Annotated in this window: 51 protein-coding genes, 1 tRNA gene and 1 pseudogene (2 of these 53 only partly in view); 24 read left to right on the top strand and 29 right to left on the bottom strand. The window is 67.5% G+C overall.

Translation table 11 applies throughout. The annotated features are described in order from the left end of the window. The 3 genes in view from CDN99_RS28400 to CDN99_RS22010 are tightly spaced (at most 6 nt apart) and all read left to right on the top strand, a layout consistent with a single transcriptional unit that may run on beyond the window. A protein-coding gene (locus CDN99_RS28400; protein WP_141100919.1) for a hypothetical protein crosses the window boundary here: on the top strand, window positions 1-44 show its end. Its footprint begins 703 nt before the window's first position; only the last 44 of its 747 coding nucleotides appear in the window; its start codon lies off the left edge, out of view; its stop codon occupies window positions 42-44. Window positions 45-50: 6 nt separating this feature from the next. Continuing rightward, entirely contained in the window at window positions 51-323 is a 273-nt protein-coding gene (locus tag CDN99_RS28395) for a ubiquitin family protein (RefSeq protein ID WP_141100918.1), read from the top strand. A gap of 2 nt (window positions 324-325) precedes the next feature. Next, window positions 326-1,495 (top strand): HesA/MoeB/ThiF family protein, encoded by a 1,170-nt coding sequence (locus tag CDN99_RS22010; protein ID WP_088387049.1) that lies wholly within the window; start codon window positions 326-328, stop codon window positions 1,493-1,495. Between the two features lie 111 nt (window positions 1,496-1,606). Here CDN99_RS22010 and CDN99_RS22005 read toward each other — a convergent pair. From CDN99_RS22005 to CDN99_RS29670, 3 genes are all read right to left on the bottom strand, one after another. After that, window positions 1,607-1,682: transfer RNA gene (locus tag CDN99_RS22005), tRNA-Ala, on the bottom strand. Window positions 1,683-1,773: 91 nt separating this feature from the next. Further along, complete coding sequence (locus tag CDN99_RS28745; protein ID WP_158218923.1) at window positions 1,774-3,144, bottom strand: hypothetical protein; 1,371 nt, start codon at window positions 3,142-3,144, stop codon at window positions 1,774-1,776. Between the two features lie 155 nt (window positions 3,145-3,299). Beyond that, window positions 3,300-4,382 (bottom strand): C40 family peptidase, encoded by a 1,083-nt coding sequence (locus tag CDN99_RS29670; protein WP_310732491.1) that lies wholly within the window; start codon window positions 4,380-4,382, stop codon window positions 3,300-3,302. Window positions 4,383-4,784: 402 nt separating this feature from the next. Here CDN99_RS29670 and CDN99_RS21990 point away from each other — a divergent pair, with 402 nt between their 5' ends. Together CDN99_RS21990 and CDN99_RS21985 are read left to right on the top strand one after the other, a co-directional pair. After that, window positions 4,785-6,692, top strand: a complete 1,908-nt coding sequence (locus CDN99_RS21990; protein ID WP_088387047.1) for a propionate--CoA ligase — start codon at window positions 4,785-4,787, stop codon at window positions 6,690-6,692. 215 nt (window positions 6,693-6,907) lie between these two features. Beyond that, window positions 6,908-8,896 carry a M3 family metallopeptidase gene (locus CDN99_RS21985; protein WP_088387046.1) on the top strand — a complete coding sequence of 663 codons (1,989 nt, stop codon included), beginning with the start codon at window positions 6,908-6,910 and terminating at the stop codon, window positions 8,894-8,896. A gap of 122 nt (window positions 8,897-9,018) precedes the next feature. On the opposite strand, the gene CDN99_RS21980 is transcribed toward CDN99_RS21985, so the two are convergent. Then, on the bottom strand, window positions 9,019-9,867 hold the full coding sequence (locus CDN99_RS21980; RefSeq protein WP_088387045.1) for an HAD family hydrolase: 849 nt from the start codon (window positions 9,865-9,867) through the stop codon (window positions 9,019-9,021). Between the two features lie 195 nt (window positions 9,868-10,062). On the opposite strand from CDN99_RS21980, the gene mdtD reads away from it, so the two are divergent. Further along, window positions 10,063-11,700 (top strand): multidrug transporter subunit MdtD, encoded by a 1,638-nt coding sequence (gene mdtD / locus CDN99_RS21975; RefSeq protein ID WP_238139651.1) that lies wholly within the window; start codon window positions 10,063-10,065, stop codon window positions 11,698-11,700. A gap of 242 nt (window positions 11,701-11,942) precedes the next feature. On the opposite strand, the gene CDN99_RS21970 is transcribed toward mdtD, so the two are convergent. From CDN99_RS21970 to CDN99_RS21960, 3 genes are all read right to left on the bottom strand, one after another. After that, complete coding sequence (locus tag CDN99_RS21970; RefSeq protein ID WP_088387044.1) at window positions 11,943-13,691, bottom strand: PhoH family protein; 1,749 nt, start codon at window positions 13,689-13,691, stop codon at window positions 11,943-11,945. A 434-nt stretch (window positions 13,692-14,125) separates the two neighbouring features. Continuing rightward, window positions 14,126-14,605, bottom strand: coding sequence for a peroxiredoxin (locus CDN99_RS21965; RefSeq protein ID WP_088387043.1), 480 nt, complete (start codon window positions 14,603-14,605; stop codon window positions 14,126-14,128). A gap of 126 nt (window positions 14,606-14,731) precedes the next feature. Further along, the gene (locus tag CDN99_RS21960) at window positions 14,732-15,106 is read right to left on the bottom strand and encodes an Mth938-like domain-containing protein (protein WP_088387042.1); all 375 of its coding nucleotides are present in this window, start codon (window positions 15,104-15,106) and stop codon (window positions 14,732-14,734) included. A gap of 145 nt (window positions 15,107-15,251) precedes the next feature. On the opposite strand from CDN99_RS21960, the gene CDN99_RS21955 reads away from it, so the two are divergent. The 5 genes from CDN99_RS21955 to CDN99_RS21935 all read left to right on the top strand — a co-directional run bounded on the left by CDN99_RS21955 (window position 15,252) and on the right by CDN99_RS21935 (window position 20,766). Beyond that, window positions 15,252-16,478, top strand: coding sequence for a pyridoxal phosphate-dependent aminotransferase (locus CDN99_RS21955; protein WP_088387041.1), 1,227 nt, complete (start codon window positions 15,252-15,254; stop codon window positions 16,476-16,478). Window positions 16,479-16,507: 29 nt separating this feature from the next. Next, window positions 16,508-17,818, top strand: a complete 1,311-nt coding sequence (locus CDN99_RS21950; RefSeq protein WP_088387040.1) for a homoserine dehydrogenase — start codon at window positions 16,508-16,510, stop codon at window positions 17,816-17,818. After that, a complete protein-coding gene (gene thrC, locus CDN99_RS21945) occupies window positions 17,815-19,224 on the top strand; it encodes a threonine synthase (protein WP_088387039.1) in 1,410 nt (469 codons plus the stop codon). The genes CDN99_RS21950 and thrC overlap by 4 nt, the downstream gene beginning before the upstream one ends. Window positions 19,225-19,291: 67 nt before the next feature. Continuing rightward, a complete protein-coding gene (locus CDN99_RS21940; protein ID WP_238139656.1) occupies window positions 19,292-20,512 on the top strand; it encodes a molybdopterin molybdotransferase MoeA in 1,221 nt (406 codons plus the stop codon). A gap of 2 nt (window positions 20,513-20,514) precedes the next feature. Beyond that, window positions 20,515-20,766, top strand: coding sequence for a MoaD/ThiS family protein (locus CDN99_RS21935; RefSeq protein ID WP_088387037.1), 252 nt, complete (start codon window positions 20,515-20,517; stop codon window positions 20,764-20,766). A 36-nt stretch (window positions 20,767-20,802) separates the two neighbouring features. Here the strand turns inward: CDN99_RS21935 and CDN99_RS21930 are convergent, their stop codons facing one another. From CDN99_RS21930 to tnpC, 3 genes and pseudogenes are all read right to left on the bottom strand, one after another. Next, the gene (locus CDN99_RS21930) at window positions 20,803-21,078 is read right to left on the bottom strand and encodes a hypothetical protein (protein WP_088387036.1); all 276 of its coding nucleotides are present in this window, start codon (window positions 21,076-21,078) and stop codon (window positions 20,803-20,805) included. A gap of 76 nt (window positions 21,079-21,154) precedes the next feature. Beyond that, window positions 21,155-21,673 (bottom strand): hypothetical protein, encoded by a 519-nt coding sequence (locus CDN99_RS21925; protein WP_088387035.1) that lies wholly within the window; start codon window positions 21,671-21,673, stop codon window positions 21,155-21,157. Window positions 21,674-21,776: 103 nt separating this feature from the next. Continuing rightward, window positions 21,777-22,397, bottom strand: a pseudogene (gene tnpC, locus CDN99_RS21920) (IS66 family transposase); the annotation flags it as partial. Between the two features lie 369 nt (window positions 22,398-22,766). Here tnpC and CDN99_RS21915 point away from each other — a divergent pair. Next, a complete protein-coding gene (locus tag CDN99_RS21915) occupies window positions 22,767-23,045 on the top strand; it encodes a type II toxin-antitoxin system RelE/ParE family toxin (RefSeq protein ID WP_088387034.1) in 279 nt (92 codons plus the stop codon). An 8-nt stretch (window positions 23,046-23,053) separates the two neighbouring features. After that, a complete protein-coding gene (locus CDN99_RS21910; RefSeq protein ID WP_088387033.1) occupies window positions 23,054-23,365 on the top strand; it encodes a HigA family addiction module antitoxin in 312 nt (103 codons plus the stop codon). On the opposite strand, the gene CDN99_RS21905 is transcribed toward CDN99_RS21910, so the two are convergent. The 12 genes from CDN99_RS21905 to CDN99_RS21850 form a co-directional block, all read right to left on the bottom strand. Then, entirely contained in the window at window positions 23,355-24,164 is an 810-nt protein-coding gene (locus CDN99_RS21905) for an acyl-CoA thioesterase (protein WP_088387032.1), read from the bottom strand. The two genes, CDN99_RS21910 and CDN99_RS21905, sit on opposite strands and share 11 nt — an antisense overlap. Window positions 24,165-24,336: 172 nt before the next feature. Next, a complete protein-coding gene (locus tag CDN99_RS21900) occupies window positions 24,337-25,995 on the bottom strand; it encodes a flavin monoamine oxidase family protein (protein WP_088387031.1) in 1,659 nt (552 codons plus the stop codon). Beyond that, window positions 25,977-27,590 carry a polyamine aminopropyltransferase gene (locus CDN99_RS21895; protein ID WP_088387030.1) on the bottom strand — a complete coding sequence of 538 codons (1,614 nt, stop codon included), beginning with the start codon at window positions 27,588-27,590 and terminating at the stop codon, window positions 25,977-25,979. The genes CDN99_RS21900 and CDN99_RS21895 overlap by 19 nt, the downstream gene beginning before the upstream one ends. Window positions 27,591-27,735: 145 nt before the next feature. Then, entirely contained in the window at window positions 27,736-28,740 is a 1,005-nt protein-coding gene (locus CDN99_RS21890) for a PA2778 family cysteine peptidase (protein ID WP_088387029.1), read from the bottom strand. Between the two features lie 7 nt (window positions 28,741-28,747). After that, entirely contained in the window at window positions 28,748-29,227 is a 480-nt protein-coding gene (locus CDN99_RS28740) for a PA2779 family protein (RefSeq protein ID WP_158218922.1), read from the bottom strand. 186 nt (window positions 29,228-29,413) lie between these two features. Next, entirely contained in the window at window positions 29,414-30,259 is an 846-nt protein-coding gene (locus tag CDN99_RS21880; protein ID WP_141100917.1) for a hypothetical protein, read from the bottom strand. 10 nt (window positions 30,260-30,269) lie between these two features. Beyond that, the gene (locus CDN99_RS21875; RefSeq protein WP_088387027.1) at window positions 30,270-30,494 is read right to left on the bottom strand and encodes a DUF350 domain-containing protein; all 225 of its coding nucleotides are present in this window, start codon (window positions 30,492-30,494) and stop codon (window positions 30,270-30,272) included. Window positions 30,495-30,511: 17 nt separating this feature from the next. Next, complete coding sequence (locus tag CDN99_RS21870; RefSeq protein WP_088387026.1) at window positions 30,512-32,113, bottom strand: DUF4178 domain-containing protein; 1,602 nt, start codon at window positions 32,111-32,113, stop codon at window positions 30,512-30,514. A 43-nt stretch (window positions 32,114-32,156) separates the two neighbouring features. Further along, window positions 32,157-33,236, bottom strand: coding sequence for an SPFH domain-containing protein (locus tag CDN99_RS21865; RefSeq protein WP_088387025.1), 1,080 nt, complete (start codon window positions 33,234-33,236; stop codon window positions 32,157-32,159). A gap of 140 nt (window positions 33,237-33,376) precedes the next feature. Then, window positions 33,377-33,808, bottom strand: coding sequence for a hypothetical protein (locus CDN99_RS21860; protein WP_088387024.1), 432 nt, complete (start codon window positions 33,806-33,808; stop codon window positions 33,377-33,379). Between the two features lie 58 nt (window positions 33,809-33,866). Continuing rightward, a complete protein-coding gene (locus tag CDN99_RS21855) occupies window positions 33,867-34,592 on the bottom strand; it encodes a hypothetical protein (protein WP_238139650.1) in 726 nt (241 codons plus the stop codon). A gap of 111 nt (window positions 34,593-34,703) precedes the next feature. Beyond that, window positions 34,704-35,612, bottom strand: coding sequence for a LysR family transcriptional regulator (locus CDN99_RS21850; protein ID WP_088387023.1), 909 nt, complete (start codon window positions 35,610-35,612; stop codon window positions 34,704-34,706). Window positions 35,613-35,801: 189 nt separating this feature from the next. On the opposite strand from CDN99_RS21850, the gene CDN99_RS21845 reads away from it, so the two are divergent. Continuing rightward, window positions 35,802-37,292 carry an MFS transporter gene (locus tag CDN99_RS21845; RefSeq protein WP_088387022.1) on the top strand — a complete coding sequence of 497 codons (1,491 nt, stop codon included), beginning with the start codon at window positions 35,802-35,804 and terminating at the stop codon, window positions 37,290-37,292. A gap of 129 nt (window positions 37,293-37,421) precedes the next feature. Here the strand turns inward: CDN99_RS21845 and mauJ are convergent, their stop codons facing one another. The 4 genes from mauJ to CDN99_RS28365 all read right to left on the bottom strand — a co-directional run bounded on the left by mauJ (window position 37,422) and on the right by CDN99_RS28365 (window position 41,909). Next, window positions 37,422-38,675, bottom strand: coding sequence for a methylamine utilization protein MauJ (gene mauJ / locus CDN99_RS28380; RefSeq protein WP_141100916.1), 1,254 nt, complete (start codon window positions 38,673-38,675; stop codon window positions 37,422-37,424). Window positions 38,676-39,179: 504 nt separating this feature from the next. Next, window positions 39,180-39,935 carry a DUF2971 domain-containing protein gene (locus tag CDN99_RS28375; RefSeq protein ID WP_141100915.1) on the bottom strand — a complete coding sequence of 252 codons (756 nt, stop codon included), beginning with the start codon at window positions 39,933-39,935 and terminating at the stop codon, window positions 39,180-39,182. Between the two features lie 434 nt (window positions 39,936-40,369). Continuing rightward, window positions 40,370-41,059, bottom strand: a complete 690-nt coding sequence (locus CDN99_RS28370; RefSeq protein WP_141100914.1) for a hypothetical protein — start codon at window positions 41,057-41,059, stop codon at window positions 40,370-40,372. Between the two features lie 250 nt (window positions 41,060-41,309). Next, on the bottom strand, window positions 41,310-41,909 hold the full coding sequence (locus CDN99_RS28365) for a hypothetical protein (RefSeq protein ID WP_141100913.1): 600 nt from the start codon (window positions 41,907-41,909) through the stop codon (window positions 41,310-41,312). A gap of 410 nt (window positions 41,910-42,319) precedes the next feature. Between CDN99_RS28365 and CDN99_RS21840 the strand changes: the two genes are divergently transcribed. From CDN99_RS21840 to CDN99_RS21800, 10 genes are all read left to right on the top strand, one after another. Beyond that, window positions 42,320-42,409 (top strand): potassium-transporting ATPase subunit F, encoded by a 90-nt coding sequence (locus CDN99_RS21840; protein ID WP_088387021.1) that lies wholly within the window; start codon window positions 42,320-42,322, stop codon window positions 42,407-42,409. A 1-nt stretch (window position 42,410) separates the two neighbouring features. Beyond that, complete coding sequence (gene kdpA, locus CDN99_RS21835) at window positions 42,411-44,204, top strand: potassium-transporting ATPase subunit KdpA (RefSeq protein ID WP_088387020.1); 1,794 nt, start codon at window positions 42,411-42,413, stop codon at window positions 44,202-44,204. A gap of 16 nt (window positions 44,205-44,220) precedes the next feature. Next, window positions 44,221-46,458, top strand: coding sequence for a potassium-transporting ATPase subunit KdpB (gene kdpB, locus CDN99_RS21830; RefSeq protein WP_088387019.1), 2,238 nt, complete (start codon window positions 44,221-44,223; stop codon window positions 46,456-46,458). A 26-nt stretch (window positions 46,459-46,484) separates the two neighbouring features. Next, entirely contained in the window at window positions 46,485-47,096 is a 612-nt protein-coding gene (gene kdpC / locus CDN99_RS21825) for a potassium-transporting ATPase subunit KdpC (RefSeq protein ID WP_088387018.1), read from the top strand. 314 nt (window positions 47,097-47,410) lie between these two features. Beyond that, window positions 47,411-48,259, top strand: coding sequence for a TorF family putative porin (locus CDN99_RS21820; protein ID WP_158218921.1), 849 nt, complete (start codon window positions 47,411-47,413; stop codon window positions 48,257-48,259). A 24-nt stretch (window positions 48,260-48,283) separates the two neighbouring features. Continuing rightward, a complete protein-coding gene (locus CDN99_RS21815; protein ID WP_088387016.1) occupies window positions 48,284-51,067 on the top strand; it encodes a DUF4118 domain-containing protein in 2,784 nt (927 codons plus the stop codon). 67 nt (window positions 51,068-51,134) lie between these two features. Further along, window positions 51,135-51,830: a two-component system response regulator KdpE gene (kdpE, locus tag CDN99_RS21810; protein ID WP_088387015.1), complete on the top strand. Its 696-nt coding sequence runs from the start codon at window positions 51,135-51,137 to the stop codon at window positions 51,828-51,830. Window positions 51,831-51,917: 87 nt separating this feature from the next. After that, window positions 51,918-52,190, top strand: coding sequence for a hypothetical protein (locus CDN99_RS21805; protein ID WP_088387014.1), 273 nt, complete (start codon window positions 51,918-51,920; stop codon window positions 52,188-52,190). A 12-nt stretch (window positions 52,191-52,202) separates the two neighbouring features. Further along, complete coding sequence (locus CDN99_RS28735) at window positions 52,203-52,358, top strand: hypothetical protein (protein WP_158218920.1); 156 nt, start codon at window positions 52,203-52,205, stop codon at window positions 52,356-52,358. 315 nt (window positions 52,359-52,673) lie between these two features. After that, window positions 52,674-53,630: an RNA ligase family protein gene (locus tag CDN99_RS21800; protein ID WP_088387013.1), complete on the top strand. Its 957-nt coding sequence runs from the start codon at window positions 52,674-52,676 to the stop codon at window positions 53,628-53,630. 68 nt (window positions 53,631-53,698) lie between these two features. Here the strand turns inward: CDN99_RS21800 and CDN99_RS21795 are convergent, their stop codons facing one another. The 3 genes from CDN99_RS21795 to CDN99_RS21785 all read right to left on the bottom strand — a co-directional run. Then, window positions 53,699-54,424, bottom strand: coding sequence for a glutamine amidotransferase (locus CDN99_RS21795; protein ID WP_088387012.1), 726 nt, complete (start codon window positions 54,422-54,424; stop codon window positions 53,699-53,701). 161 nt (window positions 54,425-54,585) lie between these two features. Next, a complete protein-coding gene (locus tag CDN99_RS21790; protein ID WP_375134458.1) occupies window positions 54,586-55,305 on the bottom strand; it encodes a type 1 glutamine amidotransferase in 720 nt (239 codons plus the stop codon). A gap of 223 nt (window positions 55,306-55,528) precedes the next feature. After that, a protein-coding gene (locus CDN99_RS21785) for a S41 family peptidase (protein WP_088387010.1) crosses the window boundary here: on the bottom strand, window positions 55,529-56,621 show its final stretch. The gene runs 2,255 nt beyond the window's last position; the window shows 1,093 of its 3,348 coding nt (coding positions 2,256-3,348); its start codon lies beyond the right edge, outside the window — the gene reads right to left on this strand; it ends in the stop codon at window positions 55,529-55,531.

Genomic DNA, 56,621 nt, shown 5'->3' with positions numbered 1-56,621 from the left:
GACGTTTTCTTGCCGCATCTTGCAAACGCATTCTGGAGAGTTGAAGAACCATGGTCGTCGTGACGTTACCTTCGCAGCTCGCCGGATTGGCGGGCGGTCGACGAAATTTCGAGCTGCAAGCTCATACACTCTCCGAGGTGTTCGAGCGACTCCATGAACAGGTTCCCATGATCAGATCGCAGATTTTCGATTCTTCCGGGGCTCTCCGACAGTTTGTCGCTGTATTTGTCGACGGCAAACAGGCTTATCTCCAGGGTGCTGGCAATGGTTCATTGCATGCAGAGAGTCAGGTCTTGATTGTTCTATCAGTTGCCGGAGGTTGAGGATGTTGAATGGTCCTACCGAGGCTGCCTACTATGCCCGTCACTTCCGATTGCCTGGCTTCAACCAGGAAACGCAAAGAAAACTCCAGCAAGCGCGTGTGTTGATCATTGGAATGGGTGGTCTGGGATGCCCCGCAGCGACTTATCTTGTGGGAGCCGGGGTGGGTACCCTTGGCCTCTGCGATGCAGATGAAGTGTCGTTGTCCAACCTGCATCGGCAGGCACTGTTCGACATGCACTGCATCGGAGAAAAGAAGATCAAGGCAGCCAGTCGACGTCTCCGGACGATGAATCCGTTCATCTCTGTTGTGGAACTTGATCAGTTTGTGGGCCGAGCTGGATTGCAGGATCTGATCCGCGACTACCACGTTGTCATCGATTGCACGGATAACTTCGCCTCGAAGTACGACATCAATGATGCCTGCGAATCGGCAGAAATACCGTTGGTGTATGGATCAATTTTCCAATTCGAGGGCCAGGTGTCCGTCTTCCATCTTCCGGGGATAGGAGGGGATCGAGGATATTCCTATCGGGATATCTATCCCTCCGCGCCGCCCAGCGGATTGGCGCAGAACTGTGGCGATGCAGGTGTGCTCGGAGTATTGCCGGGCATGATCGGCGCACTTCAAGCCAACGAAGCTATCAAAGTGATAGCGGGAATCGGCGAGCCGCTGGCGGGGACTCTTCTCGTGTTCGATGCGCTCGGGGCGGTCAGCCAACGACTTGAGCTGAAGCGGCGAGACGAGTCGATTCAATCCGGCGAATCACTTGAATACGCGACTGTGAATGAACTGTCTGTCTTGGAACTTTGCGAGAGACTGCAAGGAGAGGCTGCGCCAGTCTTGCTCGACGTGCGTGAAGTCGCTGAACGCGAAGCACTGTCTCTTGGCGGCATACACATTCCGCTTGGAGCTCTCGCATCGCGTTTGGGGGAGATCCCGATGGATCGTGACCTCGTGATTTACTGTCAATCGGGGTTGCGCGCTTATAAGGCGGCGCTTTATTTGACTAGCGAACGAAGCGGGCAGCAGGTATTCAGCCTGCAGGGCGGAGCCAGCGAGAGCGCTCGAGTGCTCTTGGAGAGATTGAAGGAGAGCCCGCGAGGGAAGGATGATCGACGGCTGAGCCAGAGCTCCGGCGGTCTGTCCGGCAGGCCCGGCGCGGATGTCTAGCTGCCTCCCGGCAATCCATACCCTGACCACGACCCCAGAAAAACATAAAGCTGCCAGTGGCAGCTTTATGAGGCGAGGCCCGAGAGATTGCCCTCTGAGGCCTGAATCTGTTGGTGGAGAGGAGGAGGATCGAACTCCCGACCTTCGCATTGCGAACGCGACGCTCTCCCAGCTGAGCTACCCCCCCAACGAAGCTTGCGACTATAGCAGCGGATTTCTGGATCGCCAACGGACGAGCAGGGCGGTGCTCGCGATTCGCACGAAATGCGACGGCGGGATCACCAGCGGCAGCCGCGATCCCGCGCCGCATCGCGCACCAGCGGGACGACCGCGAGCAGCCCCTTGTCCGCATACGCCTTGCGGCAGTCCTGCTGGCCCGCCTTCTTCATTTCCTCGGCGAGCGCGTCCTTGTCCACCGGTGGCTTGGGGATCGCCTGGATGACGCCGTAGGCGTTGCCGCGCGGCAGCGTCGGACCCCGCGATTGACGCGGGTCGAGGTTGAGCTTGGGCGCGTTCGGCGGCGTCGAGGCGGGCGTGGCGACGTCGTGACCGACGCGGGATCCGGCGTCCGGCGCGCCGACGCTGGGTTGCGTCGTCGTTGGTGTCGTCGAGCCGTCGAGCGACACGCGGTTCGCGGGAGCCTGCGTCGGGGAGGGTGTCGGAGCGACGCGGGATTGGGGCGTGCTCGATGGCGTCGTCGTGGGCGAGGCGGTCACGGCGGCGGGTGGTGCCTGCGTTGGCGTCGGCGTCGGCGTCGGCGTCGGCGCGGCCGTGGGCGCCGGGGGCGCGGTCGGCGCGGGCGCCGGCGTTGGCGCGGCCGTCAGCGGAGGGAGCTCGGTCGGCGCCTTCAGCTCGGAGGGGACCGGCGGCAAGGTCTGGGTCCGATCGACCGGCGCGCGATCGATGCGGCGCACCGTGGTCTGTGTCTCGCTGAGCATCGGCGCCGGACGCTCGGGCAACTGCAGTGCGGAGGAGGGCGCCTGCAGCGCGTCGGCGGGCACGGTGGAGCGAGCCGGCGCGGTGTCTCGCGCGGGCGCGATGCGGCTCGGCGCGACCGTGGCCGAGTCGCTGGGCATCGTCAGCGGGGCGGGGGTGGGCGCGGGGACTTCCGCGGGAGGCGCGGGCGTCGGCGCGGGTATCTGCGCGGGTGTGGGCGCGGGCGTTGGCGAAGGCGTCGGGGAGGATAGGACGGGCGGTTCCGGCGGTGCCGGCGTGGGCGACGGGATCGGTGCGGGCGAGGTCGCGGCGGGTGGGGCCTGGCGCTCGGCGGGGGCGTCGCCGGTCAGCTCGTCGCCCGGCTGTTTCTGCCACTGGCCCTGGCGCGCGGCGCCGGGTGTCTTGCGCGCTTCCGGCGTCGGCGGATGGTCCCGCACCGTGCCGCCGAAGCGCTGCTGCTTCGCCTCGCCGATCGGGCCGCGCTCGGGCAGCACCACGGCGGGCTCGCCGGAGCCGGGCTCGTCGCGGTCGCCCTGGAGCCGGATGTTGAGCGGTCCCCACAAGCCCTCGCCGGGCTTGGCGCTGCCGCCCGGCGCGTTGCCGATCACCAGCACCAGCAGCACATGCAGCAGCACCGCCAGCAACAGGGCCTGGCCCATCTGGTCGGGGGCGCGGAGCGCGGGAGCCTGAGCGGGATCGAGGACAGCGGACAAGGTGGATCGCGGCGGACGGACGCTGGCGCGCAGCATAGCCGGGATCGTCGGGCGTCGTGTCAGGACTTGTCTCTGTCGGGAGGTGCCGCGCGAGCCGCGTGGGCCGGCTGCGCGCTTGCGCGATGCGCGGGCGGAGCGCCCGCGGCGAGGACCGCTCAGGTCCCCGGGTTGGCCTGCGTCAGATCGGCGCGGCGGGCGCCGGTGAAGCGCTTGGCCCAGTAGGCCTCGCGCATGTCCTCGACGCGGACGGCACCGCCGACACGCGGCGAGTGGATGAACTTGCCTTCGCCGACATAGATGCCGACATGCGAGAAGGTCTGGCGCATGGTGTTGAAGAACACCAGGTCGCCGGGCTTCAGGTCTTCCTTCTTGATCGGGACCAGGCTGGACAGCTTGGCCTGCTCGTCCGCGCGGCGCGGCAGCACCAGGCCGACGCTCATCTCGAAGATGTGGCGCGTGAAGCCGCTGCAGTCGAAGCCGTTGGACACCGAGTTGCCGCCGCGCTTGTAGGGCACGCCCAGGAAGTTCATCGCCGACAGGACCAGGTCGGAGGCCTTGTCGCGGACCTGGTTCAGCAGGCCGTGGTTGACCGGCGCGGCCGTATCGGCCGATGGTGCCGACGTGGTCGATTGCGCTTGCGCGACGATGCCGCGCTGCTGCAGGAATCGCGCGACCGAGTCGCCGGCGTTGCCGCCCGCCGCGCCCATCATCGCCGTGGGCGGCAAGGAAGCGTTGGCGGTCGACGGCGACGGGGGCTGGGCGGGCGTCGCGGCGGCCAGCGTCGCAGCGGTGCCGGCGGCGGCCACGGTCGCGGCCGTCGCGGCGGCCGGCGAGCGCATCAGGCTCTGGCCATAGGCGCCCATCATCGTGCCGGCGGGCGGGGCCGCGTCGGCGCGGAGGTCGCCGCGGGGTTCAGATCGGGTCTCGGTCCGGCCGTCGGCCTTGGCGTCGGCGACCTTCACGTCCGGCTTCGCGGCCTGCGCCTGATCGTTGCCCGAGGTCCTGTCGGCGGTGGCGCCCCTGGCGCTGTCCTTGGTCGCGACCTGACCCTGACGGGCCTGCTTGGCGGACTTCGCGACCGGCTTGTCGGCCTGCTTCCTGGCGGCCGGTTTCGCGCCGGGCTTGCTCGCCTTGGTCGACTTGGCGTCGGCCGTCGCGGTGGATTTGGTGGACGACGTCGACTGTTGCGCCCAGCAACTTCCGCTCGCCAGGACGCAAATCAGCCCCAGTGCGGCCATGGCGCGCTGGAGCGGTTGACGTCGGGAGGCGGGGGGGAAGGAAGGAGCAGTTCTCATCGTCGTTGGGCGCGGAGATTAAAAACCATCTCGACGCCGGTCAAGCGCGAATGCCCGCAAGAGCGCGCCTGGCTAGGGAAAGTCCGGGCGTGGCCACGTGACCGTCCCCAGGAAAACCCGGATTGGACCATAGCCTCGTGACGAAACGGTGTGAGCGTTCGTGTCCGAAGCTTTCAATCGTTCTGCAATCCGTGCGTAATCCGCGCAAGCGGAGGTCGGGCGCGGTCAGGGTGACGTCAGACCCCGTGCATGAAATCGACGCGAACCGTCGGAGGCCGAGCGAAGAGGGTCTCGCCCGGATCGCCCGCACGACACGAAAAACAGCGAAGACAGCGGAGACATCGCATGAACAGCCCCATCGACGCGACCTGGCGCGCCTTTCATCAGCGCTCGCTCGACGACCCGGACGGGTTCTGGGCCGAGCAGGCCCGGCTCGTCGACTGGGAGCGCGACTTCGACCAGATCTGCGACGCGAGCCGTCCGCCATTCGCCCGCTGGTTCGTCGGCGGGCGGATCAACCTGTGCCACAACGCCGTCGATCGGCATGCGGCCCGGCGACCGGACGACGCGGCGTTGATCTGGGTGTCCACCGAGGTCGGCCAGGAGCGCGTCTACAGCTTCGCGGCGCTGAAGGACGAAGTCGAGGCGATGGCCGCGATGCTGCGCGAGGGCGGCGTGGGCGTCGGCGACCGCGTGCTGATCTACATGCCGATGATTCCCGAGGCCGCCTTCGCGATGCTGGCCTGTGCGCGGATCGGGGCGGTGCACTCTGTGGTCTTCGGCGGCTTCGCGAGCCAGGCGCTGGCCGACCGCATCGACGATGCCGAGCCGGTGATGATCGTCAGCGCCGACGCGGGCAGCCGCGGCGGCAAGGTCGTGCCCTACAAGCCGTTGCTGGACGAGGCGATCCGGATCGCGTCCCACCAGCCGTCGCGCGTGCTGATGGTCGATCGCGGGCTGAGCGCGTTCCAGCCGGTCCAGGGCCGCGACCTCGACTACGCGGCGCTGCGCGCCCGGCTGCTCGGCACGCGCGTGGACTGCGAGTGGCTGCCCTCGGACGCCATCAGCTACACGCTCTACACCAGCGGCACCACCGGCAAGCCCAAGGGCGTGCAGCGGGACGTCGGCGGCTACGCGGTCGCGCTGGCGGCGAGCATGAAGCACATCTACGAGGGCCGCGCGGGCGAGACCTTCTTCTCGACCAGCGACATCGGCTGGGTGGTCGGCCACAGCTACATCGTCTACGGCCCGCTCATCGCCGGCATGGCCACGTTGATGCACGAGGGCACGCCGGTGCTGCCCGACGCGGGCATCTGGTGGCGGCTGGTCGAGCGTTTCAAGGTCACGGTGATGTTCAGCGCGCCGACCGCGGCGCGGGTGCTGAAGAAGCACGACATCGAGCATCTGAAGCGGCACGACCTGTCGTCGCTGCGGACGCTGTTCCTCGCCGGCGAGCCGCTCGACGAGCCGACCGCGCGCTGGATCGCCGATGCGCTCGGCAAGCCGATCATCGACAACTACTGGCAGACGGAGACCGGCTGGCCCATCCTGACGCTGGCGCGCGGCGTGGCGCCGGCCGAGGCGAAGTTCGGCTCCCCCGGCGTGCCGATGTATGGCTATCGCATCGAGCTGCTGGACGAGCGGACCGGCGAGGTGCTGACCGAGCCGAACCAGAAAGGCCTGCTGACCATCGCCGGGCCGCTGCCGCCGGGCTGCATGCAGACGGTGTGGCGCGACGACGAGCGCTTCGTGCGCACCTACTGGTCGGGCGTGCCGGGCCGGCAGGTGTATTCGACCTTCGACTGGGCCCTGCGCGACGAGGACGGGTATTACTTCATCCTCGGCCGCAGCGACGACGTCATCAATGTCGCCGGCCATCGGCTGGGCTCGCGCGAGATCGAGGAGTGCATCGCCGGCCATCCGGCGGTGGCCGAGGTCGCGGTGGTGGGGGTGGCGGATGCGCTGAAGGGTCAGGTCGCGACGGCCTTCGCGGTGCTGAAGGATCCGGCCGGCGCGGCCACGCCCGAGGCGGCCCTGCGGCTGGAGGGCGAGATCCTGCGCCGCGTCGATCAACTGCTGGGCGCGGTGGCGCGGCCGTCGCGGGTGCGCTTCGTCACGCTGCTGCCCAAGACCCGCTCGGGCAAGCTGCTGCGGCGCGCGATCCAGGCGGTCTGCGAGCATCGCGACCCCGGCGATCTCATCACACTGGACGATCCGTCGGCGCTGCAGCAGATCCGCGACCTGGTCGGCTGACGACGGCACGGCCGCGTCGCGAGGCCGCGAGCCTCGGCGGCGGGGGCGGTCGCGCAGGCGCCGGGAGGGCCGCCGGCGGTGTCGCGCCGGACCCGTGGCGCGGCTCCCACGTCGAGGGGCCAGGACTTTCGGGACGGGGCATGGGCGGGCGGAGAATGCGCGCGCCGTCGCGGTCGACCCCGTGGTCGCGCCGCACCTTCCGACCAGGAGATCCCATGTCCAAGAAGAACGCCCTGATCCTGAGCGCCTGCGCGTTGATCGCGACGCCGCTGTGGGCGCAGTCCGCCGCGCCGGCGCTGCCCACGCCCGCCTTCCCGGCCTTCGCCGACGCCGCCGCGGTGGGCAAGGCCTGCGACGCCGGCCTGCGGTCGGCCCGCGCCGACCTGAGCCGCCTGGAGCGCCGCAAGGTCGACGCCGGCTGGATCGGGGCCTACGACGAGACGATGGCGCGCCAGGAGGATGCCCGCGGCCCGGTCGACTTCGTGCTCAACGTCCATCCGGACAAGGCGGTGCGGGACGCGGCGCAGGCCTGCTCGCTGCGCTGGGCCGACTTCGCCAGCGCCTTCGGCCAGAACGAGACGATCTACCGCGCGCTCAAGGGCGCGCCCGCCGCCGACGCGATCGACCGCGAACTGGTGCGGGTCTCTCTGGGCACCTTCGAGGACGGCGGCGTCTCGCTGCCCAAGGCCAAGCGCCAGCGCGCCAAGCGGATCCTGGATCGGCTCAATGAGCTGGACCAGCAGTTCAACAAGGCGATCCGCGACGCCGACGTCAAGGTGACCTTCACCGAGGCGGAGCTCAAGGGCGTGCCCGAGAGCGTCTGGAAGGACAAGCCGCGCGACGCGCAGGGCCGCGTCGTGCTGGGCGTCGACTATCCGAGCTTCGTGCCGGTGATGCAGAACGGCGAGGACGCCGGCGCGCGTGAACGCATGTTCCGCGCGAAGTACACCGAAGGCGGCGACGCCAACCTGAAGCGCCTGGGCGAGATCGCCAGGCTGCGCAAGGAATACGCCGGGCTCTTCGGTTACGCGGACTTCGTGGACTTCAACCTGCGCCGGCAGATGGCGAAGGACTCGGCCACGGCCTGGCGTTTCCTGGACGAGGTGAAGGGCGTCGTCACCGATGGCGAGCGCGCCGACCTCGTCGAGCTGCGCCGCGCCAAGGCCGAGCATCTGGGCACGCCGTTCGAGACCACCGTCGTGCAGCGCTGGGACAGCGGCTTCTACACCGAGCGCATCCGCCGCGCGCGGTTCTCGGTCGACCAGGAGGCCTTCCGGCAGTACTTCCCGCCGGCCGAGAGCCTGGCCTTCGCGCAGCATGTCATCGATCGGATGATGGGCGTGAAGCACACCGAGGTGCCCAACCGCGATGTCTGGCATCCGGAGGTCAAGACCTTCGTCGTCAGCGACGCCGCGAGCGGCCAGGCGATCGCCACGCTCTACGTCGACCTGTACCCGCGCGAGGGCAAGTACAACCACGCGGCCGTCTGGCCGATGCGGTCCAGCAGCACCCGGCTGGATCGGCACCCGTCGTCGGCGCTGGTGGTCAACTTCGACCGCAAGGGGCTGACGCTGGACGAGCTCGAGACGCTGCTGCACGAGCTCGGCCACGCGGTGCACAACAACCTGTCGAGCACGCGCTACGCGGTGCAGGGCGGCACCGCGGTGATGCACGACTTTGTCGAGGCGCCGTCGCAGATGCTGGAGGACTGGGTCTACGACAAACGCGTGCTCAAGCTCATGGCCGACGTGTGCCCGACCTGCAAGCCGGTGCCCGACGCGCTGATCGCGCAGGCGCGCGCGGCCAAGGACTATGCCAAGGGCTCGCAGTTCGGGCGGCAGCATCTGTACGCGAGTTACGACCTGGCGCTGCACGGCAAGGACGTGCCGGACCCGATGGCGCTATGGGCGCGCATGGAGGGCGCCACGCCGCTGGGCTACGTGCCCGGCACCATGTTCCCGGCGGGCTTCGCGCACATCGCCGGCAGCTACGGAGCCGGTTACTACGGCTACCTGTGGAGCCTGGTCGTCGCGATGGATCTGCGCACCGCGTTCGAGGCCGACAAGCTCAGCCCCGAGGTCGGCAGGCGCTATCGCGACACCATCCTGTCGCGCGGCGGCGAGCGGCCGGCGACGGAGCTGGTGCACGACTTCCTCGGGCGCGACTCCAACGCGAAGGCGTTCTTCGACTATCTGAAGCAGTGAGGCGCGGTCCCGGCGCGTGGCGAGGGCGAGCCCGGGAGGCCGTGGCGCGCCTGCCGCCCGAGCGCCCGCGCTGAGCGGCCCTTCCGGCGCGGCAGGCGCGAGAGGCCTGCGCGCCCGGGTCGTCAACCCGGCAAGGTGCCCCGCCAGTCCGATCGGATGAACTGGATTACCGCGTCCTCGTGATGCGGTCCGATGATGCGGTGGGCCGCCTGCTTGACGTCGTCGCTGGCGTTGGAGACGGCGACCGCATGGTGGGCGGCCTTCAGCATCGTCAGGTCGTTGACCTGGTCGCCGAAGACCACCAGCTCGCGCTCGTGCAACGCGTAGCGCTGCGCCAGCGTGGCGATCGCCTGGTCCTTGCTGGCCCGTCGGTCGTGCACGTTGAGCCACGGCCAGCCCGGCATGTAGAGGTCCTCGGCCAGGTGCGTCGTGACCAGGTCGCCGCACAGCGCCTGGATCTCCGCCTGCAGTGCCGCCAAAGGCTCGGCGCGCGCGACGACCAGCAGTGTCACCAGCGGATCGACGAGCTCGTCCTGCAGCCGCTCGGCATGGCGCAGCCGCGGGTCGGCGTTGCGCTGGCGCTCGGTGACGAAGCGCTGTTGCCCTTCGTTCTGGACTTCCTGCCAGAAGAGCTGGTCGCCCTTGGGGCCGTGGGTCGCGACGAACGGCATCAGGCCGTGGCGCCGCACCAGCGCGAAGATCGCCTGGCCCAGCGCCGGCTCCATCGCGTTGACCAGCTCGTGCCGGCCGGTGCGCAGGTCGCTGATGTAGGCGCCGTTGGAGGACACCACCGGCAGCGCGATCGGCAGCCCGTCCAGGATGCGGGCGATCGACACCACGTGGCGCGCGCTGGCGACGGTGAAGGCCAGGCCTTCGGACAGCAGCTCGATCAGGCCGGCGCGGGTGGCGGCGGAGAGCCTGGCCTGCGGGTCGAGCAGGGTGCCGTCCAGGTCGGAAACATAGAAGCGCATGGGGCGATGGTGAGAGCGATGGCGTGAGCGGTGCGAGGGCCCCTCGAAAGGCCCTTTGGGAGACGGGTCGAAGGCGATGGCGCGAGCGGCGTCCACGCGACGGGAGGGCCGTGCCGGCGCCGCGGATGAGCGACATTCGAACGTCGCCGCGAGGTCGGCATCCTACGCCGGACGCGGCCCGCCGATACTCGCTCCATGGCCTCAGACGCTCCGCCCCCGCCGTCCACCGCCCCCGAGGCACCGGTCCCCGCGCCCACCGACGGGCTGGCGCCGCCCGGGATCGTCGCGCAGGCGCTCGCCGCGACGCCCATGTCGCCCGCCACCACCTCGCCCCCCGCCACGACGTCAACCGCGACGTCCGCCGAGACCTCCTCCGGCGGCGCGGCGCCGCCGAACGCACTGGGCGGCCGGCCGCTGCTGGACGACGCGACCAAGCGCTGGTTGCCGTGGGTCGTGGCGCTGGCGTTCTTCATGCAGACGCTGGACACGACCATCCTCAACACCGCGCTGCCGGGCATGGCGCGCGACCTCGGGGAGGATCCGCTGAAGATGCAGTCGGCGGTCGTGGCCTACCTGCTGACTGTCGCCTTGCTGATTCCCGCCTCCGGGTGGTTGGCGGACCGTTTTGGCACGCGGACCGTGTTCCTGTGGGCGATCGGGCTGTTCAGCCTCGGGTCGCTGGGCTGCGCGGTGTCCCCCAGCCTGCATGCGCTGGTGGTCGCGCGGATCGTGCAGGGGGTCGGCGGGGCGCTGCTGGTGCCGGTCGGACGGCTGGTGGTGCTGCGGGCGTTTCCGAAGGCGGAGTTCCTGGCGGTCATGACCTTCATCAGCCTGCCCGGGCTGGTCGGGCCGCTGCTGGGGCCGACACTGGGCGGCGTGCTGACGCAGTACGCGAGCTGGCACTGGATCTTCCTGATCAACCTGCCGGTCGGCCTGGCCGGCGCGGTCGCCTGTCGGCGCTACATGCCGCAGATCCTCGGGCCCGTCGGGCGGCGCTTCGACTGGGGCGGCTATGCGCTGTTCAGCGTCGGGCTGATGCTGCTGTCGCTCGCGCTGCAAGGCTTCGGCGAACACGTCGTCAGCATGGCGATCTGCCTGGTGATGGGCGTGGCCGGGGTGGCCTGCATGATGGCCTACTGGCTGCACGCGACGCGCACCGAGGAGCCGCTGTTTTCGCCGGCGCTGTTCGCCGTGCCGACCTTCCGGATCGGGCTGCTGGGCAATGTGTTCGCGCGGCTGGGCAGTGGCGCGACGCCGTTCCTGACGCCGCTGTTCCTGCAGTTGGGCCTGGGCTTCACGCCCAGCGAGGCCGGGCTGTCGATGATCCCGTCGGTGCTCGGGGCGATGTTCACCAAGACGCTGGCGATCCGGCTGATCCGCCGCGCCGGCTATCGCCAGGTGCTGATCGTCAACACGCTGCTGCTGGGGGTGTTGATCGCGAGCTTCGCGCTGATTCCCCACGATGTGGGGCATGTCTGGCTGGCCATCCATCTGGGCTTGTTCGGCATGGTCAACAGCATGCAGTTCACGGCGATGAACACGCTCACGCTGGGAGACCTCGACGAGCGCAACGCCAGTGGCGGCAACAGCCTGCTGGCGGTGGTGATGCAGCTGTCGATGAGCCTCGGGGTGGCGACGTCGAGCGCCTTCCTGCTGCTGTTCTCCCATGGGTTGCCGCGCACCGAGGGGCCGGCGATCGTGCCGGCGTTCCACATGACCTACCTCGCGCTGGGGGCCATGGCGGCGATGGCCGCATTCATCTTCTATCAGCTGCGGATCAATGAAGGCGCGGCCGAGGAGTCCGCGGAGTCGAAGCTGACGCCGGAGGACTGACTCGTCAGGCTCTTCTATCGTTGGAACGAAAAAGCCACCCGTTGCGGGGTGGCTTCGTTGGTGCGTTTGTCTTGCGCTGCTCTCGCGCCTGGGACCGAGCAAGGCCGGCGAAAGCCGGGGGGGCTCCTCCTCATACGTCCCCAAATCGTCGGAGTCCCCCCGGCTTCCGCCGACCTCGAAACGCTCGTTTCCTTCGTGCGTTCGGAGGGGAGTGGGCTTGGGCGGGGGGGCACTCCTTCGAGTTAAAGGACTTCGGAGGCGAAGTCCGCGAGGCGAGAGCGCTCGCCGCGGGCCAGCGTCACGTGACCGCTGTGGGCCCAGCCCTTGAACTTGTCGACGGCGAAGGTCAGGCCGGAACTGCCCTCGGTCAGATACGGCGTGTCGATCTGCGCGAGGTTGCCCAGGCAGACGATCTTCGTGCCCGGACCCGCGCGGGTGATCAAGGTCTTCATCTGCTTGGGCGTCAGGTTCTGCGCCTCGTCGATGATCACGTACTTGTTCAGGAAGGTCCGGCCGCGCATGAAGTTCAAGCTCTTGATCTTGATCTTGCTGCGCACCAGGTCGTTCGTCGCCGCCCGACCCCATTCGCCCGCCGTGCTGTCGCCACGCGCCAGCACTTCCAGGTTGTCGTCCAGGGCGCCCATCCACGGCCCCATCTTTTCCTCTTCGGTGCCGGGCAGGAAGCCGATGTCCTCGCCCACCGGGACGGTCACGCGGGTGACGATGATCTCGCTGTAGCGACGCTCGTCCAGCACCTGCGACAGGCCGGCCGCCAGCGTCATCAGCGTCTTGCCGGTGCCGGCCGAGCCGGTCAGCGTGACGAAGTCGCAGTCCGGGTCCATCAGCAGGTTGAGCGCGAAGTTCTGCTCGCGGTTGCGTGCGGTGACGCCCCAGACCGAGTGTTTCTGGTGGCCGTAATCCTTCAAGGTGCGCAGCACCGCGGTCTTGCCGGTGATCTCCTGGACCTTGGCGTACAGCGGCGCGGCGCCGGGGGCCTCCAGGTAGATCAGTTGGTTGACGAGCAGCGTCGGCACCAGCGGGCCGCTGATGCGGTAGAAGGTGAAGCCGCCTTGCTGCCAGCTCTCCATCGTCTTGCCGTGGCGCTCCCAGAAGTCCGCCGGCAGTGCCTGCACGCCGGTGTACAGCAGGTCGGAGTCCTCCAGCGTCTTGTCGTTGCGGTAGTCCTCCGCCGGCAGGCCCAGCGCGCGGGCCTTGATGCGCATGTTGATGTCCTTGGACACCAGCACGACCTCGCGGCTCGGCTGCTGCTGCTTCAGCGCCTGGACCACGCCCAGGATCTGGTTGTCGGCCTTGCCTTGCGGCAGGCCCTGCGGCAACGGGGTGTCGAAGAGCGTGGTCTGGAAGAACAGCTTGCCGCCGGCCTCGCGATGGCCGGTCTCGGCCAGGGACAGGCCCTTGGACATCTCCTCGATGGAGCTCGACTTGAGGCTGGCGGCCAGCGCGTCCAGGTCGCGGCTGACCTGGCGCACGTTGCGGGCAACCTCGGTCATGCCCTTCTTGTGGCCGTCGAGTTCCTCCAGCGTGATCATCGGCAGGTAGATGTCGTGCTCCTCGAAGCGGAACAGCGACATCGGGTCGTGCATCAGCACGTTGGTGTCGAGCACGAACAGCTTCGGATCGCCCGCCGGCCGACGCGCCTTGGCCCGACCGCCGGCGGTTTTCTTCGCGGGCGGTTTGTCGGCGGCCGGGGCCACCAGGGCGAGGGCGGGGGAGCCGCCGCCGCGGGCCTCGATCGGCTCGTTGCGGGGGCGGGGCGTGCCCGAGGCGAAGGATTTCGGGGCCACGGGCGGCACCGACGGCAACGCCAGGCGCGGCGCGACGACCGGCTGTTCGGCCTGGACGACGTTGGCGGCGGCGGTGACGGGCGAGGCCTCGAGCGCGGGAGGGCGTTTGCTGGGCGACAGATCGGTCGCGAAGGCTTGGGAGTCTAGGCGGCTGGCGCGCTTGGTCGGAGGCTTGGGCAGTGGCATGTGCGGGGGTGCGGGGCTTGCGTGATGAGCCTGGGTCCACGCGGACCAGGGGTCATGCCCGAGGCCTGACGGGCGTTGACGATGCCGGAGGTGTCGGCGGCATCGACGGCCTCGGCGTCGTCAGCGGTCCCAAGAAGACAAAAAGCCGCACCGGGGGCGGTGCGGCTCGTCCGTCGAGATTCGTTCGCTGCGATCAGGCACAGGGGCATCAGCCGATTATGCACAACTCACGGCCACCGCCGATGACGCGAATTTCAAGGGCGGCACATGGCCCCAGGACGAGGCTGCCGCGCGACATATCGCTGCGGGCACGCGAAAAACAAAGCCGGCCGCGGCGTGCGCCGGGCCGGCTGGGCGGATACTCGTCGGCCCGCCCCGATCACCGCTGGCGGACCGCGGTCGGAGCAGGGCGCCCGGAAGCCGGGATCAGCCGATCAGGCCGTTTCCTTCTTCAGCGCCTTGACGGCCTTCAGGACTTCCTCGACGTGGCCGGCAACCTTGATGCCGCGCCATTCTTCGCGCAGGACACCTTGGGCGTCGATCAGGAAGGTCGAGCGTTCAATGCCCTTGACCTTCTTGCCGTACATGATCTTGTTCTTCACCACGCCGAACATGTGGCAGAGTTTCTCTTCGGTGTCGGCGATCAGGTCGAACGGGAGTTCCAGGTTCTGTTTGAACTTGTCGTGCGAGATCATGTTGTCGCGCGAAACACCCAGCACGACGGCGCCGGCCTTCACGAATTCCTTGTGATGGTCGCGGAACTGCATCGCTTCTGTGGTGCAGCCCGGGGTGTTGTCCTTGGGATAGAAGTACAACACCACGACTCGACCGAGAAAGGCCTGGGGTGTGAACTTCACGCCTCCCGTGGCAAGAGCTTCAATGTCCGGAAGGGGTTTGTTGAGCGCTGGCGTCATGTGGCGTTCTTCAGAGAGATGTGCCCGGGCGGGCATAGCCAACGATTATACGTTGAATGGGTTGTTCCTCGCCCCGACCCACAAGGACGAGTCATGTGCTCCCCAGAGAGGGGGAGAGGCGCCCGTTCAAGTCTCGATCAACAACGCCGCCAGCACCGCGCGGCCTTCGCTGGCCAGCACGTTGTAGGTGCGGCAGGCCGCGCCGATGTCCATCGTCTCCATGCCGATGCGGGCCTGGATCAGCGCGCGGTACAGGTTGGGCCTGGCGAAGCGGATCCTGGGGCCGCTGCCGAAGATCACCAGCTCCGGCTTGAGCGCGAGGATGCGCTCGAAGTGGGACTCGGCGAGGTCCTCGAAGCGCGTCAGTCGCCAGTCTTCCGGCTTGCCCTGCCAGGGCACGAGCACGCTGTGGCGGTGCTCGACGCCGTTCACCCACACGCAGGTGCCGTCGTGCCTGGAGATGTTGTTGCCGCCCTGCGGCTGGTCGAGTTGAAATTTCATTGAGGCTGATTTTGGCAGCGACGCAGGCTCGCGCGGCGACGGCGCGCGATTACCCGCGATTACCCTGTGTTTAAATCGTGAGCCCGATTTTCCCCTCTGAAACCGCGATCCGGCCTCCTGCCCCGGACCATCGCCTGGAGTCATCTTGAGAACCGTCACCAAGTCCAGCAAGTTGGCCAACGTCTGCTACGACATCCGCGGACCCGTGCTGGACAAGGCCCGGCAGATGGAGGAAGAGGGCCAGAAGATCATCAAGCTGAACATCGGCAATATCGCCGCCTTCGGTTTGCAGCCGCCGGATGAAATCGTCCAGGACATGATCCGCAATCTGCCCGACGCCGCCGGCTATACCGATTCCAAGGGTTTGTTCGCGCCCCGCAAGGCGGTCGTCCATTACTGCCAGGAAAAGGGCATCCAGGGCGTCGGCGTGGACGACGTCTATCTGGGCAACGGGGCGTCGGAATTGATCGTGATGGCGCTCAACGCGCTGCTGGACAACGGCGACGAGGTACTGCTGCCGGCCCCCGATTACCCGCTGTATACGGCCGCCGTCGCGCTGTCGGGTGGCAATCCGGTGCATTACGTCTGCGATGAATCCAGCGACTGGTTTCCGGACATCGCCGACATCCGCGCCAAGATCACGCCGCACACGAAGGCGATCGTCGTCATCAACCCCAACAACCCGACCGGCGCGCTGTATCCCGAGCCGCTGCTGCGCGAGATCGTCGAGATCGCCCGCCAGCATCAGCTGATCATCCTGGCCGACGAGATCTACGACAAGACGCTCTACGACGGCCACGTCCACACCAGCATCGGCGCGCTGTCCGACGACGTGCTGACGCTGACCTTCAACGGCCTGTCCAAGAACTACCGCAGCTGCGGCTATCGCGCCGGCTGGATGGTGGTGTCTGGCGACAAGCGGCACGCGCTGGACTACATCACGGGGCTGAACATGCTGGCCTCGATGCGCCTGTGCGCCAACACGCCCGGCCAACTGGCGATCCAGACGGCGCTGGGCGGCTACCAGTCGATCAAGGACCTGGTGGCGCCGGGCGGCCGGCTGGCGCGTCAGCGTGATCTCGCCTACGAGTTGCTATCGCAGATTCCCGGCGTCAGCGTCGTGAAGCCGAAGGCGGCGCTGTACATGTTCCCCCGCCTGGACCCCAAGATCTATCCGATCGAGGACGACCAGCAGTTCGCCTACGAGCTGCTGGCCGAGGAAAAGGTGCTGATCGTGCAGGGGACGGGCTTCAACTGGCAGGCCCCCGATCATTTCCGGCTCGTTTTCCTGCCCAACACGGACGATCTCCGTGAGGCCGTCGGCCGCATCGAGCGTTTCCTGGCGACCTACCGCAAGCGCCACGCACGCTGACCCCTCGACCCTCTGAAAGACACTCGACCATGAATCCGATCAAAGTTGGCCTGCTGGGCATTGGCACCGTCGGTGGCGGCACGTTCCAGGTGCTGCGCCGCAACCAGGCGGAAATCCGCGGACGCGCCGGCCGGGGCATCGAGATCGCGATGGTGGCCGACCTGGACGTCGAGCGCGCGCGCAGCATCGTCGGCGACGCCTGCACGGTGGTGTCGGACGCGCGCGAGGTGATCGCGAACCCCGAGATCGACATCGTCGTCGAGCTGATCGGCGGCTACGGCATCGCCAGGACGCTGGTGCTGGACGCGATCAAGGCCGGCAAGCACGTGGTGACGGCCAACAAGGCGCTGCTGGCGGTGCACGGCGGCGAGATCTTCGCCGCCGCGCGCGAGCAGGGCGTGATGGTCGCCTTCGAGGCCGCGGTGGCCGGCGGCATTCCCATCATCAAGGCGCTGCGCGAGGGCCTGACCGCCAACCGCATCGAGTGGATCGCCGGCATCATCAACGGCACGACCAACTTCATCCTGTCGGAGATGCGCTCCAAGGGCCTGGACTTCGGCACCGTGCTGAAGGAAGCGCAGCGCCTGGGTTACGCCGAGGCCGATCCGACCTTCGACATCGAGGGCGTGGACGCCGCGCACAAGGCCACGATCATGAGCGCGATCGCGTTCGGCATCCCGGTGCAGTTCGACCAGGCGCATGTCGAGGGCATCACGCAGCTGCAGGCGACCGACATCAAATACGCCGAGCAGCTCGGCTACCGGATCAAGCTGCTGGGCATCTCGCGCCGGCGCGACAACGGCATCGAGCTGCGCGTGCACCCGACGCTGATCCCGTCGAACCGCCTGATCGCCAATGTCGAGGGCGCGATGAACGCGGTGCTGGTGCAGGCCGACGCGGTCGGCACGACGCTGTATTACGGCAAGGGCGCCGGCGCGGAGCCGACAGCCTCGGCGGTGATCGCCGACCTGGTCGACATCACGCGCCTGGCGACGGCCGATCCGGACCACCGCGTGCCGCACCTGGCCTTCCAGCCGGACGCGATGAACAACACGCCGATCCTGCCGATGGACCAGGTGCAGACGGCCTTCTACCTGCGCCTGCGCGTGGCGGACCAGGCGGGTGTGCTGTCCCGCATCACGACCATCCTGGCCGAGCACCAGATCAGCATCGACGCGGTGCTGCAGCGCGAGTCGGCCGAGGGTGAGAGCCAGACCGACCTGATCATCCTGACGCACGACACGCAGGAAGGCCGCATGAACAAGGCGCTGTCGCAGATGCAGGCGCTGGAGACGGTGCTGGCGCCGATCGTGAAGCTGCGCAAGGAAGAGCTGGCGTGAAGTACCTCAGCACCCGCGGCGACAAGACCGAGCGCCACTTCAGCGACATCCTGCTGGAAGGCCTCGCGCCGGACGGCGGGCTGTACCTGCCCACGTCCTACCCGCGCGTCGATGCCGCGACGCTCGCGCGCTGGCGCGGCCTGTCGTATGCCGACCTGGCCTTCGAGATCCTGTCGCTCTACATCGACGACATCCCCGCCGCGGACCTGAAGGCCATCGCCCACCGGACCTACACCGAGGCCGTCTTCGGCACGCCGGCGATCACGCCGCTCAAGCCGCTGGAGCCCGGCCTGGCGCTGGTGGCGCTGTCCAACGGCCCGACGCTGGCGTTCAAGGACATGGCGATGCAGCTGCTCGGCCAGCTGTTCGAGTACGAGCTGGGCCGCCGTGGCGAGACGCTCAACATCCTCGGCGCCACGTCCGGGGACACCGGCAGCGCCGCCGAGTACGCCATGCGCGGCAAGGCCGGCGTGCAGGTCTTCATGCTCAGCCCGCACGGCCGCATGAGCCCGTTCCAGCAGGCGCAGATGTTCAGCCTGCAGGACGCCAATATCCACAACATCGCCGTGCAGGGCGTGTTCGACGACTGCCAGGACATCGTCAAGGCCGTCTCCAACGATCTCGACTACAAACGCGCGCATCGCATCGGCACTGTCAATTCGATCAACTGGGCGCGGCTGCTGGCGCAGGTCGTCTACTACTTCGCGGCCTACTTCCAGGCGACGAAGACGGATGCGGAGCAGGTCAGCTTCACCGTGCCGTCGGGCAACTTCGGCAACGTCTGCGCCGGCCACGTGGCCCGCATGATGGGCCTGCCGATCGCGCAGCTGGTCGTGGCGACGAACGAGAACGACGTGCTCGACGAGTTCTTCCGCACCGGCGTCTACCGCCCGCGCGGCGCGGCGCAGACGCTGGAGACGTCCAGCCCGTCGATGGACATCTCCAAGGCCAGCAACTTCGAGCGCTTCGTGTTCGACCTGCTCGATCGCGACGCGACGCGCGTGCGCCGGCTCTTCGCCGAGGAGCTCGCGACGCAGGGCTTCTTCGAGGTCAGCGCCGAGGAGCGCGCCCGTATCTCGGCGCGCTACGGCTTCGTCTCGGGCCGCAGCACGCATCAGGATCGGGTGGCCACGATCCAGCGCTGCCATCGCAGCTATGGCCAGATCATCGACACGCACACGGCCGACGGCCTGAAGGTGGCGCTGGAGAAACGCGAGCCCGGCATTCCGATGCTGGTACTGGAAACGGCGTTGCCGGCCAAGTTCGCCGTCACGATCGAGGAAGCGCTGGGCATCGTCCCGCCGCGGCCGGCCGCGCTGGCCGACCTGGAGCAGCGTCCCAAGCGTGTGCATGTGATGCCGGTCTCGGTGGACCTGGTGAAGCAGTTCATCGCCGACCATGTCTGACGCCCACAAGCCCGACGCGAACGGCCCCGTGACGCCGTCCGCTGGCGCGGGGCGGGGCCTGATCCCGATGGACGAGGTGATCGAGCGCCTGCTCGGCCAGGTGGCGCCGTTGGGCCGGACTGAATCGGTGACGACGCCGCTGGCGCGTGGCCGGGTGTTGGCGCAGGACCTGGTGTCGCCGCTGGACGTGCCGCCCTACGACAACAGCGCGATGGACGGCTACGCGATGCGCGTGGCCGATGTCGCCGCGTTGGGCGGGGAGGGCGCGGTGCTGCCGCTGTCGCAGCGCGTGGCCGCGGGCTCGGTGCCGGGGCCGCTGCTGCCGGGCACGGCGGCGCGGATCTTCACCGGCGCCACGGTGCCCGAAGGTGCCGACGCGGTGCTGATGCAGGAGCAGTGCGAGGCGATCGCCGATCCGGCGGGGGGGCTCGGGCAGGTGCGCATCAACGGGCCGGTCTCCGACGGCCTGGCGATTCGTCGCCGCGGCGAGGACCTGCGCGTCGGCGAGGTGGTGCTGCGCGCCGGCGATCGACTGAACGCCGCGGCGCTCGGCCTGGCCGCGACGGCCGGCGCGGCGGCGCTGACGGTGGCCTCGCGCCCACGCGTCGCGCTGTTTTCCACTGGCGACGAACTGGTGTTGCCGGGCGAGCCGCTCGGCCCCGGCCAGATCTACAACTCCAACCGCACGACGCTGCACGCGCTGCTGCTGGCGATGGGCTGCGAGGTCCGGGACCTGGGCATCGTGCCGGACTCGCTGGACGCGACCCGGGCCGCGCTGCGCGAGGCGGCCCGGGACGCGGACCTGATCCTGAGCTCAGGCGGCGTGTCCGTCGGCGAGGAGGATCACCTCAAGCCCGCGCTGGAACGCGAAGGCCGGCTCGACCTCTGGCAGATCGCGATCAAGCCCGGCAAGCCGCTGGCGTTCGGCGAGGTGACCCGCCATGGCGGACGCACCTGGTACGTCGGCCTGCCCGGCAATCCGGTGTCGAGCTTCGTGACCTTCCTGCTGTTCGTGCGGCCCGTGCTGCTGCGGATGCAGGGGGCGACGCAACTCGCGTCCCGGGCCTACCAACTGCCGGCCGAGTTCACCTGGACCAAGGCCGACAAGCGCCGCGAGTTCCTGCGTGCGCGGGTGACGGATCAAGGCGGGCTGCAGCTCTTCAACAACCAGAGCTCCGGCGTGATGAGCTCCGCGGCGTGGGCCGATGGCTTGATCGACCTGCCGCCGGGCTGCACGGTGCAGCCGGGACAACTGCTGCGCTTCCTGCCTTTCAACGACCTCTTCTGACGATGACGATCACCGTGCGCTACTTCGCTTCGCTGCGCGAAGCCCTGGGTTCCGAGGAACGCCTGGCGCATGCCGCCGGCATGACGCTGGGCTCGGCCCGCGACATGCTGATCGCGAGCGACGCGGCCCATGCCGAGGCGCTTGCCCGTGGTCGTGCCATCCGCTGCGCGCTGAATCAGCAGATCATGGATGAGGACACGGCGGTGCCGGACGGCGCGGAGGTGGCGTTCTTTCCGCCGGTGACGGGCGGGTGAGGGTCGCCTGTAGCGCCCGTCTTCATGGTCGGGCGCCTAGGGTTCTTCTTCGACAGCAACCACAGCCAGCTTGATGCGGTTCGAGTAATCGACACATGCATGGATCGCATCGCCGAACTCGTCGAGCAAGGCCATCCCGCCAGCGTCATAGTCATTGCTGGCCGACAGAGTCAGCCGCCCGTTTGACCAGACACATGAGATATCGATGTGCCATGGCCGGGCTTTGAACTCATCGAGGACGTCTGCAACGGCTGCTGTGCCTTCGACATCGGTGAGGCCCTCGCAGGCCACGGTGATTCGGTGGTGCGTCATATCGAAGTTCCGACTTGGGCCCAGCAATGTATCCGTCCGCCAAAGTCACCCTGAAGTCCGGAAGCCGACGCCGCGGCTACCGCCTACAGTCGAAAGCCGGTTGGTACATCGCAAAGCCGTCTGAGTCCTTGACGTGTACCGCCGCGTGAACCTCGACCGCCTCGCAAGGCAACTCCGTCACGCCGAAGCGTGGTCGGCGGGAGGCGCTGGTCTCCCAGCCGTACGAGTCCAGAAGTAGCTGCGAGGCGCCATCGGCATCCTTCAAAACGACCACCCACACGTGGGAGTCGATGCCTTGCGCTTCCGACGCCACCCAATAGGCCAGTTGATGCCGTTCGGCGTGTTCAACGCATTTAAGGGCCGCACTGGGATCAGCGCCTAACGCAACGAAGCCACAGTCCCGCGAGCTGTTGGGGACTATGCCTAGCACCGTGCTTTGTGCCGCGGCGTGCCACATCCTCACCTGCTGTTCTCGCAGCGCCGTCATCTCCGCGTGGGACTGCCATGGCCGGCCGTCCAGGCAGACTAGGCACAAGCAGGCTCCCACCCCACTCAGCAGCGAGGTCAGGATGCCGAAGCCGGGATTGACGAACATGGCCTGATGCGGTCGTGGCGTTGGGGCCATGTTGTAGCAGGCCATCCCGGCCAGGCATCCCTTCAATCCCTGAGGCAAAGAGACAGCAATGGCCGGGCGGCGTTCACGCTGTTGGTGACCAGCGATGCGGTAGAAGCTCTCCGATACGGACGGCAGGCTGTGTCGGAAGCCGCTGCAGAACATCACGAAGGTAGGCGTAAGGATCAAGCCCATTGAGCTTGACCGAGTGGATGAGGCTCATCACGGCCGCAGCCCGTTTGCCCGCACGCAAGCTGCGGGCGAACAGCCAGTTCTGTCGCCCCAGCGCAATGGGACGGATGCGGTTCTCCACCCAGTTGTTATCAATCGGCAGATCGCCGTCGTCGAGGTAGCGCGTCAGTGCCGCCCAGCGCTTGAGGCTGTAGTCGATGGCCTGGGCGGTTGCTGAGCCGTCGGGCACTCGCTGTCGCTGCTGCCGCGGCCACTGATGCAGGGCGTCGGCCAGCAGCCGCGCTGCTTGTCGTGCCTGCAGCCGGGCCGCGCTGTCGGAACCGACCACAGCCCGCTCCGCCTCGTAGAGCTGACCGAAGAACTTCAGCGCCTGCTCGCCGACCTGGCTGCCATGGTTGGCCCAGAGCTCGTGGAACTTGCGCCGCGCGTGCGCCATGCAGCCAGCCTCGGTCACGCCCAGCTCGAAGCAGGCCTTGTAGCCGGCGAAGTCGTCGCAGACGAGCTTGCCCTGCCAAGCTGGCTTGCCCGGTGTGCCGCTTCAGCTCTGCATCGTGACGCCGGCGGCTGGCCCGCTTGGCGTCTACATGGTGTCCACCTGACTTACTTGGTGGGCACCATACTGGCCGCGGGTCACGGACGATTCAAGGTGAGTTGGCCGGACTGATACCCAGCGATGCGACAGCAGTTCTTCGATCCTGCTGCTGAAGTGATCCTTGCCATCGTTCGCAGACGATTCAAGACGACATGGCGTGGCGCCTACGTCTGAGACGCGGACGACAGCTGCTGAAGCCTGGGGGCAAGGCAGCTCAGAGGGGTCGTGAAGGCGGTTGCGATGGCTCATTGTTCTACTTGGCGGATTCCGTGTAGCAGAACATCATGTGGCATGATCTGTTCATTCGCCTGTGCCGACACCGAGGCACTTTTCTCGAGCAGGATGGTGCCTCGCTTCAGGCGACTTGAACGCGTGGCGCGGCGAAAGCTGCTCGGGCTTCATGCGGCGACTGTATTAGGAGCGTTGAAGATTCCGCCTGGAAACCGACTCGAAGCGCTCGTTGGCGATCGAAAGGGGCAGTACAGCATCCGCATCAATGATCAGTGGCGAATCTGTTTTGTGTGGCGTCAGGACGGGGCTCACGACGTCGAGATCGTCGACTATCACTAGGACCTCTTATGGCTAAGTTGCTCGACGAAATCCACCCTGGCGAGATTCTTCTCGAAGAGTTCATGAAACCCATGAAGCTGACGGCGCGTCAGCTCGCGGCCGACATCGACGTGCCGCCAAGCCGCGTCAGCGATCTGGTGAACTGTCAACGGCCGATCACCGTGGACACGGCCATGCGGCTCGGCCTGTTCTTCAGCATGGATCCGAGGTTCTGGCTGAACCTCCAGGCCGAGTTCGACATCCGGGTCGCCACCCGCGACCTGAAGCCCATGCTGGAATCCCGCGTTCGCGTGTACCGGCCCAGCGCCCTCACTCCTTGAAATAGACCATCTGGTGCGTGCTCGCGAGCATGTGCCCATCGTCGCTCCAGACCTCGGCGGTCTGGTCGAAGTACCCGTTGCGGAAGTTGAGGCCCCTGGCCAGTCCCAGCACATGCCGGTCGCCTTGCTGCGCGAGCAGCGGGGTGTCGGCGTGGAAGTAGGTCGTCAGCGTCACCGTGCCGATCGGCGCGGGCCTGCGGCGGCGAATGAAGATGCGCGGGAAGAAGCAGTCGCAGATCGCCGCCAGCGACGGGAAGTCGAGGGGGCGCGGCGGCTCGTCGCGGACCCAGAAGCGGCTGATGGAATGGTCCTGCTCCTCGCCGGTGAACGGGCCGGGCGCGAAGCCCGGCAGGAAGCGCATGTTGTAGCGCGAGACCCAGGCGGGGAAACCGGCCTGCGACATCCGGCGCAACGCCGACGCGGGCGGAATGTCCGGGGGCAGTTGGGCTTCCGTCGCCGACCACGTTTCGCGGCGCTGCGCGAAGACCGCGCTACCGGTGGCCGCGACCTCGCCGTTCTGCGTGAGCTCGATCTGCCAATGCTGCGTCGAGCGGTTCGTGCGGGCGGGGCAGGCCTCGATCTCGAAGGCACCGTCGGCCAGCGGGCTTGCGAAGTTGACGGTCAGCGCGATCGGCTCGCCGATGCGCTCCGAATGCAGCAGCACCGCGTTGAGCATCGCCGCGCCGGTCGTGCCGCCGAAAGGCCCGACCATGTTGGCGTAGGCGGCATGCGTCGCGCCGTCGAAACGGTGACCGCCAGCGGGCGCGAGCAGGATGGCTTGGTCGAAGTCGTGGGGCATGAGGCGTTTCGGAAAGTCCAAGGTCGGGCTCGATTCTGCGCATCCTCGGCGTGCGCGGCTGTCACTTCAAGGACCCGTCCGTCCGGCGGAGGGCGCGCGACCGCGATGACCACCACGCCCGCTCGCGTGTGGCGTCAGGCGTCGGCTTGCGCCAGCAGGCACGCGAATGGCCTCAGCGAGCCTTCGCCCGCCCGGCGTGCCCCATCAACCTCGTCGCCACCATCTCGCCCTGCGTGAACGCCTCCTCGAAGACCGAGTACCCCGCCAGGTCCGCATGCGCGAAGTGCAGGCGCCCATGCGCCCGATCGCGCAGTGCCGCCAGCGCCGGCGATCCCCGCAGCCCTGGATGCGGAATGCTCATCGCATGCCCATATCGCATCAGCTCGACCCGCTGCAGCCGCTCCGGCAGGTCGGGATGCAGCGGCGCCATGTCGGCCAGCACGCGCGCGGTCCAGGCGCGCCAGTCGTCCTGCAGCAGGTCCTTGCGCTGGGACTCGCGCAGCGCCCGGTAGGCGGTCAGCACCAGGGGGCCGCGGCTCGGGTCCAGCGATTGCTGGTTGGCGTTGACGTAGCCCAGCGCCTCGCCGCCGTAGGCGACGTTGTCCCAGGAGAGCGGCGCCCCCAGCCGCTCCAGCGGCGGCGTGTCCAGCAGCAGGTTGGCGACCAGCCAGGGCGCGTATCGCATGCCGCGCGCGGCTTCGGTCAACGCGGCGGGCGGTTGCTCGGGCAGGCGCGCGCCGATGAACAGGGGCGCGGCCATCACGACCTGGTCGGCCTGCCAGCGCTCCGGCGCTTGCGCCTGCTCGTTCCAGGCCAGCACCTCCACGCCGTGGCGTTCCTCGCGCAGCCGCAGCACCGTCCGACCGCCGAAGAAACCCTCCGCCAGCGGCGCGGCCAGCCGCTCCGACAGCCACCCGTTGCCTTGCGGCCAGGTCAGCACGGCCTCGCGTTCCTCGCCGCTCATGAAACCGTGGCGGCTGCCGAAGTAGTGCAGCCCGGCCCAGGCCGAGACCTGCGTGGCATCGGCGCCGTAGTCGTCGCGGCAGCAGTAGTCGAGGTACCAGCGCAGCGGCGCGGCGGTCAGTTCATGCCCGTCCAGCCACGCTGAGAACGTCATCGCGTCCAGCGCCTGATGCGCGGGCGACCAGGCGTGGTGCGTGCTGGGCATCGCGAAACCGACCTCGTGGCGCGCGCGCTCGACCAGCTCGCCGAAGCGCCGGTACTGCGTCAGCAGCTCGGGGGTCTCCGCCGGCGGCAGCAGGCCGTCGACCCATTGGTCGTGCCACCAGAGCCGCTCCTGTGGGCTGTGGCAGAGCCAGCGTTCCTCGTAAACCCAGTGGCCGTGTTCCAGACGCGCCAGGCCGAGGTCCTCCAGCAGGCGCTGGACTTCGACCGCCTCCGGTCCCGGCGTCGGCAGGTAATGCGCGCCCAGCGGGCAGCGCAGGCCGTCACCCAGCGTCGGACCGGCGCCGATGCGATGGCCGCGGCTGTTGCCGCCGGGGCGGTCCTCCAGATCGAGCAGCGCGACGTCGACGCCGCCCAGTCGCAGGCGCCGCGCGCAGGCCAGCCCGGCGATGCCGGCACCCAGCACCAGTACCTGCGCGCGTCGCGGCGTGCCAGTGACCGACGACCATGCGGGCGGCGCGCCGCGCAGGCGATGACCGCGTTGCCAGTCGGCCCCGACCCAGCCACCGGGCAGATCGGCGATCCGCGTGGCGAGTCGATCAGCGACGGGGCGCGCGTCGCGCCCGCAGGCCGACAGCAGCGGCACCAGCGACAGCGCCAGCAGGTCGCGGCGCTTCAGGCCGTGCGTCAATGCTGTTTGCCCCATTCGCGCTCGAATTCGTGGACCAGCGCCTGGTTGGACAGCCGGTTCACCTCCAGCCCCTCGGGCCGCGCCATGTCCAGCGGGAAGTTCAGCAGCGCGGGCATGCCGTCCAGGCTCAGGAAGCGCAGGCCGGGCGGCAGCTGGCGCGGCATCGACCAGGGCCGGCGGCTGGCCAGCACGTAGCCCCATTCGCCGAAGCTGGGCACGTGCGCGTGATACGGCGTGGCCGTCAGGCCGACCGACTCCACGGTGTTGACGACGGTCCAGAACGCGCGCGGCGCCACCAGCGGCGAGGTCGCCTGGATCACCGCGTAGCCGGAGGCGCTCAGGTGCTGGTCGACCATCTTGTAGAAGCTCGCCGTGTAGAGCTTGCCCAGCGCGAAGTTGCTGGGGTCGGGGAAGTCGATGACGATGACGTCGTAGGTCTGGTCGTTGGTCTCCAGCCAGCCGAACGCATCGGTGTTGACGATGGTCAGCTTGGGGCTCAGCAGCGCGTCCTTGTTGAGCTGCCGCAGCAGCGGCATCGTCGAGAACAGCCGCGTCATGTGCGGGTCCAGCTCGACCAGCGTGACGCGCTCGACCGACGGGTAGCGCAGGATCTCCCGCACGGCCATGCCGTCGCCGCCGCCCATCACCAGCACATTGCGCGGCGCGCCCTGCGCGGCCATGGCGGGGTGCACGAGGGCTTCGTGATAGCGGTACTCGTCGCGCGAGTGGAACTGCAGGTTGCCGTTGAGGAAGAGCCGCGTGCCCGCCGCGCCCTGCGTGACTACGATGCGCTGGTAGTCGCTGCTTTCCTTGAAGACGATCTGCTCGCCGTAGAAGCGGTCCTCGGCCCAGGTGCTGAGCCGGTCCGCACCGATCATGCCCGCCGTCAGCACCGCCACGCTCGCCGCGCAGCCCAGCGCATGCGAGCGCCACGCGCGCAACTCCGGCCGGAACAGCCACAACGCCCAGATCGCGATGGCCACGTTCAGCAGGCCGAAGAACAGGCCCGTGCGCACCAGCCCGAGGTTGGGCACCAGCAGCAGCGGAAAGGCGACGGCGACCAGCAAGGCGCCCAGGTAGTCGAAGGTCAGCACCTGCGACACCAGGTCCTTGAGGCCGTAGCGATGCCGGAAGTGGCGCTTGAGGATGCGCATCACCAGCGGGATCTCCAGCCCGACCAGCGTGCCCACCAGCAGCACCAGCCCGTACAGCAGCACCCGGAAGCCCGCGACCTGCGACGGCGGCAGCAGGCTGTGCGCGGTGAACAGCGCCGCCGGCATCAGCCCGCCGATCACGCCCACCAGCAGCTCCAGCCGCAGGAAATGCGCGATCAACTGGCGCTCGATGTAGCGCGACAGCCAGGATCCCAGGCCCATCGCGAAGAGGTAGGCGCCGATGATGGTCGAAAACTGCAGGACCGAATCGCCGAGCAGGTAGCTCGCGAGCGCGCCGGCCGCCAGCTCGTACACCAGGCCGCACGCGGCGATGACGAAGACGCTGGCCAGCAGCAGGACTTCGGGCAGCGTGGCGCGGCCGGGACTGTGGGGGGATTCGCCGTCGTCGGCCGACGGGGGCGACGATGCGGCGCGGTGCTCTGCGGACTCGGACATGGGGCGCGAGGCTATCACGCGCGAGGGCGGTGGCCGGGCGTCGTTTCACCGCCGCGACAGTCCACGCGGCGGTCGACGACGGTCCACGCCGAACGGTGCATCGCGAGAGGCGGCGACCGTGCCCGGCGGCGCCGTGTCGGCGGCGTCACATGCCCGTGGTGATCTTCTTCTGCAGCGCCTTGTATTGATCCAGCCGCGGCCCGCCCAGCGCCACCGCGCGCTCGATCGCGAGCGACGCCTTGAAGCGCTGGCCTTGCTCCATCAGCACCTGCGCCAGGTTGTTCCAGCCGTCGGGGATGTCGGGGCGGACGTCGGTCAGCCGGCCGTAGGCCTTGGCCGCCGCGCGGCGGTCCTTGGCGGCGTAGGCGGTGTTGCCGGCGCCCATCAGCAGCACCGGCTCGCCGGGCCAGCGGGCCAGCGCGCTTTCGTAGCCCTTGCGCGCGGCGGGGGCGTTCAGGCGTTCGAGCGCCGCCAGCGCCGCGCCGGTCTGAGCGCCGTCCAGCGTGGCGGGCATCTGCTCCAGCGGCAGCGTCGTCATCGCCCAGTGGTCGCCGCGCGCCCAGGTGCGCTCGAAGACCGGCAGCTCCATTTCCTGCCGCGCGGTCTTGCCGCTGTGCAGGAGGATCGTGCGGCGCTCGCGGTCGTAGCCGACGGCCACGGCGTAGTGCCACACCGGCGCCACGTCCAGCGACAGGTTCTGGAAGACGATCACCGGATGACCGGCCGCCACCTCGGCCAGCAGCGCGTCCAGCCGCGGCGGCAGCACGTAGGCCGGCAGGCCCTGGCGGCGCGTGGCCACCAGCATCTCGGTCTGCAGCGAGCCCTTGCGGCCGGGCAGGAAGACCTGCGGCTTCAACTGCTCCACCGTCGCCGTCCGACCCACCGAGCGCAGCAGCATCGCCAGCGCGGCGGGGCCGCACTCGTAGTCGTCCTGCGCGATGAAGGGCGTGGCGGCCGACAGGTCCGCGCGGGGCGGCAACTGGGCCGGCCACTTCGATTCCAGCGCGCTCAACTGCGGCGGCGTGCTCGCGCAGCCACCGAGCAGCAGGACCAGCGCCAGCGTCAATGCCGTGGCCGGCGCCCGGGCCCGAGCTCCAGCCCGAGACGGCGCCCGGGTCAGCAGCCCAGTTGACGGAACGGCGGCGCGCATGGGGACCTCAGCGGATCGACCGCGTGAACGGGAAGACCTTGGTGAAGCCCAGGATGTCGGTCACCAGCAGGATCACGAACACGGTGAAGATGATGCCGAGCACCTCGCCGCCGGCGGGTGCCTCGGCGATGCGGCCGTCGAGCGCGCGGATCTCGTCGTCCGACATCGCGTCCACCCGGGCCTGCGCGGAGGCGCCGTCCACGCCTTCCTTGACCATCGCCTGACGCACGTCGTCGCGGGCGAAGAACGCATTCACGCGGGCGCGGCTGTCGGCGACGCTGCCGGCCGGCGCAGCGGCCTGCACCAGCGCATCGGTCGGAACGATCTGCGCCGAGGCGTGCATCGGCATCGCCATCAGCGAGCACGACACGATCAGCGACGACGCGACCGCCCGCTTGAGGCGCGAGGTCCGGTATGTGGCCGGGCTCGTCACGGGACCGGAGGGGGCGGCCTGGGAGGCCTGGAAATCGAAGGGCTGCGAGCTCATGGGGGACCGATCAAAGAAGGATTGATGAAATCCTAGGTCCGCCCCTGCCGCTGTTACAAGTTCGATTACCGGGCGTCACAACGGATGCATATCCGCTGTGAGAACGCGCGAGAAAGCACTGGAAGATCGTGTTAAGGAAGCGTCAGCGACCGGCAACCGGCGACCAGCCCAGTCAGCGGTCAGCGGTCAGCGCGCGCAGCGTGGGGGGCTGACATCCTTCAAGGTCCATCGCTCGCCGTCGCGCACCAGCACCACCAGCGTTTCCTCGTTGGCATGAGGGCAGGTGATGGGATCGCCCCGCGTCGTCTTCTCCAGCTCGACGGTGCGGCCGTCCTTCCAGCGCATGAAGCGGTAGAAGGCGGGCTGGTCGGGCGACGGCACCAGGCGGAAGCGCTCGATCAGGCGACCCTGCGCGCGCTCCCACACCAGGATGCCGTTGAAGTCGTGGGCCTCGGAGGCGTTGGCCATCGCGATGAAGCTGCCGTCCGGGGAAGGTCGGGCCTCGCCGTGCATCTCGTGGCGGGTGCCGTCCTTGCGCGACACCCACAGCACGTTGGTGCCTTCGTAATAGGTCGCGCGGACGATGTAGAACTCGCGGTCCGGCGACAGGCCGTCGAAGCGGTAATCCTCGAAAGCGGACTCGTTGGCGCCCCCGATGCCGGGCCAGACGCTGTCGAAGACGATGGGCCGGCCGCTCGACGACAGGATCAGCCGCGTGCCGTTGCGTTTGGCCGCCACGCCGGACTTGCGGATGGCGGCGGCTTCGGCCTTCGCGCGGAAGGCGTCGTCGGAGAGTTCGTCGTGGCCGGTGGCGCCGGGGTCTCCTTCCGGTCGCGCCAGGCCCGCCGTGAAGTCGCCCTTGGGGGCGATGCCGGTCGGGCGGGGCGGCGGTTTGGGCGGCGCGGGCGGATCGGCGGCGATCGCCGTCGCGCCCAGCAGCGCGAGCGTCAGGCCGACGACGCCGGCCTGCATCGCGTGCGCGGCGCGTCGATGCCCGTCATCGCCAGGTCCGTGCCGATCGCGATCCGACATGCCGCTTGCCTCAGCCGTGGATCGCGGCCGCCACGATCTGGCCGATCGAGATGCACATCGCCGCCACCACCACGGCCAGGGCCATGTTCTTGTGCTCGACGATCTCTTCCCACAGCTTGTAGGGCGTGAGCTTGTCGATGATGACGAAGCTGATCCAGAACACCAGCACGCCGATCACGGCATACAGGATGGAGCCCAGCACGATGCTGGGCTTGAGCCATTCGAATCCGTCCATGTCGCTCTCCTAGAAGCTTATTTGTGGCCGCCGCCGCCGCTGCTGTAGCCGCCGTACGAGCCGCCGCTGGAACCGATGTAGCCCACGCCGCTGCCGCGACTGCTGCGCTTGCACTGCTGATACTCGGCGCTGGTCTCGCCGTAGCTGTCCTTGTAGGTCTGGCAACTGTCGCTGCTGCAGGCCTTGAGCAGCGCGAAGAGCACCACCATCACCACCAGCGCGATGATGAACCAGCGCAGGATGCGGCCCTGGTCCATGCCGGACGCGACATCGCGGCGCAGCGTCGGCATCTTGTCGTCGGCCAGCGCGAAGGCGCGCCGCACTTCGTCCGCCTCCATCGCGCGGCCATGGCTCCAGGTCAGCTCGTTGCCGACCTGCTCGCTGCTGAGCAGCTCCAGCCGGCTGCCGTTGCGCCACTCGTAGTCGGTGACCAGCGCGCGTTCCTCGCGCGCGATGCGCCAGTAAAACTCGCCCAGTACGTATGTGACCTTGGCCGTGTAGCGCCACTTTTGCTTGAACGGCTTGTCCTGCCATTGCACCGTGCCACCGCCGGACTTGGCCGGCGCGCCGGTGATCGGGCGCACGACGCTCCAGCCGTCCTCGGTGTCGACCAGGAAGGCGAAGCCCTCCATGCGATTGAACAGCAGGTACTCGCGCCAGAAGGTCTGCTCGTCCTCGCTGGACTCGGGCAGGTCGCATCGCTCCAGGTATCCGACGACCTGCCACGGCTTGGGCGTGCCGCCGCTCAGCGCGAGCTGGCCGGTGGTGCCCAGCGGGATCTGCGGCTCACCGCCGTTGTTCTGGCGATAGGCCGAGAGATCGGCGCCTGCGCCCTTGGCGATGTCGACGACCGAATGGCATTGCCCGCAGACGATCGACTGCGTGGTCTCCAGCTTGGGCTCCAGCGCCGCGCCGCAGTTGGGACAGGGCATCGACCTGGAGGCGAGCGTGGCACCGCTCTCGGCGCGCAGGCCCGTCAGCGCCAGGTCCGCCAGCGCCACAGGCCGGCCTACCGACCAGGTCGGCCGCGCGGGATCGGCGTACTCCAGCGTCGCGACTTCGTTCTGCGTGTTGCGCAGGTCGACGACGGGATAACGCTGCTGGAGCCGCGGCGGATGCGGCAACTCGCCTTCGGCGGCGGCCAGCGTCGCGTCGACGATGGACGCCACCTGCCAGGCCGAGCCCGCCAGCATCTGCAATCCACCGGGCCGCAACTGCGCCGGATCGGGCGCGCGCTCGTTCAGCGGCGACTCGAAGCTGATGACGAAACTGCCGTTGTCCTCGGCCAACCAGCCACTGCGTGGCGCGCCATCGGCGCCGGCGTCGAACAGGATGTGCCACTCGTTCCAGCTGCCGTCCGCATAGGACATCTGCAGCCGGCCGACGACGACAAAAGGCGCGCCCGCGTGGCGACCCGCCGCGCCGAGTTGCAGCGGCGAGTAGTCCTCGAACAGTTCCGAGCTGGTGCCGATCTTGCGCAGCGCGTCGCCTTCACGCAGCAGCGTGGAGCGGCAAAAGCTGCAGACGGCACTGGCCGACGCGGCCGAGGCGAACTCGACCGGCGCACCGCAATTGGGGCAAAGCGCCTGCCAGCGGCGCTGGGGGGACGGGGTAGCCAATCAGGTTCCGGGCGTCGCGATCTCGATCATGGGCGGAGCGGGGTCAGCTCAGCTTCTTGAGCAGCTCGGCCTTCTTGGCGGCGAACTCCTCGTCGGTCAGGATGCCCTTGGCCTTGAGGTCGCCGAGCTTTTCGAGCAACAGCAGCACCTCGTCGGCGCTGGCGCTGACCGGCTGGGGCTGGACCGGCGCGGCGGGCTGCGCGGGCGCCTGGGCCGCTGCATTGGCCGGTGCATTGGCGCCGGTCAGGCCGGCCTGCAACTGCTGCGCCATCGTCTGGCCGAGCGCCAGTCCGGCGCCCAGCCCCATCGCGTCACCCGCGATGCCGCTGCCGCCGCCGGAGCCGACGCCCTCGGCCAGCTTGGGGATCGCCTGCGCGGTCTGGTACTGCATGAACTGGCCCATGTTCTGGCCGATCATGCCCATGCCGATCTTCTGGTCGAGGATCTTCTGCAGTTCCTCGGGCAGCGAGACGTTCTGCAGCGTGACCATCTCCAGCTTCAGGCCCAGGGCCTCGAAGGAGGGCGAGGTCGCGTCGCGCAGCGCGTTGGCGAACTCGACCTGATTGGCCGCGAGGTCCAGGAAGGGGATGCCGGACTGCGCCACGGCGTCGCTGATGTGCTGCAGCATCAGGCCGCGCAACTGGCCGTCGAGCTCGGTGACGGTGTAGCGCTCGCGGGTGCCGGAGATCTCGGTGTGGAATTTCTTCGGATCGGCGACGCGATAGCTGTAATTGCCGAAGGCGCGCAGGCGCACCGCGCCGAAGTCCTTGTCGCGGATGGTGACCGGCTGGGTGGTGCCCCAGCGCTGGTCGACCTGCTGGCGGGTGCTGAAGAAGTAGACGTCGCTCTTGAAGGGGGATTCGAACAGCTTGTCCCAGTTCTTCAGGTAGGTCAGGACCGGCAGCGTCTGGGTCGTCAGCTTGTACATGCCGGGGCCGAAGACATCGGCCACCTTGCCTTCGTTGACGAAGACGGCCATCTGCGATTCGCGCACGGTGAGGGAGCCGCCGTACTGGATCTCGAAGTCCTGCATCGGAAACCGGTAGGCCAGGACGCCGTCGTCGTCCTCGGTCCACTGGATGATGTCTATGAACTGTTTCTTGATGAAGTCCATCAGGCCCATGGCGCTGCTCCCGAAAAAGCGCGGTTCAAGGTGACCGCCGGGAGCGAGTATCCCTCAGGGAAATGTCGACCCAGGTCACCCTCAAGGGGGGAGGTTCCACGGATGGAAATGGGGGCATGCGTACCCCCGCCGACGGTTGCTCAGCGACAGACCCCTTCGGTCCATTCACGCGAATCGGCCTTGACCTGCACCAGCTTGCGGCCATTGGTCCCGTCAGCCCCGTCCGCCATCAAGCAGAATTTCCCGAGGTAACCCCGGGTCGGGTCGGACGAGTCCGACGGCCGCGTGTTGAGGTGGACCTCGTACACCCGGCCCAACTGAAGATCGGGCGCCACGGCCGGTTTCGCCGTGGCGCCTTCCGGGGTCTGGCCATAGGGGACGCAGCTCGCCGGTGACATCGTCGCCAGACGCTTCTGGTCCAACATCACCCACCACACATTGCCCACGGGCGTGGTCGACGCGTCGTTGATCGACACGGACTGCAGACGGATCGCCGGACCGCGGGCGGCCTCCTTGGGGGTGATCGTGAAGCAGGGCTGTCCGTCTTGCAGGCGGACGTCGGCGTCGCCCATGCGAGAGGTCGCGCAGGCCGTGCCCAGCCAGACGCAAAGGGTCAGCGCGGCGGCGGACTCAAGGCAGATTCGCGGTGTCGGCCGGGTTTTTGAGGAAGACATTCAGGACCTCTTCGAAAAGCGTCAATTGATTCGCGAACTGCTGCTGGTTCATCGCTTGCGGTGCATTCAGGTGCTTGAGCACGAAGTAGTCGGCGAGCAGATCCCCTTGCGATTCCATGTTGTAGTCGCCGAGGGTGGTGCCCGCCTTCAATTCGTAGTCGTAACCCAGGCCGATGCGGATGGCGCCGCGCAGCCGCACCGGGTAGCCGAGCTGGTGTTGCCAGACGTGCACCATCTCGTGGATGAACCAATGCCGCGTGGATTCACTCGTGACCGAGAAGTCTTCCTTGAAGTGCTTCTTGTTGAAGTACATCTCGCCGTTGGGCGTCATGGCGGTGTCGTCCGGCTGCCAGCCGAAGGGCAGGTACTCGCCGTTGTGGACCTTGACCTGCGTGTAGTCGAGCGAGTCCTTGAACAGCAGGCGCGCCATGGCGATCTCGCCGGCGGTGAGCGGGCGGGCCTCGCCCTCGGGCGTGACAAGGGGCCGCTGCGGCGCGGGCACGCTCGGCTCATGCTTGGGCGGCGAGAAATCCGCGCCGAGCAACGTCCAGTTGTCCCCGGCGGAGGCGTCCATGCCCACCGGGCCAGGGCGCGGCGAGGGGCCGAGCCACTGCGTGCCGGAGTCGGACAGCAACTGACGGATGTCCAAGCCGAGCGGACCGGGAATGACGGCACGTGCCATGGCGAGCTTCCATGTAGAGGGCCGCGGGGGAGTCCGGCGGCAAGCTGGGCATGTTGCCGGCTGGCGCGAGCCGGCGCAAATGACTCTTGGCTAATGCCAAAGTGTCGGCGCCTAGGCCTTGGCCCGGCATACCTCCAGCACGACATCCCGTAACCACTTGTGCGCCGGATCCCGGTCCATCCGGGGATGCCACATCTGGGAGATGGTGATCGGCTCGGTCGGCACCGGCAAGGGGAGGGCGCGCAGCGCGCCGTTCGCGAGGTCGTGCGCGAAGAACATCGCCGGCACCAGGGCGACCAGGTCCGTCGCCGCCGCGATCGACAGCGCGGCCCGGAAGGTCGGCACCACGACGGCCACGCGGCGCGCCAGTCCGCGCGCTTCGAGCGCCTCGTCCACCGGCCCCGCGCGACGCCCGCGGCGCGACGTCACCACGTGCGCGCAGGCGGCGTAGCGGGCGGCGTCGGGCTCGGGCCCGTCCAGCAGCGGATGCCCCGGCCGCACGACGGCCACGAAGTGGTCGCGATAGAGCGCCTGCAATCGCACCTCTGGGCCGGACTCGCCGAGCACGCCGATGTCCAGATCGATCAGCCCCTCGCGCAAGGGGCGCACGTCCTTGTCCGGCTTGGGCGCGAAGCGCAGGCACACGCCGGGCGCCTCCCGCGCGGCGTGGGCGACCAGCGCCGGCCCGAAGGCCTCGATGAAGCCGTCGTTGGCGCGCAGGGTGAAGGTGCGTTGCAGGGTGTTCAGGTCCCAGCCCGCGCCGGCCGGCTGCAGCACGGCGCGGGCGCCCTGCGCGAGCTCCCGCACCCGTTCCCGCAGCGCCAGCGCATGCGGCGTGGGCACCATGGTGCGGCCCGCGCGCACGAGCAGCGGATCGCTGGTGGCCTCGCGCAGCCGGGCGAGGGTGCGGCTCATGGCGGACTCGCTCAGATGCAGCCGCTCGGCCGCCCGGGCGACGCTGCCCTCGGCGAGCAGCGCATCGAGCGCGGTCAGCAGGTTGAGATCGATGTCGTCGGCCATCGGGCGACGCTAGCACGGCGGGCCGGCGTGCGGATGGCGTGCCACGCAGGATGTCCCTGCGCGCCGCGCTCTGGCCGGGTGGCGGCGCGAGTCCTATGCTGACCGACACCTCCCCGACCCGCAGTCCCGATGCCCGCTGTCCGCTCTTCAGCTTCGGATCCGTCCGCGCCGTCTCCCGTGAATGCGCCGATGGATTCGCCCATCATTCCGACCCCCCATGCGGACGCCGATGCGGCGCTCGCGGGGCGGGCATTGGCGTCCACTTCCAGGCCGGCATGGACCTCGACCTCGACCTCCACGTCAGCGCCGGCATCCGATCCCGCACCCGATACCGATGGCGTGCCGCTGCCTCAGCGCCATGCCGCGGTGGCCGCGATCCTCGGCGCCATCGTGCTGGTGGTGCTGGACGGCGCGATCGCCAACGTCGCGCTGCCCAACATCGCGCAGCGCCTGAACGCGTCGCCATCGGATGCGGTCTGGGTCGTGACGGCCTATCAACTCGTGGTCGTGATGTTCCTGCTGCCGGCGTCCGCGCTCGGCGAGCGGCTGGGTTATCGGCGCGTCTTCATGAGCGGCGTCGCGCTGTTCACGGCGGCCTCGGCGTTGTGCGCGATGGCGCCGTCATTGCCGTGGCTGGTGGCGGGGCGATGCCTGCAGGGCCTGGGCAGCGCGGCGGTGATGCCGCTGGGCCTGGCGCTGCTGCGATTCACCTATCCGAAGCGGATGCTCGGCCAGGCCATCGCCTACAACGCGCTGGCGGTGGCCGGGGCGTCGGCCGCGGGGCCCGCGGTGGGCGCGGCCATCCTGTCGGTGGCGAGCTGGCCGTGGCTCTTCGCGGTGAACCTGCCGGTCGGCTTGCTGGTGCTGCTGGCCGCCCGTGGATTGCCGCGCACGCCGGGGACGCGTCGTCCGCTCGACGGGTGGAGCGTCGCGCTCAACGCGGGGATGTTCGCGACCTTCGTCCTCGGCGGCGATCGCGTGCTGTCGCATCCGGTGGAGGGCGGGGCGCTGCTGATCACGGCGGTGGTCTGCCTGGTGCTACTCGTCCGCCGCGAGCTGCCGCGCGCGGCGCCGTTGATCCCGCTGGATCTGCTGCGATCGCCGTCATTCCGGATGTCGGTGATCGCGTCGGTGTGTTGCTTCACGGGGCAGATGGCGAGCTATGTCGCGCTGCCGTTCTACATGCATCACGTGCTGGGCTTGAGCGTGCTCGAAACCGGCCTGCTGATGACGCCATGGCCGCTCGCGGTGATGTTTGCCGCGCCGATGGCGGGCCGGCTGGCGGATCGGGTCTCGACGGCGAGGCTGTGCGCGGCAGGGGCGGCGTGCATGGCGGCGGGGCTGGCGCTGTGCGCGGCCTGGCCGGTTCAGGCGGATCCGAGGCCGCTGCTGGTGGTGTTCACCGCGCTGACTGGATTGGGATTCGGGTTCTTTCAGACGCCCAACAACAGGAACATGTTGCTGTCGGCGCCGAAGGAAAGGAGTGGCGCGGCCGGGGGCGCGCAGGCCGTCGCGCGGTTGACGGGCCAGACCATGGGGAGCCTGTTGATGGGGCTGCTGTTTGCGTGGCTGCCGGCGTCGAACGCCTCCCACGTCGGGTTGGGAATGGCGGCTTGTTTTGCGCTGGTGGCGGGACTGGTGAGCGTGATGCGGGGTGAGGTGCTTCGAGGCTCTTTATGAAGCGTCCCAATGGAGTCGGACTTCCGGCTTGCCGCAGGAGGCTACAAGCCCAACTACCCAAAGGTGGCTCGATGAATGCTGGTCGACGCGCTGAGTCGGAAAGCAACAGGCCTGAATATCTCATTCTTTTTACACGAGGGCAGGGTTGGTTAAGGCTTGGTCTTTCTCAATGCATAGCACTGCCAACCATCGGACGATAGGGAGCGCGACTTTAATATTCGCGGATGCTGCCGAGTAGGGTTCGAAACTCGATGTGGTTATGCCGCGGCGAGTTTTTTTTGAGTGCACAACGGCACATCGTATTTCATATAGCCATCGCGAGAACTCATCACACAGCGACGCCGCTGCTGCGTCCACTCTTGCAATTGGCGGCCCAAGCGATGTAACTAGATTGGATGCGATAGCGCCACGCCAGTCAGAAGCGTCCCCAGATAGCTGGTTTGCGAAGTCCACATCGGTGGCAAGAAGCTCGATAACGCATTTCAACTGATCGAGTTCGCTTCGAGCATTGCGCCGGAGTCGAGTAGGGGCCTCCTCGAAGTAGTACTCAAGAACGTTATAGAAAGCCAAGAATGCTTTGAGTGGGTTCCGTTCTTTCACACCAGAGAAGAAGTGCGAAAGTAGAACTGGCGAATATTGCTTGTTTGTAGTGATTCGCTCAATCGAAAGCTCCTCAACTACACCGAACGTCTTGCTCGTTGCAAGGGGGAAGTAGGTAGGACGTGTGCCATCTCGTGTAGGTTGCATCGCACGTGCGTCAATGTCTTGGAGTGCAAGGGCTTGAAATATGTCAATATATGCGGCTCGAGCTTTGATAACACGAAGCTTTCCAAGATGCCCATCTCGCTCTTCATTGGGCATGACCCGAACGTCCACTTTTTTTTCTAGCAATGAGCTTATGTTGCCGACATGATCGGCAATTGCGGCATTTGCATAGTTGACACCAATGTTCCAGTCGTCGAAATTGATGGTGTCTTTGGGATCTGTGGCTGCGACTTCCAGCACCGATCTATCATTAAGGCGATCAAGTGCTAATGTGTCGGTTAGCATCTGATCAGCTAGACTGTACATCGATGAACGTTCATCGATCCAGAATCTGGCGTCTGATGTTCGAAATGTCATTCTTGATGACGAATGGATTTTGGAAAACTCGAAGAGATAGTTGTCGACGAGGCGCTCGACATCAGGTGGGGGGATTGGACTTTCGCTAGAAATGTGCCCGATCGACTCCATCTGATCGAGGAAATAGATGGCTTGGGTCGTGAGGACTGGATTTCCGTATATGCCTGGCTTCAATAGCAATTGGTGACTAAGACCGTCAAAGAGTACAAAGCGACCAAGGCCTTCACTGTCGGAAATCTGCAGAATTGAATTGTGTGTCATACGATTCGAAGAGGAGCTGTGTTTGCAATTTATCTCTCCATATTGCGAGCCGACAGCGACAAGGCGATAGAGAAAATGTAAGGCGACGCGAGATCAGCATATCTTCGCCTTTGCCGCAACGCCGATGGAAACGCAAAGGACGCTACCAGAGGTCACGGGCTCGTCCCACGACCGCGTCCTAGTGTGCCAGTTGAAGTCGTTGAGCTCCATTTGACCTATCAGATCCAGCGTCTATGTCAGATTCGACGACTACGTACTACGAGCAAGAATCGGGGCAGGGAGTCCGAACACGAACCTATATGGGCCTTAGGCTAAACTCGTCCTACCCCGGAGCAAATAAACCAAGGACAGCTTGTAGTTCCGCCAGTCGAGGCGCCGCCCGCCTTGCATGGGGCGGCGAGTCACGGTTGACTCGGTTTCGAAACTCTGGTCGACGTCGTAACTGCGGTCGTGGCGTCAGTCGCAAAAGGCCCGGGTCGGATGAGGGCTTGGCGGGTTCACCCTTCAAGAACTGGTTGAGCTCGTGTGGGGCCATTGATCAGGCGCACGCAGCTTTGGCGCTGTGAGAACCTTCGAATCTGAAATTTCACACTGAATGCCGTATCGCTTCTTCACAACCGTCTCCACTAGTTCGCGAAACCAGGAATCGTGCCGAGGGGCGATTACCAGCTCCTGAATAAGCTCCGGGACATCGACATTGATCGAAAAAATCTTAGCGTCTGGTTGTACTTCTATTCTGTGTGTCGAGGACGGCTGGTTCCAAACAACAGCACGGACCTCTCTTTCATGCACGAAGTCCAGACGCTTATGAAAGTAGGGGTTGAAGACCCGACCGTCGGGGATCGGCTCTTTAGAGTAATCGATGTACCGAACGCGACCAAACTCAATGTGAAGATTGGTCTTGTTTAGCTGTTTTTTAAGTAGCCCTGCACTAGTCTTTATTGCGACACCGTCATTGCTTTTTAAGAAAATCCGCCACATGGCCGCCGATTCGGCTGGATTTTCGTGCCAACAACTAATAAACATGCGTTCTCGTTCACGCAGCGGCTGAACCGCTACGGCCTTCGCTATGCTGTTGTCGCCATATTTTTCTAACTCTGCGATCGATGGTTCTGGCCAATGGCCTTCGTACAGATCTTCAAAGGCGTCAGCTCTTGCGAAAACAAGCTGTCTTGTTTCTAGTAGGCTTAGTAGCTTCGAGATATCCATATAGCGCCAAATTGTTTTCTCGTCTGCAGGAGGTTCAGGAAGATAACTCATCGCAATCACCAATGGTTGGTTGATAAAGTTGTGACGTGAAGATGGATTTATAGTGATGTCTTTGCCGGTTTCATCTGGGGTTTTCGATGTCCAGTCGCCTGCTTGAGTGGTGCGACGGTCCGAGAGCGGGTGCTGAAGAACTGTCTGAAAACCAGTTTCCGCAACAGTTCATATGAATAATGCGTTTGAGGAAATGACCGGTCGATACACCGCAGCGGCAGGCTGCAATCGAATTGGCCGAACGAATGGCTACAGCTCTTCAAAACAACGACGCGTCGAGATTTACGAAGCGGTAAAACTGAGGCTTCTAAGAGGTCATTGCTTCATTGCTCAGTTCGGCTTCTTTAAAGTAGATGCAGCGGTTTACGAGTGTGTACATCGTTTTCAGATCCTGCCTTGATTGGAGGGCGTGTCCGATCTTCTCCCTCCGTGTCTTACAAGCCGAATGCTGAGAAATCTTTGCCAGCAATGCTTTTAGCGATCAATTGCGCTTGACGCCGCACCACTTCCCTCTGCTCTGGCCCTAATCCGTTAAGCGCGTACGCTTCCAGAGAGCCTGGACATGTCCCACTGGATGAACAGATGAACAGGTAAGGGACAGACGCTGGCCCGCAGTCATAACCAAGCGCACATTGACTGAGCAGGACGGCCTTGTCGATGTGGCTCACGTCCCTGAACTCAGAAGAAAGGGTGCCGGGACTTGAGGTCTGCACGTGCTCAAGCCATCCTCCAAGAGCGGGCGCAAGCCATAAAAGTCCATCGGGTCCCAGCTTGTTTAATGCAGAAGCCAAAGCTTCTTTGGCCTCGCGCACTTCTCTCTCAGTCGGATTGCGGCTCAACTCGGCTGCGGACGGGTTAACCGGGAAATCGGCGTTTTGGATAGCAAGATTTATCTCCGTTCGTTGCCGGACCAACTCACTCGCTGGTATCGACATGAACGTGCGACAACTCCGTTCAAGTGTCGTCCTTGCGCGAATGAGCTCCGCCGCATTCGCTCCATCGTCCCTTCGATTCGCTGCGTCAGGGAATGGCATCTTCATGGTAAACGGCAAGCAGATATTTATCGCCTCCCTTGCCAGATACTTGAGTTTGTAATCTTTTGAATTAATGCCCAGGCGATACATTTCAAAGAGATCGTCTGAGGCACCCCAGAGATCCTTTAGGCTTCTGAAATTTGTAGGGTGGCGCGCATTGGAATCCGACTCGGAAACAGGCGATAAGACTCGAGATGGTGCACCTAGCGGCGATACATTCGCGATCGTTTTAGCCTGAACACTCTCTGACGGCGATTCATTGGCGCGAAGAAGCAAGAAATACGTTCCGACAAGCGCCACGGAAACGGCTATCCCAATGAGTGCTAGGTGCCTGGTCATCTTATTTGCAAACCTGCCTGCCCCACGATTGAACAATGTCGTCACCGGTACTGACCCAACGTCCATTGGTGATCACGGTGCCCCAGTCTCCGGTGTCGGGATATGAAATCTCCCAGTAGCCAGTTTTGAACGTATATGTATACGCCTGCTGGATACACGTGTCCCGTGCCATTCTCTTCTCTTCCTCCAACTGCAACTGAGACCGGAGCGCTGGCGCGGTTGGAGAGGGACGTTGAGTGGCTTTTAGGATCGGGCACGATATGCTTGATACGGAAGAGCACCGCTGTGATGTTTCAAAATCGTAAACGCTTCCATCTGCGTAGACGATGCGAACGTAGTCCCCCTTCTTTATGGCAGTGACATCTGCATTCAGAAAGAATCTGGCGATATTCGATGCGGCGGCAAACTCGCCGTTCTTATCGTCCTGATAAGATCGCACTTCGGGCTGATATTGGCTCATGAAGAACGGCCCCCAAACCTTTGCAATTGCAGCGGTGGCGATAACTCCCAATATCAGGGGCGCGTACCTCTTTAGCGTTTGACGCATATATTCTCCCAGTTGCGGAATTTTCAGCATAGACAGCCGAAACAGGCAAGCCATACGTGGAAACCATTCCCACCAATGGGGGGCTAAGGGCTGCGTGAAGGGCAGTTCGCCTCGGGATGCGCTGTCAGAAACTTCGTGTGTGAGGCATGGCAAGTCACCTGCCACCCCATCACATCAACGACTTGCGGCAAGACCTGCCCCCCGCTGTCAATTTCCCCGACTCCCCACTTTTGACGATGAGCCGCTGGTCCCGCCTCGTTCTTTATGAAATCTTGATACCCCCTCCGCCACCTTCTACACCCCCTTGATCCGCTGATTCCTAGAGTCCATCCATCCCATCACGCCCTCATGGAGGGGGCATGGGACCCAAAAATCATGGATGCACTCTTTCTTGGATTGAGCGTCGTTTTGTTCCTCGTGGCGGTGGGTCTGGCGGTCGCCAGCGACCGGCTGGGGGGCAAGCAATGAGCACGCTCTACTGGCTGACCGGGCTGATCTCCGCCGGTCTGTTCGTCTACCTCCTGATCGCCCTGTGGCGAGCCGAGGAGCTGTGACATGACGAACCTCGCCTGTGCCAACCTGGCCCTTTACCTCATCGTCACGCTGCTGCTCGCGTGGCCGCTGTCGCGCTGGATCACCGCGCTGGCCAAGGGCCAGCCGCCGCGCTGGATCGCCGCCATCGAGCGCCCGCTGTTCCGCCTCGCCGGCATCAAGCCCGAGGAGGGCATGGGCTGGAAGCAGTACGCCATCGCGCTGCTGGCCTTCAACTTCGTCGGCGTGCTCGCCGTCTACGCGCTGCAGCGGCTGCAGGGCGTGCTGCCGCTCAACCCGCAAGGGATGGCCGCGGTGACGCCGGACTCGGCGTTCAACACCGCCATCAGCTTCGTCGCCAACACCAACTGGCAGGGCTACGGCGGTGAGTCGACGATGAGCTACCTCACCCAGATGCTGGCGCTGACGGTGCAGAACTTCCTGTCCGCCGCCACCGGCATCGCCGTCGTCTTCGCGCTGATCCGCGGCTTCGCCAGCCGGCTCAGCGGGCATGTGGGCAACTTCTGGGCGGACATGGTCCGCTGCACGCTGTGGTTGCTGCTGCCGCTGTCCTTCGTGCTGTCCCTGGTCTTTGTCCAGCAGGGCGTGATCCAGAACTTCGACGGCTACAAGACGCTGCAGACCGTCGAGGCGCAGGATTACCAGACGCCCAAGCTCGGCGCCGACGGCCAGCCGCTGAAGGACGACAAGGGCCAGCCGGTGATGGAGAACCAGCGCACGCGGGAGCAGTCCATCGCCATGGGCCCGGTCGCGTCGCAGGAGTCGATCAAGATGCTCGGCACCAACGGCGGCGGCTTCTTCAACGCCAACTCCGCGCATCCGTTCGAGAACCCGACCCCGCTGACCAACCTGCTGCAGATGGTCGCGATCTTCGTGATCCCGGCGGCCCTGTGCCTGAGCTTCGGCCAACTGGTCGGCGACCGCCGCCAGGGCGCGGCGATCCTCGCGGCGATGACGGCCATGTTCGTCGTCGGCGTGCTGGTCGCGACACCCGCCGAGCAGGCCGGCAATCCGCTGGTGGCCGCGCAGGGCGTGGACATCCAGGCCACCGACGCGCAAGCCGGCGGCAACATGGAAGGCAAGGAGACACGCTTCGGCATCTCGGCCAGCTCGCTCTTCGCCGTCGTGACCACGGCCGCTTCCTGCGGCGCGGTCAACGCGATGCACGACTCGTTCACGCCCATCGGCGGCGCGGTGCCGCTGGTGATGATGCAACTGGGCGAGGTCGTCTTCGGCGGCGTCGGCACCGGCCTGTACGGGATGCTGATCTTCGCCATCCTCGCGGTGTTCATCGCGGGATTGATGATCGGCCGCACGCCGGAGTACCTGGGCAAGAAGATCGAGCCCTTCGAGATGAAGATGAGCGCCGTCGCCATCCTCGTCACGCCCATCGTCGTGCTCGCCGGCACCGCCATCGCGGTCCTGGCCGCCGATGGGAAGGCCGGCATCGCCAACCCCGGCGCCCACGGTTTCAGCGAGATCCTCTACGCCTTCACCTCCGCCGCCAACAACAACGGCAGCGCCTTCGCCGGCCTCTCCGCCAACACGCCGTTCTACAACACGATGCTCGGCATCGCGATGTGGCTGGGCCGCTTCCTGGTGATCGTGCCGGTGCTGGCCATCGCCGGCAGCCTGGCCGCCAAGAAGCGCATCCCCGTCGGCGAGGGCACGCTGCCCACGCACGGCCCGCTGTTCGTCGTGCTGCTGATCGGCACCGTGTTGCTGGTGGGCCTGCTGAACTACGTCCCCGCGCTCGCGCTGGGTCCCGTCGTCGAGCACCTGATGCTCTGGAAGTGAACCTTCGGAGCCCCCTATGAGCAATCAACTCAAGACCCTTCACACCTCCGCGGCGGCCACCGTCCGCGCCGAGGTCCTGGGCGGCGCCAGGTCCGGCGGCCCGTCCGCCCCAGGACCCCAGGGCCCGCAAGGCCCGAACGACGCGCCGCCGCGCACCAACGCCCGCACCGGCCTGTGGGACCCCGCGCTGGTGAAGCCGGCCATCGGCCAGTCCTTCGCCAAGCTGGCGCCCGCGGTGCAACTGCGCAATCCGGTGATGTTCGTCGTCTACGCCGGCAGCATCCTCACGACCGGCCTGTGGCTGGCGAGCTTCGCCCAGCCCGAGCTGGCCGGCGCCGAGGGCCCCGGCTTCATGCTGGCGATCGCGCTGTGGCTGTGGTTCACCGTGCTCTTCGCCAACTTCGCCGAGGCGCTGGCCGAGGGCCGATCCAAGGCGCAGGCCGCGTCGCTGCGCGGCCTCAAGGCCAAGACCTGGGCGAAGAAGCTGGAGCAGCCGCGGCACGGTTCGTCGTGGCATCCGGTCAACTCGGACGAGCTGCGCAAGGGCCACGTCGTGCTGGTCGAGGCCGGCGACCTGGTGCCGCTGGACGGCGAGGTCATCGAGGGCGTCGCCTCGGTCGACGAGAGCGCCATCACCGGCGAGTCCGCGCCGGTGATCCGCGAGTCCGGCGGTGATTTCTCCGCGGTCACCGGCGGCACGCGCGTGCTGTCGGACTGGGTGGTGGTGCGCATCGCCGTCAATCCGGGCGAGGCCTTCCTGGACCGCATGATCGCGATGGTCGAGAGCGCCAAGCGCCAGAAGACGCCCAACGAGATCGCGCTGACCATCCTGCTGGTGGCCCTGACGCTGGTGTTCCTGGTGGTGACGGTGACGCTGCTGCCGTACTCGCTGTTCAGTGTCGAGGCGGCCGGCGCGGGCACCGTGGTGTCGATCACCGCGCTGGTGTCGCTGCTGGTGTGCCTGATCCCGACCACCATCGGCGGCCTGCTGTCGGCCATCGGCGTGGCCGGCATGAGCCGCCTGATGCAGGCCAACGTGATCGCGACCTCCGGTCGCGCGGTCGAGGCGGCCGGCGACGTGGACGTGCTGATGCTGGACAAGACCGGCACCATCACGCTGGGCAACCGCCAGGCCAGCGCCTTCCTGCCGGCCCCGACGCTGCAGGAGCAGGCGCTGGCGGACGCGGCGCAGCTCGCGTCCCTGGCCGACGAGACGCCGGAAGGCCGCAGCATCGTGGTGCTGGCCAAGCAGCGCTTCAACCTGCGCGAGCGGGACCTGGCGAGCCTGCAGGCGCACTTCGTGCCGTTCACCGCGCAGACCCGCATGAGCGGCGTCGACTTCGGCGATGTCGCCGCGCCGCGGCGCCAGCTGCGCAAGGGCGCGGTGGACGCGATCCGCCGCTTCGTCGAGTCGCACGGCGCGCAGATGCCGGCCCAGGTGACCGCCGTGGCGGAGGAGGTCGCGCGCCGCGGCAGCACGCCGCTGGTGGTGGCCGACCTGCTGGACGGCCAGGCCCGCGTGCTGGGCGTCGTCGAGCTCAAGGACATCGTCAAGGGCGGCATCAAGGAGCGCTTCGCGCAGCTGCGCAAGATGGGCATCCGCACGGTGATGATCACCGGGGACAACCGGCTGACGGCCGCCGCGATCGCGGCCGAGGCGGGCGTGGACGACTTCCTCGCCGAGGCGACGCCGGAGGCCAAGCTCAAGCTGATCCGCGACTACCAGGCCGAGGGCCGGCTCGTCGCGATGACCGGCGACGGCACCAACGACGCGCCCGCGCTGGCCCAGGCCGACGTGGCGGTGGCGATGGCCAGCGGCACGCAGGCGGCCAAGGAGGCCGGCAACATGGTCGACCTGGACTCCAACCCGACCAAGCTGCTGGAGATCGTCGAGACCGGCAAGCAGCTGCTGATGACGCGCGGCTCGCTGACGACGTTCTCGATCGCCAACGACGTGGCGAAGTACTTCGCCATCATCCCGGCGATGTTCCTGGGCGTGTATCCGCAACTGGCCGCGCTCAACGTGATGGGCCTGCACAGCCCGGCGTCGGCGATCCTGTCCGCGGTGATCTTCAACGCGCTGATCATCGTGGCGCTGATCCCGCTGGCGCTCAAGGGCGTGGCCTATCGCCCCATCGGCGCCGCCGCGCTGCTGCGCCGCAACCTGTGGATCTACGGGCTGGGCGGCCTGATCGTGCCCTTCATCGGCATCAAGGCGATCGACCTGCTGCTGGTCGCGCTGCACCTCGTGTGAGCCCATCGATTCGAAAGGACCTCACCATGAATTCGACTCTCAAGATGCTCCGTCCCGCGCTGGTCGGCTTCGCGCTGCTGAGCGCCATCACCGGTCTGCTGTATCCGGCCGCCGTCACCGGCGTGGCCCAGGCGGTGTTCCCGCGTCAGGCCGAGGGCAGCCTGATCGTGCAGGACGGCCAGGTGGTCGGCTCCGAGCTGATCGGCCAGACGTTCTCGTCGCCGCGCTACTTCTGGGGCCGGCCGTCGGCCACCGGGCCGATGGGCAACAACGCGGCGGGCTCGTCCGGCTCCAACCTGGGACCGACGAATGCCGCGCTCGTGGACGCCGTCAAGGCCCGCGTGGAGGCGCTGAAGACGGTCGATCCGCACAACACGCAACCGGTGCCGGTGGACCTGGTCAGCGCGTCGGCCAGCGGGCTCGATCCGCACATCAGCATGGCGGCGGCACGGTATCAAACCGCCCGCGTCGCCCGCGAGCGGGGGCTGCCCGTCGAGGCGGTCCAGCGCCTGGTCCAGGCCAACACCGAGGCCCGCGATCTGGCCGTGCTCGGCGAGCCGCGCGTTAATGTGCTCAAGCTCAATCTGGCGCTCGACAGGATGTCGGGGAAGAAGCTGGTGGCGCCCGTGGCCCCGTGATCACCCGTTGAGCGTCGGGCGGCTCTTCCCGCCTGCCCGCCGAGCCCGTCGGCGGAAGCCGGGGGCCCTTCGCTCCCAGGTCCCAACGTCGCTCCGGGGGCCGCGGCTTCCGCCGACATCGATTCGCTCGCCGTGATCGCAAGAAGGCAAGGCACCACGTGCGCCTTGTCGCACGGGGATTCCTCGTGCCGTGCCCTTGCTGTCCGTCGAGTCCCTTTTCCGGCGCCGCATCCAACTCCGCCGCTGACGCGAAAACAGCAGGCGGGCGTGCGCCGGCCTTTCTTCGCATGACCTTCGATCCCTTCAAGTCGTTCATGAAAACCCGTCTCCTGACCCTGTTCCTGATCTCTTCCTGCTGCCTGCATGCCGCCGCCCGTGCCGACGAGGGCGCTGCCGCGGCAGCGCCTGCCGATGCGTCGCCGCAGGCCTTCACCGGCAATGTCGGTTTCGTTTCGGACTACCGCTTCCGCGGCATCAGCCAGACCTGGAAGCGGCCCGCTGTCCAGGCCGGTTTCGACTACAGCCATGGCAGCGGTCTGTACGTCGGCACCTGGGCGTCCAACGTGTCGGGCAACAGCTACAACAACGGCGCCGGCATGGAGTGGGACCTGTACGGCGGCTACAAGCTGGCCGTGGCCGACGGCGTGACGCTCGACGTCGGCGCGCTGGCCTACGTCTATCCCGGCGCCCGCCTGAACGCCGCGCCCGGCCAGCCGACCGGCAACAAGTACGACAACGTCGATGTCTACGCGGCGGTCAGCGCCGGCGCGTTCTCGGCCAAGCTGTCGGTGGCGGCGACGGACTACTTCGGGCTCGACAGCACGACCGCCGGCTACGCCTACTTCAACGCGCTGCCGGCCAGGGGCTCGTCCAGGGGCACGGCCTATCTGGACCTGAACTACGGCTTCGAACTGGGGCAGGGCGTCAACGCCGGCCTGCACCTGGGCCACCTGTGGGTGCGCAAGTACGGCGACCTGTCCTATACGGACTGGAAGCTGTCGCTGAGCAAGGCGGTGAAGGACCTCGGCGGCCTGACCTTCAGCGTCGCGCTGGTGGGCACCGATGCCGACAGGGCGCTGTACCAGGCCGGCGACGCCGCCGGGCAGCGCGCCAGGCGCCTGGGCGACACCGGCGTGGTGCTGGGCGTCTCCAGGGCCTTCTGATCGTTCCGAAGCGAGAATGCCCGGATGCCCGCCGCCGACGAAAGACCCGACCCCGACAGCCTGCTGGCGCAGATCCGGCAGCAGGAGGAAGCGCAGTCGCGCGGCCGGCTGAGGATCTATTTCGGCGCGTCGGCCGGCGTCGGCAAGACCTTCGCGATGCTGCAGGCGGCGCGCCAGTTGCGGGAGCAAGGCCGGCCGCCGCTGCTGGGCGTCGTCGAGACCCACGGCCGCTCCGACACCGCCGCGCTGCTGGAAGGCCTGCCGAGGCTGCCGATGCAGCAGGTCGCCTACCGCGGCCGCACCTTGCCGGAGTTCGACCTCGACGGCGCGCTGGCGCGGCTCAAGGGCCAGCCCGGCGCGCTGGTGCTGGTGGACGAGCTGGCGCATTCCAACGTCGCCGGCTCGCGCCATCCCAAGCGCTGGCAGGACGTGGAGGAGCTGCTGGCCAACGGCATCAGCGTGCACACGACGCTGAACGTGCAGCATCTGGAGAGCCTGAACGACGTCGTCGGCGGCATCACCGGCGTGCGCGTGCAGGAGACGCTGCCGGATACCTTCTTCGACCGCGCCGACGAGGTGGTGCTGGTGGACACGCCGGCCGACGAGCTGCTCAACCGCCTCAAGGCCGGCAAGGTCTACCAGGGGGCGCAGGCGGAGCGGGCCGGCCAGCATTTCTTCCGCAAGGGCAACCTGATGGCGCTGCGGGAGCTCGCGCTGCGCCGCACCGCCGACCGCGTCGAGGACGACGTGCAGGCCTGGCGCAGCAACCAGCGCATCGACCAGGTCTGGAAGACGGAGGCCGCGGTGCTCTGCGCCATCGGTCCCGGCGACGAGGCCGAGTCCATCGTTCGCAGCGCCGCGCAGCTCGCCCAGCAACTGGCGGTGAGCTGGCATGCGGTCTACGTCGAGACCCCCGCGCTGCACCGGCTGCCGGACGCGCGTCGCGAGCGCACCTTGCGCGTCGTGCGGCTGGCCCAGGACCTGGGCGCGACGACGGCGGTGCTGGCCGCGCAGGATCCGGCGCAGGCGCTGGCCGATTACGCGCGCGAGCACAACCTGTCGAAGCTGCTGATGGGGCGGGGCGAGCCGTCGCCGCGCCGCTGGGGCCGACGCGATCTCGCGGCGCACCTGGGCCTCGCGGCCCCGGAGCTGGACCTGATCCAGGTCGGCGCGTCGGCGACGCAACGCGTCAACGACGACCCGGCCGGCCCGACCTTCGGCGCCGCGCCCAAGCGCTACCTGTGGGCGGCGCTGGCCTGCCTGGCGGTGGCGCTGGCGTGCTGGCCGCTGTCGCACCGCATCGCCAACGACAACATCGTGATGCTGTTCCTGCTCGGCGTCGTCGCGGTCGCGATGCGCTGGGGCCGCGGGCCGGCGGTGCTGGCGAGCTTCCTCAGCGTGGGCCTGTTCGACTTCTTCTTCGTCGCGCCGCGGCTGAGCCTGGCGGTCAGCGACGTGCAGTACCTGATCACCTTCGGCGTGATGCTGGCGGTCGGCCTGATCACGGGGCAGTTGACGGCGGGCTTGCGGTATGAGGCTCGTGTCTCGTCCGAGCGCGAGGCGCGGGCGAGGGGGCTGTTCGAGCTCACCCGCGAGCTGGCCGGCGCGCTGCAGACCGGGCAGGTCGTGGCGACCGCGGAGCTGCAGCTGGCGCAGCAATTCGGCGGCCGCGCGCTGCTGTACGCGCTGGACGAAGAGGACCGCCTGCTGCCGTCCCCGGCGGAGGCCGAGCTGGCGCCGGGCGACCGGCCCGACGCGGGCACGGCGCGCTGGGCGCTCGATCACGAGCAGGCGGCGGGGCTGGGCACGGACACGTTGCCGGGCAGCCATTGGTTCTACCTGCCGCTGCGCGCGCCGATGCGCACGCGCGGCGTGCTGGCGCTGCGGCCCGGCGATGCCGCGACGCTGATGCTGCCGGAACGCCGCGCCCAGCTGGAGACGGCCGCGCGCATCGCGGGTCAGGCGCTGGAGCGGGTCCACTACGTCGAGGTCGCGCAGCAGGCGCTGCTGCAGATCGAGTCGGAGCGGCTGCGCAACTCGCTGCTGTCCGCGCTGTCCCACGACCTGCGCACGCCGCTGGCGGCGCTGCAGGGGCTGGCGCAGACGCTGGCCCAGCGCGAACTCGATGCCGCCGCGTCGGAAACGGCGCAGGCGATCGAGCAGCAGTCGCTGCGCATCAACGCGATGGTCCACAACCTGCTGGACATGGCGCGCCTGCAAAGCGGCGCGCTGAAGCTGAAACGCCAGTGGCAGCCGGTCGACGAGGTCGTGGGCAGCAGCCTGCAGCTGATGGGCGCGGCGCTGGCGCGGCACAAGCTGGTGCTGGACGTGCCGGCCAGCCTGCCGCTGGTGGAGCTGGACGCCGCGCTGATCGAGCGCGTGCTGGCCAACCTGCTGGAGAACGCCGCCAAGTACACACCGCCCGGCAGCGAGATTCGCGTCATCGCGCGCACGCAGGGCGCCGTGGATGGCGGCCAAGGCGGCGCTGGCGATGGCATGGGCGGCGGTGGCGAGATGCGGCTGTCCGTCGAGGACAACGGCCCGGGCCTGCCGGCCGGACGCGAGGAGGCGCTCTTCGAGAAGTTCACGCGCGGTCAGAGCGAGTCCCACCTGCCGGGCGTCGGTCTGGGGCTGGCGATCTGCCGTGCCATCATGCAGGCGCACGGTGGTCGCATCTGGGCCGAGCGGGCGACGCCGCAAGGCGGCGCGCGCTTCAGCCTCGCGCTACCGCTGGGCGAGCCGCCGCTGCTGCCGTCGTTCGACGAGGACGAGAGCACCGGCGCCGCGCCGTCCGCGGCCCGGGACTGACCGGCACCGATCGATATCGATCACATCGACCGACACCCGCATCGAGAAAAGACAGGGAGCAGAACCCGTGAGCGAGCCGCAGCCGACCGCGCTGATCGTCGAGGACGAACCGAACATCCGCCGCTTCGTGCGCCTGGCGCTGGAGGGCGAGGGCTGGTCGGTGCACGAGGCCGGCACCTTGCGCCAGGGCCTGATCGACGCGGGCACGCGCCGGCCGGATCTGGTGATCCTGGACCTCGGGCTGCCCGACGGTGACGGGCAGGACTTTCTGCGCGACCTGCGCGCGTGGTCGGCGGTGCCGGTGATCGTGCTGTCGGCGCGCGGCGCCGAGGACGACAAGATCACCGCGCTGGATCACGGCGCCGACGATTACCTGAGCAAGCCCTTCGGCGTGGGCGAGCTGCTGGCGCGGGTGCGCGTGGCGCTGCGCCGCAGCCAGGCGCGCGCGAGCGAGCAGCAGGACCCGGTGTTCCGCTTCGGCGACATCGAGGTCGACCTCGCCGCGCGCCGCGTCCGCCGCGCCGGCGAGGACGTCCACCTCACGCCGATCGAGTACCGCCTGCTCAGCCACCTGATCGGCAACGCGGGCAAGGTGCTGACCCATCGCCAACTGCTGAAGGCGGTGTGGGGGCCGGCGCACGTCGAGCAGAACCACTACCTGCGCGTCTACATGGGCAACCTGCGGCAGAAGCTCGAGGCCGAGCCCGCCAGCCCCAGGCACCTGCTGACGGAGACGGCGGTGGGGTATCGGTTGATGCCCTGAACCCGCGCGGGGCGGGCGCGTCGCCTGTAGGATCGGCTCCACGCCCGCATCGGGCGGTGGTTCAACGACAAGCACAGGAGACTCCTCATGATTCAGCAGGCTCAAGTCGAACTCGCGAAGACCTTCTTCGAGCAATCGAAGAAGGCGTTCGAGCAGAACCACGCCGCGTGGCGCACGGTGCTCGCGTCGCAGAAGTCCATCATGGAATCGATGCGCGCGGCGGGCGTGCCTTTCGCGGTGGCCGCCGACGAGTTCCAGAAGGTGATCGACTTCCACGAGCAGCAGCACAAGGCCGCGCTCGACTTCATGACCAAGATGCAGGCGGACTACGCCAAGACGGTCGCCGCGAAGGGCAAGTGACGGCGTGACGGCGTGACGGCCGTCGACGCCGATGCGCCCGGCGCGGAGTTCAGCCGCGCGCATCGGCGCGACTTTCCATCAGACCGGTCGGGCGGGTCAGGCGGGCGCGACGGGCGCGACGTGCCTGACGCGCTCGATCCGTGGGACGCAGGCGTCATCAGCGGTTGAAGGCGCCGGATGCCCGTTGATGTCGGTTGACGCCGCCACCAGCACGGTGGAAGAATCGCGCCCACGCCGGAGCGGCCCTCGCTCCCGCGCGCGTTCCAAGCTCCCAGCCATTCCGGAGGTGCCCCATGAAGATCCCTACATCCCCCCTCTGCTGATCGCCGACGGCTGCCCGGATCCTTTCCCGATTTCCGCCGCGATGCCCGCGACCCGGTTCTGACACCGGCTCTGCATCGTTCGCGCCTTCTCCGCTCTCCGTCGGTCTCCTGACCTCACCAGGACCCGCCCGCGCCAACAACGCAGGCGGGCGACGGATTGATGCATTTGAAGTTGATGCCGCTGCCGCGGTCCGCGCGCGCGGCCACCCTGGCGGGCCACGGCCTGCCGTCTCATGATTCGACCAGCTCGACCAGCCCGGGCGGCGGGCTGATGCCGCTGTCCGCCCTCGCGGGTCGGCAAGTGATCATCGAAGAACAACTGGATGGCGCCGATGCCGAGCTCGCCTTCGCCGCGCACGGCTCGCCGCTGCTGCGGTCGCAAGGCCGACCGCTGGCCGGCGGCTTCGGCGAGCGGCCGTTCATCCCGCTCAGGATCTGGGCGATGGCCCATGAACAGCGGCTGATCGAGCGTCTGGGCGATCGCCACGAGCTGCGCGGTACCTGGACCTATGCGACGCGCCGCGTCTGGTACGACCAGTTGCCCCATTACTTCAACGAGGCGGATGTCCTCGATCGGGCGACGGGGCTCTACCTGTCGACGCCACGGCGGCAAGCGCTGCTGGCCGGATCGCCGGTGCTGTCGGCGCCCGTGCTGTACGCGGGCCCGATGCCCACCCATCCGCAACTGCTGGCGTCGCTGATCGCGCGCCCGTTGGCGAAGTCGGCCGATTGGCGCCTGGCCTTCGAAACCACCGCGCGTCGCGAGTCACTGCCGGTGGACCTCGGCTGGCGTCGCACGGATCGCTCGGGTCGGTCGGCCGGCTTGATCGTCAAGGTCGAGGACGACGAGCATGTGCTGGCGAGATTCACCCTGGTCCGGCCGGCGCCGTCTCACGAGACGTGGGAAAGGCGCGAAACACGGGAGACGCCCGAGATGCTCGACGGCGACGAGGCTGTCGCGATGCGGCCGCTGCTGCCCAACGGACTGGCGGCCGGCGCGGATCTCTTCGCCGCGCGGCCGACGGTGACCTGGCACGATCTCGGGCTGAAGACCTTGCGCTCGCTGGGCGCGCTGAAGACGCTGTCCATCGAGACACGCGAGCAGCGATGCTGCTGATCGCGGCGGCTTCTCTCGACGCCGCGCGGTGCCGTGGCGCGGTGCCGGCGGATTCAGCGCCGCCGGACTCAGCCTTGCCGCGGCCAGCCGGCGATCCACCGGTCCATGATGTCGCCGAGCGCCGCGCGCAGCCCCGGGCCAAACGCGGCGGCATCGCGCCGCAGATCGTCGAGCACGACACGCGCCTGCGCCAGCTCGCCCGCATGGCCGATCAGCCATCGCTCCAGCTTCGCGGGGTCGCACTCCAGGTGGAATTGCAACCCCAGCGCGAAGTGCTCGATCGCGAAGGCCTGGTGGGGACACAACGGCGTCGTGGCCAGGCTGGGCACGCCTTCGGGCAGCTCGAACTGGTCGCCATGCCAATGCAGCACCGGCTGACCGCTGGCCAGCGGGGCCAGCGCCGAGTCCAGGCCCGCACGGGTCAGGGTGATCGGGCCGAATCCGATCTCCTTCTTCCCGTGCGTCATCGGCCCCACCGCGGCGCCGCAGGCCCGCGCCATCAACTGCGCGCCCAGGCAGATGCCGAGCAGCGGCCGGCGCGCGGCCAGGCGGCGCTCGATCAGCGCGACCTCGTCGGCGAGGTACGGATAGAGCCCGTCGTCGCAGGCGCCGATGGGACCGCCGAGGACGATCAGCAGATCGACGGCGTCGAGGTCCACGCTCCGCAGATCGTCGACGCCCGCATCCAGCGTGACGATGGGCTCGAAGCCGCGCGCATCGAGCAGGGGCTCCAGCAGCCCCAGGTCCTCGAAGGCGAGGTGGCGGATGGCGAGAGCGGTCTTGGGTCGGGACATCGGAGGAACCTCGGCGTGGACAGGGCGGCGGAGCGCGCCCGATGATGCCGGATCACCTCGCGGCGCGCGAGCCAAGCCCCTTCGTGGAGGGGCGTCAATCGGGGCCCGGGGCGTTCCTTGAGCCACCGCCAGGCCACCACCGAGCCGCTACCGAGCCGCCCTCAAGCCGCGTGCCTCCGCCCGAACACCGGCGGACGATCCAATTGCCCGATCCAGTGCCGATACAGGCTGCCGGCCGCCTGACGCAGGCGGGTCAAGCGCTCGGGCAGGGCGGCCAGGATCTCGGCCTCGCTCTGCACGGTGAGGCCGCGCCCGTGGCGCAGCTCGTCACGGCCGTGCGCGCACCAGTCGCGCAGGCCCTGTTCGGTCACCTCCAGGTGACTCTGCAGTCCGACGTGCGGTCCCAGCGAGAAGCCCTTGTTCAGGCAGTTGGACCCGAACAGCGTGCGCGTCGCGCCGGCGGGGATCTGGAAGCTGTCGTAGTGCCAGTTGAAGCTGAGCAGCCGGTCCTGGCCGCCGAACAGCGACCGCGCGGTCGGCGTGATCCACAGCTCGCGCCAGCCGATGTCCGGGCGCGGATTGCGCGTCACGTCGGCGCCCATGGCGCGCGCGAGCTGCTGAGCGCCGAAGCAGTGGCCCAGCACCGGCCGGCTCGAGCGCAGCGCGTCGATCAGCAGCGACTGCTCGGCGCGGATCCACGGCAGGCCGTCGTGCACGCCGTGGTCGCTGCCCAGCAGCACCACGCCGCCGAACGCGGACGCGTTGCGCGGCACCGCCTCGCCTAGGTCGGGACGGATCAGGTGGACGGGGATGTCCTGCTCGCGCAGGCATTGCAGCAGGTATCCAGGGCCTTGGGCAGGCTCGTGCTGGAGGATCAACACCGGTCTCATGCGAAGGAGCGCTTCCCTGAGGGCGCGCCTGTTGTTGCGAGGAGTCCAGCGTAGGGAGCGCGGCGTCAAGGCGCAGGCAAGACCTGGCACGGCGCCATCAAGAAGTGATCAAGACCGAGGGCGGCCTCGCGCGACGGCTCGCGGTCGATCGCCGCCATCGGCCCGAATGAAAAAGGCCGGCATGCGCCGGCCGGTGCAAGTCAGCAGCGTCGAATCACTTCTTGAGAAGCGCCTTCACGGCCGCCTCCAGCTGCTGGTCCTCGCCCTTGTCGAGCCTGGCCTTGTCATTCGGCACTTCGATGTCCGGCGTGATGCGGGCGCGCTCCATGAACTCGCCATTGGCCGCGCGGAAGCCGACCTGCGGGATGCCGAAGTAGGTCGCGCCGTCCTGCATGGTTTCCCACCACACCGCGGTCCCGGTGCCGGCCACCGGCATGCCGATCAACTGGCCGAGGCCCAGGTGCTTGTAGGTCCACGGGAACAGGTGGGCGTCCGAGTAGTTGCTCTCGCTGATCAGCACCGCCGACGGCTTGGTCCACTTGCCGGTGGGCTCCCAGCCCAGGCTCTGCCCGCGCGGCAGGAACTCCAGGTAGGGCTTGCCCGACAGCAGCGTCGCCAGGGAGTCGTGCAGATTGCCGCCACCGTTGAAGCGCGTGTCGACGATCAACGCCTCCTTGGCGCTGGCCGGGCCCAGCGCGTCGGCGTACACCTGCCGGTAGCTCTCGTCATCCATGCCGCGCACGTGCACGTAGCCCAGCCGGCCGCCCGACAGCTGGTCCACCAGCGCGCGCTCCCGCCGCACCCAGCGCTTGTAGAGCAGTTCCCGCTCCGCGCCGATACCGATGGCCTTGAGCGTCTGGTCGAAGCGCTTGCCGGTCGCCGGGTCCAGCACCTCGATCGCCAACTGCTTGCCGGCCTTGAGGTTGAGCAGCGAGTCGAACTCCGCGCCCGCCGCGATGGCCGTGCCGTCGATGGACTCGATCACCATGCCCGCCTTGACGCGGCTGCTCGCGGTGTCCAGCGGACCGCCCTCGATCACCTCCGCGATCTTCGCGCCCTGGCCCTGGTAGGCCTGGTCGTAGAAGACGCCCAGCGAGGCCGTGGCGTCGCCGCTCGGCGGCGGGCGATAGCCGCTGCCGGTGTGGGAGACGTCCAGCTCGCCCAGCATCTCGCTGAGCAGCTCCGCGAAGTCGGTGCCGTCCGCGACGAAGGGCAACTGGCGCTCATAGACCTTGCGGTAGTAGTCCCAGTCCACGCCGCCCATGTCCTTGACGTAGAGCTTCTCGCGCGTCTGCCGCCAGGCGTGG

It is taken from the genome of Roseateles aquatilis (genome assembly GCF_002205645.1).
In the GTDB taxonomy this organism is placed as follows: domain Bacteria; phylum Pseudomonadota; class Gammaproteobacteria; order Burkholderiales; family Burkholderiaceae_C; genus Roseateles; species Roseateles aquatilis.
Note: the sequence above shows the minus strand (reverse complement) of the source record. Positions and strands in the feature narration are given on the sequence as shown.

Excerpts from the sequence above, each read along its gene's own strand:
- CDN99_RS28395 (WP_141100918.1), top strand. The coding sequence starts at position 51 with ATGGTCGTCGTGACGTTACCTTCGCAGCTCGCCGGATTGGCGGGCGGT.
- CDN99_RS22010 (WP_088387049.1), top strand. The coding sequence starts at position 326 with ATGTTGAATGGTCCTACCGAGGCTGCCTACTATGCCCGTCACTTCCGA.
- CDN99_RS29670 (WP_310732491.1), bottom strand. The coding sequence starts at position 4,382 with ATGGCCGCACTGGGGCTGATTTGCGTCCTGGCGAGCGGAAGTTGCTGG.
- CDN99_RS21990 (WP_088387047.1), top strand. The coding sequence starts at position 4,785 with ATGAACAGCCCCATCGACGCGACCTGGCGCGCCTTTCATCAGCGCTCG.
- CDN99_RS21985 (WP_088387046.1), top strand. The coding sequence starts at position 6,908 with ATGTCCAAGAAGAACGCCCTGATCCTGAGCGCCTGCGCGTTGATCGCG.
- CDN99_RS21980 (WP_088387045.1), bottom strand. The coding sequence starts at position 9,867 with ATGCGCTTCTATGTTTCCGACCTGGACGGCACCCTGCTCGACCCGCAG.
- mdtD (WP_238139651.1), top strand. The coding sequence starts at position 10,063 with ATGGCCTCAGACGCTCCGCCCCCGCCGTCCACCGCCCCCGAGGCACCG.
- CDN99_RS21970 (WP_088387044.1), bottom strand. The coding sequence starts at position 13,691 with ATGCCACTGCCCAAGCCTCCGACCAAGCGCGCCAGCCGCCTAGACTCC.
- CDN99_RS21965 (WP_088387043.1), bottom strand. The coding sequence starts at position 14,605 with ATGACGCCAGCGCTCAACAAACCCCTTCCGGACATTGAAGCTCTTGCC.
- CDN99_RS21960 (WP_088387042.1), bottom strand. The coding sequence starts at position 15,106 with ATGAAATTTCAACTCGACCAGCCGCAGGGCGGCAACAACATCTCCAGG.
- CDN99_RS21950 (WP_088387040.1), top strand. The coding sequence starts at position 16,508 with ATGAATCCGATCAAAGTTGGCCTGCTGGGCATTGGCACCGTCGGTGGC.
- CDN99_RS21940 (WP_238139656.1), top strand. The coding sequence starts at position 19,292 with ATGGACGAGGTGATCGAGCGCCTGCTCGGCCAGGTGGCGCCGTTGGGC.
- CDN99_RS21935 (WP_088387037.1), top strand. The coding sequence starts at position 20,515 with ATGACGATCACCGTGCGCTACTTCGCTTCGCTGCGCGAAGCCCTGGGT.
- CDN99_RS21930 (WP_088387036.1), bottom strand. The coding sequence starts at position 21,078 with ATGACGCACCACCGAATCACCGTGGCCTGCGAGGGCCTCACCGATGTC.
- CDN99_RS21925 (WP_088387035.1), bottom strand. The coding sequence starts at position 21,673 with ATGTTCGTCAATCCCGGCTTCGGCATCCTGACCTCGCTGCTGAGTGGG.
- CDN99_RS21915 (WP_088387034.1), top strand. The coding sequence starts at position 22,767 with ATGATCTGTTCATTCGCCTGTGCCGACACCGAGGCACTTTTCTCGAGC.
- CDN99_RS21910 (WP_088387033.1), top strand. The coding sequence starts at position 23,054 with ATGGCTAAGTTGCTCGACGAAATCCACCCTGGCGAGATTCTTCTCGAA.
- CDN99_RS21905 (WP_088387032.1), bottom strand. The coding sequence starts at position 24,164 with ATGCCCCACGACTTCGACCAAGCCATCCTGCTCGCGCCCGCTGGCGGT.
- CDN99_RS21900 (WP_088387031.1), bottom strand. The coding sequence starts at position 25,995 with ATGGGGCAAACAGCATTGACGCACGGCCTGAAGCGCCGCGACCTGCTG.
- CDN99_RS21895 (WP_088387030.1), bottom strand. The coding sequence starts at position 27,590 with ATGTCCGAGTCCGCAGAGCACCGCGCCGCATCGTCGCCCCCGTCGGCC.
- CDN99_RS21890 (WP_088387029.1), bottom strand. The coding sequence starts at position 28,740 with ATGCGCGCCGCCGTTCCGTCAACTGGGCTGCTGACCCGGGCGCCGTCT.
- CDN99_RS28740 (WP_158218922.1), bottom strand. The coding sequence starts at position 29,227 with ATGAGCTCGCAGCCCTTCGATTTCCAGGCCTCCCAGGCCGCCCCCTCC.
- CDN99_RS21880 (WP_141100917.1), bottom strand. The coding sequence starts at position 30,259 with ATGTCGGATCGCGATCGGCACGGACCTGGCGATGACGGGCATCGACGC.
- CDN99_RS21875 (WP_088387027.1), bottom strand. The coding sequence starts at position 30,494 with ATGGACGGATTCGAATGGCTCAAGCCCAGCATCGTGCTGGGCTCCATC.
- CDN99_RS21865 (WP_088387025.1), bottom strand. The coding sequence starts at position 33,236 with ATGGGCCTGATGGACTTCATCAAGAAACAGTTCATAGACATCATCCAG.
- CDN99_RS21860 (WP_088387024.1), bottom strand. The coding sequence starts at position 33,808 with ATGGGCGACGCCGACGTCCGCCTGCAAGACGGACAGCCCTGCTTCACG.
- CDN99_RS21855 (WP_238139650.1), bottom strand. The coding sequence starts at position 34,592 with ATGGCACGTGCCGTCATTCCCGGTCCGCTCGGCTTGGACATCCGTCAG.
- CDN99_RS21850 (WP_088387023.1), bottom strand. The coding sequence starts at position 35,612 with ATGGCCGACGACATCGATCTCAACCTGCTGACCGCGCTCGATGCGCTG.
- CDN99_RS21845 (WP_088387022.1), top strand. The coding sequence starts at position 35,802 with ATGGATTCGCCCATCATTCCGACCCCCCATGCGGACGCCGATGCGGCG.
- mauJ (WP_141100916.1), bottom strand. The coding sequence starts at position 38,675 with ATGACACACAATTCAATTCTGCAGATTTCCGACAGTGAAGGCCTTGGT.
- CDN99_RS28375 (WP_141100915.1), bottom strand. The coding sequence starts at position 39,935 with ATGAGTTATCTTCCTGAACCTCCTGCAGACGAGAAAACAATTTGGCGC.
- CDN99_RS28370 (WP_141100914.1), bottom strand. The coding sequence starts at position 41,059 with ATGTATCGCCTGGGCATTAATTCAAAAGATTACAAACTCAAGTATCTG.
- CDN99_RS28365 (WP_141100913.1), bottom strand. The coding sequence starts at position 41,909 with ATGGCTTGCCTGTTTCGGCTGTCTATGCTGAAAATTCCGCAACTGGGA.
- CDN99_RS21840 (WP_088387021.1), top strand. The coding sequence starts at position 42,320 with ATGAGCACGCTCTACTGGCTGACCGGGCTGATCTCCGCCGGTCTGTTC.
- kdpA (WP_088387020.1), top strand. The coding sequence starts at position 42,411 with ATGACGAACCTCGCCTGTGCCAACCTGGCCCTTTACCTCATCGTCACG.
- kdpB (WP_088387019.1), top strand. The coding sequence starts at position 44,221 with ATGAGCAATCAACTCAAGACCCTTCACACCTCCGCGGCGGCCACCGTC.
- kdpC (WP_088387018.1), top strand. The coding sequence starts at position 46,485 with ATGAATTCGACTCTCAAGATGCTCCGTCCCGCGCTGGTCGGCTTCGCG.
- CDN99_RS21820 (WP_158218921.1), top strand. The coding sequence starts at position 47,411 with ATGAAAACCCGTCTCCTGACCCTGTTCCTGATCTCTTCCTGCTGCCTG.
- CDN99_RS21815 (WP_088387016.1), top strand. The coding sequence starts at position 48,284 with ATGCCCGCCGCCGACGAAAGACCCGACCCCGACAGCCTGCTGGCGCAG.
- CDN99_RS21805 (WP_088387014.1), top strand. The coding sequence starts at position 51,918 with ATGATTCAGCAGGCTCAAGTCGAACTCGCGAAGACCTTCTTCGAGCAA.
- CDN99_RS21800 (WP_088387013.1), top strand. The coding sequence starts at position 52,674 with ATGCATTTGAAGTTGATGCCGCTGCCGCGGTCCGCGCGCGCGGCCACC.
- CDN99_RS21795 (WP_088387012.1), bottom strand. The coding sequence starts at position 54,424 with ATGTCCCGACCCAAGACCGCTCTCGCCATCCGCCACCTCGCCTTCGAG.